Annotated in this window: 44 protein-coding genes and 2 other annotated features (1 of these 46 running past the window's edge); of the genes, 36 read left to right on the top strand and 8 right to left on the bottom strand. The window is 39.1% G+C overall.

All coding sequences use genetic code 11. The features are described from left to right. The first annotated feature begins 187 nt into the window (after positions 1–187). Positions 188–1,387: an IS110 family RNA-guided transposase gene (locus H5R88_RS06785; protein WP_182578375.1), complete on the top strand. Its 1,200-nt coding sequence runs from the start codon at positions 188–190 to the stop codon at positions 1,385–1,387. Between the two features lie 426 nt (positions 1,388–1,813). Here H5R88_RS06785 and glsA read toward each other — a convergent pair whose 3' ends face one another. Both glsA and H5R88_RS06775 read right to left on the bottom strand, forming a co-directional pair. Continuing rightward, positions 1,814–2,734 (bottom strand): glutaminase A, encoded by a 921-nt coding sequence (glsA, locus tag H5R88_RS06780; RefSeq protein WP_182577773.1) that lies wholly within the window; start codon positions 2,732–2,734, stop codon positions 1,814–1,816. A gap of 207 nt (positions 2,735–2,941) precedes the next feature. Then, positions 2,942–3,280 carry a PepSY domain-containing protein gene (locus tag H5R88_RS06775; RefSeq protein ID WP_182577774.1) on the bottom strand — a complete coding sequence of 113 codons (339 nt, stop codon included), beginning with the start codon at positions 3,278–3,280 and terminating at the stop codon, positions 2,942–2,944. Between the two features lie 168 nt (positions 3,281–3,448). Between H5R88_RS06775 and H5R88_RS06770 the strand changes: the two genes are divergently transcribed. The 4 genes from H5R88_RS06770 to H5R88_RS06755 all read left to right on the top strand — a co-directional run bounded on the left by H5R88_RS06770 (position 3,449) and on the right by H5R88_RS06755 (position 6,781). Next, the gene (locus H5R88_RS06770) at positions 3,449–3,769 is read left to right on the top strand and encodes a thioredoxin family protein (RefSeq protein WP_182577775.1); all 321 of its coding nucleotides are present in this window, start codon (positions 3,449–3,451) and stop codon (positions 3,767–3,769) included. Positions 3,770–3,897: 128 nt separating this feature from the next. After that, complete coding sequence (ytpR, locus tag H5R88_RS06765) at positions 3,898–4,545, top strand: YtpR family tRNA-binding protein (RefSeq protein ID WP_182577776.1); 648 nt, start codon at positions 3,898–3,900, stop codon at positions 4,543–4,545. Positions 4,546–4,671: 126 nt separating this feature from the next. Then, positions 4,672–5,976 (top strand): UDP-N-acetylmuramate--L-alanine ligase, encoded by a 1,305-nt coding sequence (murC, locus tag H5R88_RS06760; RefSeq protein ID WP_182577777.1) that lies wholly within the window; start codon positions 4,672–4,674, stop codon positions 5,974–5,976. 91 nt (positions 5,977–6,067) lie between these two features. Beyond that, on the top strand, positions 6,068–6,781 hold the full coding sequence (locus H5R88_RS06755; protein ID WP_182577778.1) for a Bax inhibitor-1/YccA family protein: 714 nt from the start codon (positions 6,068–6,070) through the stop codon (positions 6,779–6,781). Between the two features lie 209 nt (positions 6,782–6,990). On the opposite strand, the gene H5R88_RS06750 is transcribed toward H5R88_RS06755, so the two are convergent. After that, positions 6,991–7,680, bottom strand: a complete 690-nt coding sequence (locus H5R88_RS06750) for a YoaK family protein (protein WP_182577779.1) — start codon at positions 7,678–7,680, stop codon at positions 6,991–6,993. Between the two features lie 122 nt (positions 7,681–7,802). Between H5R88_RS06750 and polA the strand changes: the two genes are divergently transcribed. From polA to H5R88_RS06645, 21 genes are all read left to right on the top strand, one after another. Continuing rightward, positions 7,803–10,469 carry a DNA polymerase I gene (polA, locus tag H5R88_RS06745; protein WP_182600584.1) on the top strand — a complete coding sequence of 889 codons (2,667 nt, stop codon included), beginning with the start codon at positions 7,803–7,805 and terminating at the stop codon, positions 10,467–10,469. Positions 10,470–10,483: 14 nt separating this feature from the next. Continuing rightward, positions 10,484–11,314: a DNA-formamidopyrimidine glycosylase gene (gene mutM, locus H5R88_RS06740; RefSeq protein ID WP_182577781.1), complete on the top strand. Its 831-nt coding sequence runs from the start codon at positions 10,484–10,486 to the stop codon at positions 11,312–11,314. A gap of 3 nt (positions 11,315–11,317) precedes the next feature. After that, on the top strand, positions 11,318–11,917 hold the full coding sequence (gene coaE / locus H5R88_RS06735; RefSeq protein WP_182600583.1) for a dephospho-CoA kinase: 600 nt from the start codon (positions 11,318–11,320) through the stop codon (positions 11,915–11,917). Positions 11,918–11,962: 45 nt separating this feature from the next. Beyond that, positions 11,963–12,427, top strand: coding sequence for a transcriptional regulator NrdR (gene nrdR / locus H5R88_RS06730; RefSeq protein WP_182577783.1), 465 nt, complete (start codon positions 11,963–11,965; stop codon positions 12,425–12,427). Between the two features lie 17 nt (positions 12,428–12,444). Further along, on the top strand, positions 12,445–13,806 hold the full coding sequence (locus tag H5R88_RS06725) for a replication initiation and membrane attachment family protein (RefSeq protein WP_182577784.1): 1,362 nt from the start codon (positions 12,445–12,447) through the stop codon (positions 13,804–13,806). A 20-nt stretch (positions 13,807–13,826) separates the two neighbouring features. Then, positions 13,827–14,768 (top strand): primosomal protein DnaI, encoded by a 942-nt coding sequence (gene dnaI, locus H5R88_RS06720; protein WP_182600582.1) that lies wholly within the window; start codon positions 13,827–13,829, stop codon positions 14,766–14,768. A gap of 46 nt (positions 14,769–14,814) precedes the next feature. Beyond that, positions 14,815–14,951: a sequence feature (ribosomal protein L20 leader region), on the top strand. A gap of 42 nt (positions 14,952–14,993) precedes the next feature. After that, the gene (gene infC / locus H5R88_RS06715; protein ID WP_003668486.1) at positions 14,994–15,506 is read left to right on the top strand and encodes a translation initiation factor IF-3; all 513 of its coding nucleotides are present in this window, start codon (positions 14,994–14,996) and stop codon (positions 15,504–15,506) included. 22 nt (positions 15,507–15,528) lie between these two features. Continuing rightward, entirely contained in the window at positions 15,529–15,726 is a 198-nt protein-coding gene (gene rpmI / locus H5R88_RS06710; protein ID WP_003664106.1) for a 50S ribosomal protein L35, read from the top strand. Between the two features lie 44 nt (positions 15,727–15,770). Then, positions 15,771–16,124, top strand: coding sequence for a 50S ribosomal protein L20 (gene rplT, locus H5R88_RS06705; protein WP_003664105.1), 354 nt, complete (start codon positions 15,771–15,773; stop codon positions 16,122–16,124). 152 nt (positions 16,125–16,276) lie between these two features. Continuing rightward, positions 16,277–16,807 carry a YqeG family HAD IIIA-type phosphatase gene (locus H5R88_RS06700; protein WP_182577786.1) on the top strand — a complete coding sequence of 177 codons (531 nt, stop codon included), beginning with the start codon at positions 16,277–16,279 and terminating at the stop codon, positions 16,805–16,807. Beyond that, positions 16,800–17,927 (top strand): ribosome biogenesis GTPase YqeH, encoded by a 1,128-nt coding sequence (gene yqeH, locus H5R88_RS06695; protein WP_182600581.1) that lies wholly within the window; start codon positions 16,800–16,802, stop codon positions 17,925–17,927. The genes H5R88_RS06700 and yqeH overlap by 8 nt, the downstream gene beginning before the upstream one ends. A gap of 23 nt (positions 17,928–17,950) precedes the next feature. After that, complete coding sequence (yhbY, locus tag H5R88_RS06690) at positions 17,951–18,262, top strand: ribosome assembly RNA-binding protein YhbY (RefSeq protein ID WP_003664099.1); 312 nt, start codon at positions 17,951–17,953, stop codon at positions 18,260–18,262. 21 nt (positions 18,263–18,283) lie between these two features. Next, complete coding sequence (locus tag H5R88_RS06685; RefSeq protein WP_182577789.1) at positions 18,284–18,928, top strand: nicotinate-nucleotide adenylyltransferase; 645 nt, start codon at positions 18,284–18,286, stop codon at positions 18,926–18,928. Next, on the top strand, positions 18,921–19,535 hold the full coding sequence (yqeK, locus tag H5R88_RS06680; RefSeq protein WP_182577790.1) for a bis(5'-nucleosyl)-tetraphosphatase (symmetrical) YqeK: 615 nt from the start codon (positions 18,921–18,923) through the stop codon (positions 19,533–19,535). Before H5R88_RS06685 ends, yqeK begins: the two co-directional genes overlap by 8 nt. Continuing rightward, complete coding sequence (rsfS, locus tag H5R88_RS06675) at positions 19,535–19,891, top strand: ribosome silencing factor (RefSeq protein WP_182577791.1); 357 nt, start codon at positions 19,535–19,537, stop codon at positions 19,889–19,891. Before yqeK ends, rsfS begins: the two co-directional genes overlap by 1 nt. Beyond that, entirely contained in the window at positions 19,891–20,631 is a 741-nt protein-coding gene (locus H5R88_RS06670) for a class I SAM-dependent DNA methyltransferase (RefSeq protein ID WP_182600580.1), read from the top strand. The genes rsfS and H5R88_RS06670 overlap by 1 nt, the downstream gene beginning before the upstream one ends. A gap of 11 nt (positions 20,632–20,642) precedes the next feature. Then, positions 20,643–21,776 carry a nucleotidyltransferase gene (locus H5R88_RS06665; RefSeq protein ID WP_182600579.1) on the top strand — a complete coding sequence of 378 codons (1,134 nt, stop codon included), beginning with the start codon at positions 20,643–20,645 and terminating at the stop codon, positions 21,774–21,776. A gap of 129 nt (positions 21,777–21,905) precedes the next feature. After that, positions 21,906–22,463, top strand: a complete 558-nt coding sequence (locus H5R88_RS06660; RefSeq protein WP_182577794.1) for a DUF177 domain-containing protein — start codon at positions 21,906–21,908, stop codon at positions 22,461–22,463. A gap of 54 nt (positions 22,464–22,517) precedes the next feature. Further along, positions 22,518–22,697: a 50S ribosomal protein L32 gene (gene rpmF / locus H5R88_RS06655; RefSeq protein ID WP_003664092.1), complete on the top strand. Its 180-nt coding sequence runs from the start codon at positions 22,518–22,520 to the stop codon at positions 22,695–22,697. Between the two features lie 222 nt (positions 22,698–22,919). After that, the gene (locus H5R88_RS06650; RefSeq protein WP_003664091.1) at positions 22,920–23,606 is read left to right on the top strand and encodes a response regulator transcription factor; all 687 of its coding nucleotides are present in this window, start codon (positions 22,920–22,922) and stop codon (positions 23,604–23,606) included. Positions 23,607–23,618: 12 nt separating this feature from the next. Then, positions 23,619–25,094 (top strand): HAMP domain-containing sensor histidine kinase, encoded by a 1,476-nt coding sequence (locus tag H5R88_RS06645; protein ID WP_182577795.1) that lies wholly within the window; start codon positions 23,619–23,621, stop codon positions 25,092–25,094. A gap of 495 nt (positions 25,095–25,589) precedes the next feature. Here the strand turns inward: H5R88_RS06645 and H5R88_RS06640 are convergent, their stop codons facing one another. The 4 genes from H5R88_RS06640 to H5R88_RS06625 form a co-directional block, all read right to left on the bottom strand. Continuing rightward, the gene (locus H5R88_RS06640) at positions 25,590–26,906 is read right to left on the bottom strand and encodes an MATE family efflux transporter (protein ID WP_505187748.1); all 1,317 of its coding nucleotides are present in this window, start codon (positions 26,904–26,906) and stop codon (positions 25,590–25,592) included. Between the two features lie 138 nt (positions 26,907–27,044). Further along, positions 27,045–27,455: a peptide deformylase gene (locus H5R88_RS06635; protein ID WP_182600577.1), complete on the bottom strand. Its 411-nt coding sequence runs from the start codon at positions 27,453–27,455 to the stop codon at positions 27,045–27,047. A 61-nt stretch (positions 27,456–27,516) separates the two neighbouring features. After that, complete coding sequence (yidC, locus tag H5R88_RS06630) at positions 27,517–28,467, bottom strand: membrane protein insertase YidC (RefSeq protein WP_182600576.1); 951 nt, start codon at positions 28,465–28,467, stop codon at positions 27,517–27,519. Positions 28,468–28,565: 98 nt separating this feature from the next. Beyond that, entirely contained in the window at positions 28,566–28,841 is a 276-nt protein-coding gene (locus H5R88_RS06625) for an acylphosphatase (protein WP_182577799.1), read from the bottom strand. Between the two features lie 98 nt (positions 28,842–28,939). Here H5R88_RS06625 and H5R88_RS06620 point away from each other — a divergent pair, with 98 nt between their 5' ends. The 9 genes from H5R88_RS06620 to H5R88_RS06580 all read left to right on the top strand — a co-directional run bounded on the left by H5R88_RS06620 (position 28,940) and on the right by H5R88_RS06580 (position 37,231). After that, the gene (locus H5R88_RS06620) at positions 28,940–29,716 is read left to right on the top strand and encodes a TrmH family RNA methyltransferase (protein WP_182577800.1); all 777 of its coding nucleotides are present in this window, start codon (positions 28,940–28,942) and stop codon (positions 29,714–29,716) included. Between the two features lie 64 nt (positions 29,717–29,780). After that, complete coding sequence (locus tag H5R88_RS06615) at positions 29,781–30,287, top strand: HD domain-containing protein (protein WP_182577801.1); 507 nt, start codon at positions 29,781–29,783, stop codon at positions 30,285–30,287. 20 nt (positions 30,288–30,307) lie between these two features. Further along, positions 30,308–30,646: a winged helix-turn-helix transcriptional regulator gene (locus H5R88_RS06610; protein WP_182577802.1), complete on the top strand. Its 339-nt coding sequence runs from the start codon at positions 30,308–30,310 to the stop codon at positions 30,644–30,646. Between the two features lie 49 nt (positions 30,647–30,695). Continuing rightward, positions 30,696–30,902 (top strand) — a binding site (T-box leader). A 37-nt stretch (positions 30,903–30,939) separates the two neighbouring features. Then, the gene (gene pheS / locus H5R88_RS06605; protein ID WP_182600575.1) at positions 30,940–31,986 is read left to right on the top strand and encodes a phenylalanine--tRNA ligase subunit alpha; all 1,047 of its coding nucleotides are present in this window, start codon (positions 30,940–30,942) and stop codon (positions 31,984–31,986) included. A gap of 6 nt (positions 31,987–31,992) precedes the next feature. Next, positions 31,993–34,410: a phenylalanine--tRNA ligase subunit beta gene (pheT, locus tag H5R88_RS06600; RefSeq protein WP_182577804.1), complete on the top strand. Its 2,418-nt coding sequence runs from the start codon at positions 31,993–31,995 to the stop codon at positions 34,408–34,410. Positions 34,411–34,762: 352 nt separating this feature from the next. Further along, positions 34,763–35,401, top strand: a complete 639-nt coding sequence (locus H5R88_RS06595) for a C40 family peptidase (RefSeq protein WP_182600574.1) — start codon at positions 34,763–34,765, stop codon at positions 35,399–35,401. A gap of 111 nt (positions 35,402–35,512) precedes the next feature. Beyond that, positions 35,513–36,169: a uridine kinase gene (udk, locus tag H5R88_RS06590; RefSeq protein WP_182600573.1), complete on the top strand. Its 657-nt coding sequence runs from the start codon at positions 35,513–35,515 to the stop codon at positions 36,167–36,169. Between the two features lie 63 nt (positions 36,170–36,232). Next, positions 36,233–36,709, top strand: coding sequence for a transcription elongation factor GreA (gene greA, locus H5R88_RS06585; protein WP_182577807.1), 477 nt, complete (start codon positions 36,233–36,235; stop codon positions 36,707–36,709). A gap of 132 nt (positions 36,710–36,841) precedes the next feature. After that, positions 36,842–37,231 carry a HesB/YadR/YfhF family protein gene (locus tag H5R88_RS06580; RefSeq protein WP_182577808.1) on the top strand — a complete coding sequence of 130 codons (390 nt, stop codon included), beginning with the start codon at positions 36,842–36,844 and terminating at the stop codon, positions 37,229–37,231. Between the two features lie 143 nt (positions 37,232–37,374). On the opposite strand, the gene H5R88_RS06575 is transcribed toward H5R88_RS06580, so the two are convergent. Then, positions 37,375–39,990, bottom strand: a complete 2,616-nt coding sequence (locus H5R88_RS06575; RefSeq protein ID WP_182600572.1) for a YfhO family protein — start codon at positions 39,988–39,990, stop codon at positions 37,375–37,377. 209 nt (positions 39,991–40,199) lie between these two features. On the opposite strand from H5R88_RS06575, the gene H5R88_RS06570 reads away from it, so the two are divergent. Then, on the top strand, positions 40,200–41,227 hold the 5' portion of the coding sequence (locus H5R88_RS06570) for a peptidoglycan D,D-transpeptidase FtsI family protein (protein WP_182600571.1). Its footprint extends 1,072 nt past the window's final position; only the first 1,028 of its 2,100 coding nucleotides appear in the window; it begins with the start codon at positions 40,200–40,202; the stop codon falls past the right edge of the window.

Genomic DNA, 41,227 nt, shown 5'->3' with positions numbered 1-41,227 from the left:
CTTTTTTGTTAAAGTAGGGGTGAAGTTGACATGTCGTACTTTTGTATGACGCTTGACGTCGGATTTAAAACTGGCAACTTCACAAGTCTATTCTTAATCTGCTCTTAGTCTGTTGGCTCTTAAGTCGTGTATTGAAAATTAGATTTAATAGACTTTTTGTGATTCTACTTCATTTGGAGATGATAAAATGCGTACTGTATTTGGGATTGATGTTAGTAAACATATAATTAACTTGGCAATTGTAGTTAATAAAGTAAAAGTTGATGAGTGTAAACTAACACTTGATCGTCCTGGATTAGATAATTTATTAAAGCTCCTTAAGGTCTTCCATCAACCTGAAGTGGTTTTTGAGGCGACCGGTATTTATTCTCGTACTCTTCAACACTTTCTTGATTGTAATGAGTTTAATTATACGATGCTTAACCCTTTAACTGCTAAAAAGCAACTCGATAGTTTACGTCCCTATAAAACTGATCGAGCTGACGCTCTTAACCTAGCTCAAACTAGTTTCATTATTCACCGCTCTTTATCTTATAAGCAGGCCCCAGTATATGAACAGTTACACGATCTTAGCCGCTTTTACCAAGAAGTAAGTCGAGATGTTGTTAACCATAAAAATCGGCTACATCGTGCCTTACAACTTACTTTCCCTCAATTGGAGTCATTATTTAGTAATACTAATAACGAGCTATATTGGGCAATTGTGATGCGTTTTTCCTGTCCTTCACAGGTTCTTAAAACTTCGTTTACTGATTTACGTTCGCTTATCCAGGATAGCACTAATAAAGTTATATCAACTAACCGCGCCACCTGTATTACCAAAAAGCTAATATCACTTGCTAAAGAAGCTTATCCGGTTGTTAATGACAATTCCTATGTTTACGAACAAATTCAGTACTTAACTAAACGCATCGTTGAGGAAGTCCATGAAAAAGATAAGATCATTTCAGAAATGCAACACGAAGCAGAAAATTTACCTGAATATGATTTACTATTAAGTATTCCTGGCTTTGGTGTACGAACCGTTACTTCTTTAATCGGTGAATTAGGTGATATTCGCCGCTTTCACAGTAGTAATGCACTTAATGCCTATATTGGAATTGATCTTAGACATTATGAATCGGGCAACTTCGTTGCTACCGATCATATTAGTAAACGTGGTGACGCAGTCGCTCGTAAAATTCTATTTAGATCCATCCAAAATATTGCGGTCGCTAGTCACTTTCATCCTAATCATATTAACGACTTTTATCAGAAAAGGAAAAGGCAATCTTCTCAGCCAGGGACTAAGAAAATTGCCATTGCCGCGATACATCGCCTTCTCAGAACGATTTATCATCTTGTAAAATACAATCAATCTTATAATTATCAAATAGCCAAAGCATAATTTAGGATTGATTCTTACTATTATTCTACAACCCATGAAAAATAAATCTAGTTCATGAGTTTATTTTGTTATACCTTAAATTCCCTTTTTAAACTACCTTAACTATCTAAATAGTTTTTTCTTAAATTAATCTCAAAGAAACACCTTAATATACTTGACTATTCGTAGAAAACAAAATAAGCACCAATGATAGTTCAAGTTCATCAGTACTTAATATTGTTGAGCCCTTGTTCCAATATCTAGGGGATTTACTGGATACATCATAATAAACTTCCTTGTTGGTGAAAACGTATGCATCAATTGCTTTAATTATATTAAAAATATCCTTGGTATATGCCTGAATATTGAATTGGAATAGTAAATTAAAACTGAATTGAATATTAAGTTTAATTCAGTAGATTCGGATGAGGAGGTAAATTTTTGTGGCTAATACCTAAAAATATCAAGCTTCAATTTTTTACTGATAAGTTCAAGGAGCGCCAGGCCAGCAACACTATTACCAGCATGGTCGAGTGCCGGACTAAAAATCCCAATTCCATAATGATTTGGAGCAGCAGAAACTAAACCACCACCGACACCGCTCTTAGTGGGAACGCCGATTTTAACGGAATAAGTTCCCGATTCATTATAAAGGCCCGTCGTCATCATGACCGATTTTGTATATGTAGCGGCCTCACTTGAAATGATTCGTTCATTATTCCAAGGAGCAATTCCGTCATTGGCAAGGACGGCACCGAGATTAGCTAGACTTTGGCAAGTGACCATCATTGAACACTGCTTAAAATAGGTATTAAGGCTAAGGGTTACGTCATTAGTAAGGACTTCTTTAGCCTTGAGATAGTACGCTAAAGACCGATTCATATCACCAGTTCGCAACTCCGATTGATAAATTTCTTCGTTAAGGGTGATATCAGGGTCATTACAGATTTTACGACTAAATTCGAGGATTTGGTCAAAGGGAGAAAGCCCATCTTGTTCTTCGATTAATGAACTAATGAGGATGGCGCCACTATTAATAAACGCATTGAGGGGGTGCGTTTCTTTAGTAATTTCCATATTAAGGATTGTATCAAATGGGAAGCCAGTTTGGCGTGTTCCAACTTGCTCTTCAACTGCTGACAACCCTAGACGTTCAATTGCATAGAGGAGAGTAATTACTTTCGAGACACTTTCGATAGCAAACCGAACTTGCGATGCTCCTGCTTCTACTTTTTTATCATTTGTGATGTCAAAAAGGTAAACGCCAAGTTGGTAAGGATCCACTTTTGCTAAAGCAGGAATATATGTTGCTACCTGTCCTTCGTCAATTTTGCTCCAACATTCTTGAATTGCGTCATTAAGATTCATGATAATTTGCTCCTTTAATTGAAAGTGAGTGGGAATTAACCTTTTCGACAAGGCGGTGGGTTAAAGGTCGAATAACGATTAGCACGGCAAGGCTGATTATCGTTTGGACTTAGTCTCGGGCATTGTGGTTAAATTCCATGAATGTTCAATATAATTAAAGTGAGAGGCTGTTAAAAAAGCTGGGAAAAATTTTCCCCAGCCCTTACCTTAGTTATTCTCAATCCGTTTTAATTCTAGTAGACTACCGGTATATGCATCAGCAATAAACTCGTAATCTACTTTTTCGCCATCTTCTAGCCGAGAAACGCCGCCTTCATAAGCATGGGTTTTAACTGCGAAGCGTTGGAAAGGTACTGCTTTATCATTTATCCAACTGCCGGTTAAAGAACCTTCACTTGCAAAATCGTTTTTGACTAATTTTAAGATCCGGTCAGCAGATATTTGGCGGTTACCAAAAAGCTTGCCAGCGATAAAACCAGCGATTCCAGATGCGCCTAATGTGACTGGAATCAGCCAAGGGTTGAGGGAGTTATTGTTTGCATTCATATGATTGCTTCCTTCACTATTTATTTAAATTTAATCCGTTCTTAACTTCTTATTTATTCTATCATTTTTAATTATTAAAATCCAAATATCCAGTCCTTGCAAGCAGATTACTTACAATAGATAAGAAGCATGGTATAATATTGCTAAAATGGTATAAGGATGAGGTTTATGAAAAGATTACCACAATTAAAAGAAGATCAATTAATTGAAACTATCGGCAATGGTAAGGTTGTCCTTTTCTTTACAGCTGGTTGGTGCCCGGATTGCCGTTTTATTAAGCCGGCAATGCCTGAAATCGAACAAGACTTCAGTGATTATACTTTCTATGAAGTTGATCGTGATGAAAACATTGACCTTGCTGCTGAATTGAATGTATTTGGAATTCCAAGCTTCATTGTATATGATAATGGTAAAGAAATTGGTCGATTTGTCAATAAAGATCGTAAAACTAAGCAGCAAGTTGAAGATTTTTTAAACAATTTGAAGTAAAATAAGAAGGCTGTGAAAATGAAGAGACTGAATTACTCAGCCTTCTTTAGTTTTAAATTAGATTTTCATAGTCTTCTTTTTATGTAATAATGTAAAATGGTAGATTATATTAGAGAGAGGAATATTTGATGTTAATTTCAAGTTACAATCCCAATGAATTAGGTGACATTTTAGTCGTTATCACCGCTCCAGATGTGGATGACCAAATCACTAAGATTGCTGATGATGTAGCTCAGATCACCGCTGAAAAAGATGGTGCATTACTTGGCTATAACTTTATGAACGCCAGCAAGATCTTACCAGAATTAATAGGTAAGAACGGGCAAGTGTTTTTAACTGCTGCTCAAGTTGAAAAATTAAATGTGAAGTTACAAGAAGCAGGCTTTGATAAGCTCTTAACGGCTGACGAAGATCCTAAGTTTGTGGTTGGTTATGTTGAAAAGATCACTGACCATCCTAAATCTGACCACTTAAAGGTAACGCAAACACGGATTGCTGATGATAAGACTGTTCAAATCGTGTGTGGATCTCCTAATGTTGCAGAAGATATTAAAGTAGTAGTTGCTCGTCCCGGTGCGATGATGCCAGATGGTAAGATCATTTGGCCTGGTCAATTGATGGGTGTCGATAGTGACGGCATGCTATGTGGTTTCCGGGAATTGCGGATTAAAAATGCCCCTGACAAAAAGGGCTTGTTCATTATCCCTGATGACTGGCAAGAAGTTGGTGAACCGGTTGATTTTGCTAGGGCCGACACGTTCTACCCAGAAAACTAATAAAAAACAGCTGATTACTATTGCCAAAATTCTATAATGCTTTATTATTTAGTGAGGGATGGATCACAATTATTGATTTATCCCTCGCGTTTATTTTAAATTGAATTGTTGAAAGGAATTGGATTGATGGAACAAAATACATATTACTTTGTTGGTATTAAAGGGACAGGTATGGCCTCTTTAGCACGTATCCTTCATGACAAAGGACACCAAGTACTAGGTTCAGATATTGAAAAGGAAACGTTTACACAAGCGCCATTGTTAGCGGCGGGAATTAAAGTTTTGCCATTTGATCCAGCCAATTTAAAACCAGGAATGATTGTTATCCAGGGTAACGCTTTTGATGATGATCACCCCGAGATTAAAAGAGCACACGAATTAGGCCTTCAGATTTTAAGTTATCCTGAGGCTGTTGAAAATGAGGTTAAAAATCACACTAGCATTGGGATTGCCGGCGCACATGGCAAGACCAGTACAACTGCATTATTGTCACACGTGTTAGCAGCGGTTGAACCAACCAGCTACTTGATCGGTGATGGTGTAGGGAAGGGGAATGCGGATGCACGCTTCTTTGTTTTTGAAGCCGATGAATACCGTGATCATTTCCTTGCTTACCATCCAGACTATGCGATTATGACTAACGTTGACTTTGATCATCCCGATTATTTCAATGATTTAGCAGATGTCCGTGATTCATTTGAAACGTATGGTAGGCAGGTGCAACGGGCAATTTTTGCGTGGGGAGATGATCCTAGTCTTCAGGGCTTAAACGTTGACGTTCCAGTTTATTACTATGGAACTAACCCTGATGATGATTTTCGGGCAGAAAATATTGAACGGACACCCGAAGGATCAACGTATGATGCTTACTTCCGTGATAAAAAGCTTGGTACATTCACAATCCACTTATATGGTGAACACAGTGTTTTAAATAGCTTGGCAGTGCTTGCGGTGGCTTACATGGAACATATGAATATGGATGAGATTCAACGAGAATTGGGCAACTTTAGGGGAGTAAAGCGTCGTTTCAGTGAAACTAATATTGCGGATACAACTATTATTGACGACTATGCTCATCATCCAAGTGAAATTAAAGCAACCATTGATGCTGCACGGCAAAAGTACCCAGATCGTGAAATTATCGCTGTTTTCCAACCACATACATATTCACGGCTAGCTGCTTACATCGATGGGTTTGCTGAGTCTCTTAGTCGGGCAGATAAGACTTTTGTTACTCCAATTTTTGGTTCAATTCGTGAAAATGCTGGAAATATTTCTAGTGCTGATTTGGAGAAGCGGATTGAAGGTAGTGAAGGTATCGACATGGATACCATGGACAAACTTTTGCAATACCATAATGCGGTAGTTGTTTTCATGGGTGCCGGTGACGTTGAAAAGTACGAAGAAAAGTACAAAAAATTGTTAAAATAATTAAAGATTTACTTGAATGAAATGGTGGCCTCTGCTACCATTTTTATGATTAGTCAAATAAAGTCAAATTTAATAGAAAGAGGGAGTCTTGATGAATAACTTTTCTCAAGAGCCAGGGCGTCGGGTTGTTACTGATGCAGCTGGCTTGAATAGTTTCTTGACCCGAATGTATGGAAACATGACGTTAGCAGTTCTTGTTTCTGCATTCAGTGCTTACTTGACCATGGGAGTATTTCGGAGTGCTGTTTTCGGTTTCTTTGGTACTCACCCTGGCATGGTTTGGGTTATCCTATTATTACCGATTGCATTGTCAATGGGGGTAAGCTTTAGTGCAACACGAAACCCAGTTGGTGCATTTATTATGCTGATGCTGACGGCGGTAATCTATGGTGTTGAATTTGCAATTATTGCTGGTGTTTATTCAGGCGCAAGCATTGCATCTGCCTTTGTATCTTCAGCGGCTGTTTTCGTTACGATGGCTTTATATGGAACCATTACCAAGCGCGACTTAAGTAAATTTGGTGCTCACGCGATGGCTGCTTTGATTGCTTTAATAATTGCTTACCTTATCAACATGTTCTTACAAAGTCCAGCTATTGCTTACATCTTCTCTTTTATTGCTGTTATTATCTTTACTGTATTAACAGCTTGGGATGCACAAAAAATGAAGCAGATTTATATTAATTATGGTGGTGAAGTATCAGTAAACGGTTTAGCTGTTCTGGGTGCTCTTCAATTGTACTTAGACTTTGTAAACCTCTTTATTTCACTTCTTCAAATTTTTGGAATGAGTGATCGAAATTAGTAGAAGGCCACACGGTTATTTCCCGTGATTAGACTTTTATATAATATTAAGGGAACCAGTAGTCACTCGTGATTTCATTTTTCGACGCGAAGCTAGTCTCTGGGAGCCCCGGATTTAACAATAGGCCTCCAATGTTCGGTTTTACCGGGCGTTGGAGGCCTATTGTTGTACTGTGCTATTTGTCTTTTGTGAAAGGAACCTGACTTATGTCACACCCCTTTGTTTTTATTAGCATTTTTCTTTTTTGTTAAATAATAAGAACTATCAGTTACAAGAATTAAAAATGTTGCAATCCAGATAGTTTTCATTCGGAAAAAGGGGAGTAACTGAGCGGAAATGATCGCACCCAGAGTAAAACAGATTACAATCATTAAATAACTAAAGGCAGCTGATCGTTGAGAATGATCGTGATGAAAATAATATTCGCTCCATGCAACAGCTGCTTTTTTGACACTGCCACTAGTAAAGACACTGTTATATCCAAGTCCTTCAATTTTACTAAATGAGGCACTTTGCATTGCCAGACCAAATGAAACGGCAGGTACCATCAGATAATCAGGAAAACTATCGGGAAGAAAACCGATAACTGCTCCTACTAATAAAATTGGTAGCAAACAAACTACTCGCCAATAATCAGTTCTTAGGTGTGTATGAAGGATACTGACCGTTGCTAATCCAAGAATAAAGGAGATCAATGAGCCTAGCCGATCAACAACACCAAGGAAATTATGATTTGCTAGTGCGGCACTAAGAAAAATAATATTACCGGTTTGTGCTGCTGCCATCGTTCGCCCACACTTGATATAGGTAAAAGCATCGATGAAACCACCGCTAAAAGTGAGGAGAAGAGCAAAGAGACGTGCTTCAGCTGGCCTTTGATAGTTAATGAGTTTGTCCATGAATGTCATCTCACATCTAATATTTTTCATTTTAATTATAACTTAAATCTTTGATCAAGAAACTAAACCATTGCTATATTCTCTGGTACAATTATTATTAGCGATAGAAGGGCGGGAATTAAATGACAAAACAATTATTATTGATTGACGGAAATAGTATTGTTTTCCGGGCATTTTTTGCCATGCATAACCAAATGGATAAGTTCACAAATAAGGACGGTCTACATACGGCCGCAATCTATGGCTTTAAGCTAATGCTTGACCATGTATTACAAAACTTCAAGCCAGATGCTGCGTTAGTAGCCTTTGATGCAGGCAAGGTCACCTTCCGGACGAAAATGTATGATGACTATAAGGGCGGCCGTAACAAGACCCCCAGTGAATTGACTGAGCAAATCCCCTATGTTCGAGAATTAATCAAAGATTCTGGTTTACATAGTTATGAACTAGCCAATTATGAAGCGGATGATATTATCGGAACCCTCGCCAAGCAAGCGGATGATGCTGGTTATAAGACATTGATTGTTACTGGAGACCGGGATCTTACCCAATTGGCAAGTGAAAATACGACAGTTGCTGTTACACATAAGGGAGTTACTGATACTGAACACTATACTCCAGCCCATGTAAAAGAAAAGCTAGGGATTACACCACGGCAAATTATTGATATAAAGGCATTAATGGGTGATTCTTCAGATAATTATCCTGGAGTGACTAAAATTGGGGAAAAGACGGCAATCAAGCTTGTAAAACAGTTTGGCTCGGTTGAGGAGCTTTATGACCATATCGATGATCTCAAAAAGAGTAAAATGAAGGAACATTTGATTGAGGATGAAGAGATTGCTCGGCAATGTAAGACACTGGCAACAATTCTTCGGGATGCCCCGATCAAGGTTAGTTTAGATGACCTGCAATACCAGGGCCCACAAAATGATGATTTGATTAAGTTTTACAAAGAAATGGGCTTTAAATCATTCTTGAAAAAAATGGATATCGATGGGGCAGGGGACGAAGCTGAAGCAGAGATTACTCCGATTAACTACACGGTCTTAACCAAGGATAACTTAGATGAGTTGGGACAACTAACGGGTGAAGTAAGTTTTAACCTTGAAATGCCAGAAGAAAACTACCACACGTCACCATTCGCTGGTTTTGTAATCGGCAATGAGAAACACTGGTTTACGAGTCGAGATGTGGATCTGCTTAAAGAAGCGCCACTCAAAGATTTGTTACAGAGTGATAATATTAAGAAGAATGTCTTTAATGCTAAGGCGCAAATCGTTGGGCTTCATCGCCTCGGTATTCCCCTTGAAAATATTGATTTTGATTTACTTTTAGCTTCTTACCTCCTAAACACTAATGATAATAGTAACGACCTGGGACAAGTAGCTCAGGAACATGGTTATGATGATGTGCGAACAGATGAAGAAGTGTATGGTAAAGGTGCTAAGCGAGCGGTGCCTGATGACGATGTGGCCTTCTTTAGTCACCTTGCTACTAAGGCACGGGCAATTGAACATCTGCGTAAAGATCTTTTTGCCAAATTAAATGAAAATAAGCAGACACCGCTATATACGGATATTGAATTACCGTTAACCCGTGTCCTTGCAAAAATGGAAATTACGGGCGTACATGTAGATGCCCAAACCTTGAAAGATATGGGCAGTAAGTTAACCGAACGTCTAGCAGAAATTGAAGGCCAAATCTATCAAGAAGCAGGCGAAAAATTTAACATTAACTCAACCAAGCAATTGGGCCATATTCTTTTTGAAAAGTTAAAGTTACCAGTAATCAAAAAGACTAAGACCGGCTATTCAACCGCAGTCGATGTGCTCGAAAAGTTGGCTGATAAATCACCGATCGTTGAGCAAATTTTGGAATATCGCCAAATTGCCAAACTTCAATCAACCTATATTACTGGTTTACTGAAAGTTATCCATTCAAATGACCAGAAGATTCATACGCGTTACTTGCAAACGTTAACACAAACTGGTCGCTTATCCTCTGTTGACCCTAACCTGCAAAATATTCCAGTGCGGTTGCCAGAAGGACGGTTGATCAGAAAGGCGTTTGTCCCTAGCCATGAAGGTTGGCAAATTTTCTCTTCAGATTATTCACAAGTTGAATTGCGGGTTTTGGCCCACATTACTGGTGATAAGAATCTCCAGGAAGACTTTAAGAATGGTGAAGATATTCACGCTAGTACTGCTCGTCGAATTTTTCATCTGGCACCTGATGCTGAGATCGACCGTAACATGCGGCGGCGGGCCAAAGCGGTTAATTTTGGAATTGTGTACGGGATTAGTGACTACGGGCTTGCGCAGCGGATTCATGTTAGTCGTGCGGAGGCACATGAGTTTATTCAAAATTACTTTCATGAATTTCCCGGTGTAAAGAAGTATATCAATGACACGATTGCGTTTGCTAAGGAAAATGGTTATGTTGAAACTATTACTCATCGTCGTCGTTATTTGCCAGATATTCATGCCAAAAGTTTCAGTAAGCGGTCATTTGCAGAACGAACAGCAATGAATACCCCCATTCAGGGAAGTGCTGCTGATATTATTAAAATTGCTATGATCCGGATGCAGGATGAACTTGAAAAACGACATCTAAAGGCAAAAATGCTCTTGCAGATTCACGATGAATTAGTCTTTGAGGCTCCTAAAGAGGAAATTCCGGTTTTAGCGGAGTTGGTGCCTAAAGTAATGGATTCGGCGGTTAAGTTGGATGTGCCGCTCAAAGTAGATAGTAAGTATGGGGATACATGGTATGATCTTAAAAAATAGACTGGAGGAATTAAATGCCTGAATTACCAGAAGTTGAAACTGTTCGTCGCGGTTTGCTAAAGATTGCCGTTAACCGTAAAATCAATGCAATTGATGTTTACTATGGTAAGACGATTACCAATAACGTTGAAGATTTTCGGCAGGCATTGATCGGACAGACGATAAAAAATGTTGACCGACGCGGGAAATATCTTCTTTTTCGTTTTACTAACGATTTAACAATGATATCTCACCTCCGAATGGAAGGAAAATATTATAATCAACCGATTGGTGGACCGATTGATAAACATACTCATGTGGTCTTTCAATTTACAGATGGCACGGAATTATGTTATCAAGATACCCGTAAATTTGGCCGGATGACGTTGGTAAAAACTGGTGACGAGATGAATGTTGGCGGTCTGAAAACAATTGGCCCCGAACCGACAGAAGATGCCTTTACTTTGCCATACTTTACAGCTGAGTTAAAAAAGAGTCGGGGCAAGATTAAGCCATTTTTACTTAATCAGCGTCATGTTGCTGGCTTAGGTAATATTTACGTTGATGAGGTCCTATGGATGACAGAGATAAATCCAGAACAGCCAGCCAATACTTTGACAACTAACCAGATTGCTGAATTACGAGAAAATATTATTAAGGAGTTGGCAACAGCGGTTAAGTATAAGGGGACCACGGTTCATAGCTTTACAAATGCATTTGGTAATGCTGGTGCTTTTCAAGACCGCTTAAAAGCTTATGGCCATGTGGGGGATAAGTGTCCGCGTTGCGGTACCAAAATGGTAAAAATTAAAGTTGCTGAGCGCGGCACGACATTTTGCCCCCACTGTCAAGCATTGAAGGAATAGAAAATGACAAAAATAGTTGGATTAACAGGTGGAATTGCAACAGGAAAAACAACGGTAAGCAATATTTTGCGGCAGGCGGGCATTCCAGTGATTGATGCGGACCAAGTGGCTCGGCAAGTCCAGACACCAGACTCGGTCGGACTGACGAGGATTGTAAAAGTATTCGGTCCTAAAATACTTTTACCAACAGGAGAGCTAAATCGCCCAGCGCTGGCTAAAATTGTCTTTAATGATAAAGAGGCGTTGAAAAAACTTAATAATATTCTTCAGCCGTTAATTTATGATGCCATTTTTTGGAAGGCTAATACCTTAAAAAAGCAAGAAATTCCACTAGTGGTGTTAGATGTTCCATTATTGTTTGAGCAGCATTATGATAAAGACTGTGATTATGTTGTAGTTGTTTATGCCGATCCTCAAACCCAGCTTCAGCGGTTGATGGCTCGAGATCACTGTTCCGAAGAGGATGCTCAAGCACGAATGGATGCCCAAATGTTATTATCAGAGAAAGAAGCGCTGGCGGATTTTAAAATAAATAATAATGGCGATCAAGTTACCTTGCAAAAACAAGTCGCATCCCTAATAAATCAGCTAAAAGCAAAATAAAATGTGGTAAAATAAAGTACTTATACTATAAAGGAGGGGGACACATTGCGCTGTCCACATTGTCACAAAAATGGATCACGGGTTGTCGATAGTCGGCCAAGCGAGGATGGAAGTTTTATTCGTCGTCGTCGTGAGTGCATTCATTGTGGCTTTCGTTTTACAACCTTTGAACGGTACGAGGAAACACCACTACTAGTAATTAAAAAAGATGGCACGCGTCAAGAATTCAGTCGCCAAAAGATTCTTAATGGGATTGTCCGCTCGGCCGAAAAACGACCAGTTAGTATGGAACGATTGACCAAAATTACCGATAAAGTGGAAAAACAAATCCGTAGCATTGGTGAAAGTGAAGTTTCCAGTCAAATTATTGGTAAATTTGTGATGAACGAATTAAAGGACGTCGATGAAATTGCCTACATTCGCTTTGCAAGTGTTTATCGCCAATTTAAGGATGTTGATGCCTTTATGAGCGAACTTGAGACAATGATGAAGTCAGAACATAAAAAATAATTAAGGAGGGCTGTAAAATGACTGCAACGACTTTTGATCCGCAAGCGGGCTATGTTGTTACTGCCAGTACTGCATTTATTAGTTTTAATGACCAAACTTTTGCAACATTTTATCAGCCAATTTTAGGACCCATCGCTTTTAGCTTTTTTTATGCCCTCAAAGCGCGGTTGTTGCCTAACCCCACAATTGCCAATCGGACCTTGCAAAGTGACCTTTTAGCCCAGGTAAATGCTGGTGGCCAACAAGTGCTGGAGGCTCTTCATCGGTTAGAGGCTGTCGGCTTAGTCCAAACTTATTTTCAGCATGATGATATGGGGGATGTATATGTTTATGACTTGCAACCAACCCTTACGCCAGAAAAATTTTTAGCTGATAATTTACTGAGTATTTTACTTTTAGAAGAAATAGGGGAAGAAGCATTTGACCGCTTGATTAAGCAAAGTCGACGATACAAGCTGGCTTCACCTAACACTTCATTAACTAATGTGAGCCACAACTTTTTTGAGGAATTCCATATTAATTCTCAGTCAATTACTGAAACTCCGCAAGCAATCTTAACGGCCCGAAAACAATCACCAGTAGAAAAGCAACCCCAGTTAACTGTGGGAATGACCGATGACTTTGATTGGCCAAGCTTAATTCACTTGCTAGCTAATCAGCCAATTATCAGTGCGGACTTGGAAAATAATCGGGAACTGATATTATTAGAGCATCAGTTATATGGGATTGATGAACCGACGATGAAGACATTGGTTTTACGGTCGATTGATCTGCAAAATAATCATTTCAATCCGAAAAAATTTAAGCAGATTGTAGCGTCTACCTATAATATTGTTTACTCTTCAACGACCAAGGTAGCCGAAAAGAAAACGCCGACGATAAATGAAGACGATAAGCTGACTAGTAAAGATCGGAAATTGTTGGAGACCGCTAAGGATTACTCGCCAGTTGAATTTCTGCAGGTGCTTAAAGGTCAAACTGGCGGCTATGTGACATCCGGTGAACGTCATATTCTGACGGGTTTAGTAGCGCAGGAAAAGCTTACCCAAGATGCCATTAACATCTTAACTTGGTATGTGATTAGTGACCGAGGAAATTCCACTTTGACAGCTAATTTTGTTGATGCAATTGCCAATAACTGGATCCAGCATGGAGTGATTAGTGGCGAGCAAGCCATAGTTCAATTAAAGACTTTTAATAAACGGTCGCAAGAAAAAAATAAAGAAGCAAAGACGTCAAAGAAGAATAAATGGCGTAAGACGATTAAGGAACAGATGCCAGAATGGAGCAAAAAAGATACGAGTGAGTTGATGAAAAAGGCTTCTTCACAAGAAATTGCTAAACTGCGTGAACGGATCGCTAACCGTAATAAAAAGTAGTAACTAAAGGAGGTGGCAGCATGCAGTCACTAAACAAAACTTTACAAGAGTTAATGCGTGGTCAAAATATCGTAAATAATATTCAACAAACGATGAAGCAAGTTTATGCGGATAAAGATGTGCAAGTATTTTTAAACGAAAATCGAGACCGTCTTAGTAAAGAAGCAATTAAACGAGGTCAATCAAAACTTTATGAGTTTTATCATGAAAAGCAATTAATTGAAAAAGGCGTGCCAACTGTTGCCCCAGGATATTCCCCACAATTAGTTATCAGTGCTGGTCAAATTGACGTAACCTATGTTCCGACTAAACAGTTATTAGAACAGCAGCGTCAGCGTTATATTCAACGGTTAGTTAACTCAATTAATATGCCTAAGTTTATTAAAAATGCGTCATATGATAACTATTATTTAAATGAAGATACCCAAACTGATACACGAACAAAGGCAATTCAGGCAGCTATGGATTTTACAGATAATTACCAAAAGGATGAGTTTCAACCAGGCCTTTACCTATATGGAAAATTTGGAGTTGGAAAAACATATCTTCTTGGCGCAATTGCTAATGAACTTGCTAAGCGTAAGGGCGTTGCAACAACGATGGTTCATTTTCCTAGTTTTGCTGTTGAGATGCGGAATTCAATTAAGCAAAATAATACTGGGGAAAAATTGGACGCTATTAAACGGGCCCCGATATTAATGCTTGATGATATTGGTGCTGGCGCAATGACCACTTGGGTAAGAGATGATATTTTGGGAGTAATTTTAGAGTATCGGATGCAAGAGGAATTACCGACCTTCTTTAGTTCTAATTTTTCAATGGCCGAGTTGCAAAATAACCATCTGGCTATCAATGTACAAGGGGACAATGAACCCCTCAAGGCAGCCCGGATTATGGAAAGGATTAAGTACTTATCACGAGAAATTGAAATGGAAGGAAAGAATTTGCGAGATAAAGGATAAAGTTCTTGACATTAAACTTTGAATTTAGTAAGCTAATAAACGTTGAAAGAAAAAGCAGAAGCACCCGCTTCTCGCCTAGGTGATGCTGATCGCCGGGCTGACGAGATGAATGATAATTGACCACTAGGATAAGGTCGTTGTTATGAAGCGGGGTACTTTTGTACCTCGCTTTTTTGCTTGATCTTTCGCTAAAAAAATTGGAGGTGCGTTGCCATAGCACAAGATATGATTGTCAATAACGGTATTCGTGCACGGGAAGTGCGGTTAATCGGTCAAAACGGTGAACAATTGGGCATTAAGTCTAAACGTGAAGCACTACAGTTAGCTGAAGAAGCTAACTTAGACCTAGTATTAGTTGCACCAAAGGCACGCCCAGCTGTTGCCCGCATTATGGATTACGGGAAGTACCGTTTCGAGATGCAAAAGAAAGAGCGTGAAGCTCGTAAGAAGCAAAAGACGATAACGGTTAAGGAAATTCGCCTTAGTCCATCAATTGATACTAATGACTTTAATGTTAAGTTAAAGCGTGTTCGTAAGTTCATTGAAAAGGGCGATAAGGTACGGATTTCGTTACGTTTCCGTGGTCGTGCTATTACCCACAAGGATATCGGTCGTGACATGATTGAACGGATGGCTGAAGAAACTTCAGACATCGCTACTGTTGTCCAACGTCCGAAGATGGAAGGGCGGAGTATTTTCTTAACTCTTGCTCCGGCTGCTGATAAAGCAAAGAATTAATTTAAGAAGGTAGGAATTAGTTATGCCAAAGATGAAGAGTAACCGTGCCGCTGCCAAGCGTTTCAAGCGTACAGCTAATGGTGGATTCAAGAGTGGAAACTCATTTACTAGTCACCGTTTCCACGGTAAGACTAAGAAGCAACGTCGTCAATTACGTGGTTTGAGCATGATGGACAAGACCAACGTAAAGCGTTACAAGAAGTTATTACCATTTAAGTAAACTTCACAAAAATAACTATTTAATATACGTAGGAGGATTTCAACATGCGAGTTAAAGGTGGAACTGTTACGCGTGCACGTCGCAAGCGCATTATGAAGTTAGCAAAGGGTTACCGTGGATCAAAGCACCGTCTTTTCAAGACTGCTAAAGACCAAGTAATGAAGAGTTACACTTACGCTTTCCGTGATCGTAAGGTCAACAAGCGTAAGTTCCGTGAACTTTGGATTGCTCGAATTAACGCTGCTGCACGTATGAATGACATTAGTTACAGCAAGTTAATGCACGGCTTAAAAGTTGCTAATATTGATATTAACCGTAAGATGTTAGCTGATTTAGCTGTTAACGATGCAGATGCATTTAAGGCACTCGTTGACGAAGCTAAGAAAGCTCTTAACTAAGCCTAAATAATCTTCGGTCGCTTATGATGCATATGCATGATAAGCGGCTTTTTTAATTTAGTTGCTTTCCGAGTAAAGCACACGATATAATAAAATACTAGAACATTTAATCGGGTTACCGATTGGAATATTAAATTTGATGAGGTGCGACTTTGTTAGAGATATTTAAACCAACATGGATGGTTAATACAATATATTCTGTTTCTCCTGCCCAATTGAAAGCGCAGGGAGTGCGAGCAGTTTTTAGTGACCTGGATAATACCTTGATTGCTTGGAATAATCCAGATGGAACTCCAGAATTAAAGGAATGGATGGATTCTTTACGAGAAGCCCATATTCCACTAATTGTTATTTCTAATAATAGTAAGGATCGAGTAGGAAAGGCTGTTGATGGCTTTGACCTTCCGTTTGTTTCGCGATCATTGAAGCCTTTAAGTTTTGGGATTGATCGTGCACGAAAAAAACTTAATTTAACAAAAAATGAAGTGGTGATGGTTGGTGATCAGCTATTAACTGATATTGCCGCGGCTAACCAAGCCGGCATTCGAAGTATCTTAGTACGTCCACTGTTAAATACGGATAAGTGGGATACACGTATTAACCGCTTTTTCGAACGTCGTGTTTGGAAAAGCTTAAATAAAAAATATCCAGATTTAAAATGGCAGGAGGATTTGAATGACTGAACAAGAACATCAAACTGAAGAATTACGTTGTATAGGTTGTGGGAGTATTATCCAAACGGAAGATCCTAATGGTTTGGGCTATACACCTAGGTCTGCTCTTGAGAAGGGAAAAGAGACTGGGGAGTTATATTGCCAGCGGTGTTTCCGTTTGCGACATTACAATGAAATTGCTCCGGTTTCATTAACCGATGATGACTTTTTGCGCCTATTAAATCAGATTCAGGATGCCAATGCTTTAATTGTATATGTTGTTGATGTTTTTGACTTTAATGGGAGCCTAATCCCGGGTTTGCACCGTTTTGTTGGTGATAATCCAGTATTATTAGTTGGAAATAAGGAAGACTTGCTGCCACGTTCTCTACGGCGGCCCAAGTTGACTGATTGGATTCGTCAACAGGCAAATATTGCTGGATTACGCCCAATTGATACCGTTCTTGTTTCAGCTAAAAAGAACCATCAGATTGACCACTTACTTGATGTAATTGAAAAGTACCGGCACAATCGAGATGTTTATGTTGTTGGTGTTACCAATGTTGGAAAATCAACATTAATAAATCAAATCATCAAGCAACGTACGGGAGTCAAAGAATTGATCACAACTTCACGCTTCCCGGGAACTACTCTTGATAAAATTGAAATTCCACTTGATGATGGGCATGTTCTAGTTGATACTCCTGGAATTATCCACCAAGAACAAATGGCCCATGTCTTATCGCCAAAAGACTTGAAGATTGTGGCTCCACAAAAAGAAATTAAACCAAAGACTTACCAACTAAATGATGGTCAAACATTGTTCTTAGGTGGAGTTGCGCGGTTTGATTATCTTCATGGTGAACGAGCAAGTATGGTTGCTTACTTTGATAATAATTTACCAATTCACCGAACAAAGCTAAGTAATGCTGATAATTTCTATGCTAAACACTTAGGAGACCTCCTTACTCCACCGACTAGTGATGAAAAAGATGGATTTCCGCCATTAGAACGCAATGAATTCCATATTACAGAAAAGAGCGATATTGTTTTTGAAGGACTGGGGTGGATTACCGTTCCCGCAAAAACGACAGTTGCTGCATGGGTTCCTAAGGGTGTCGGAGCTCTTGTACGGCGCGCAATGATTTAATTAATATTTGAAAGGAAACACTTATGCAATTAAGAGGAAAACAAAAACGATTTTTACGAGCACAAGCAAACCACCTTCAACCACTATTTTCGGTAGGTAAAGATGGTTTGACTGATAATTGGCTTGCCCAATTAGATGGCGCACTCGATCGCCGAGAATTAATTAAGGTTAGCATTTTGCAGAATTCAGATGTTACAACTGATGAAGTTCGTGAGTTGATTGAAGAAAAAACTTCAATTCAAGTGGTGCAAGTTATTGGTCGAGTATTGGTTTTATTTAAGGTTTCGGCAAATAAAGATGCACGTGAACTGTCATCACGGGTAGCTGAAATCTAAGTAAAAGTAGGAGTGACGGTTTTGCAAAGCTGTAGTGTAGTAGATAAGGTGCAAACGCAGGCACAGCCACAGACAAAGGTTAGTGGCCGGCACAAACGTATTGGTCTCTATGGGGGAACATTTAATCCGGTTCACAATGCTCACTTATTTATGGCCGATCAAGTTGGCCATGCCCTTTGTCTTGATCGGGTTGATCTTTTACCGGATGCTAAACCTCCCCATGTTGATCATAAAGATTCGCTTGATCCGCAATTACGGCTGCAGATGCTCAAATTGGCAGTTACCGATAATCCATTTTTAGGAATTGAGTATGCAGAGTTAGAGCGAGGAGGGGTTAGCTATACTTACGATACTATTAAGGATCTGTTAGATAAGCATCCTAATGTTGATTATTACTTTATTATTGGCGGCGATATGGTTGATTACCTTAACAAGTGGTACCGGATTAATGACCTAATTCGTTTGCCGCGTTTCCATTTTGTTGGTGTTCACCGTCAAAGAGCGAAGAATGAGACACGCTACCCAGTGATTTGGGTGGATGTCCCGACAGTTGATTTTAGTTCAACCGATATTCGGCAGCGAGTTCAACGTGGTCAATCGATCAAGTATATGGTACCCGATGCCGTAAGAAAGTTTATTGAGGAGCATCAATTATATCGTGAATGAAGAATTAGTTTATAATAAAAATTATATCCCGATGACGCGGTCTGAACTTATTATCCGCCTTAAAGAAGCGTTAAAGGATAAACGATTTCAGCATGTGTTACGTGTGGAAGAGACAGCGATTAAGTTAGCTGAGCAATACGGGGTTGATGTTGAAAAAGCTAGTATTGCAGGCCTGTGTCATGATTATGCCAAACAGCGTCCTGCTGAAGATTTTATTGCCGAAATTAAGAAAAAAGGGCTAAACCCGCTGCTCTTAGATTATGGAAATGCAATTTGGCATGGCGTGGTTGGTGCAGAGCTAATTAAGGATGAATTAGGCATTTGGGATGAAGATATCTTAAATGCGGTTCGTCACCATACTACTGGTGCGCCAATAATGACGAAGCTTGAGCAAATTATTTACATGGCTGATTATATTGAACCGGGTCGCGATTTTGCGGGCGTAAAAAAGGCACGTGTAATCACAGCAGCAAACCTTCAAGCTGGGGTTGCTTATCAAACAAAACATACGCTGACTTATTTGATTGAAAATGGTAAGCCGGTATATCCAAAGACAATTGATACCTATAATGCCTGGGTTCCACAATACGAAGGAGAGATAGATTAATGGATAGTAAACAATTATTAGAAATGGTTGTTAAGGCTGCCGATGGTCGTCGTGCAGAAGACATCGTAGCCCTTAAAGTTGATGAAATTAGTCCCATGGCTGATTACTTTGTTATTATGACGGGGGGATCAGACCGCCAAGTACAAGCAATCACCAATGCTATCGTTGAGAAGGCGCATGAAGAAAACGTTAAGATTGGTAGTGTTGAAGGTAAAAACCATGCACAATGGGTATTAGTTGACCTTGGTGACGTGGTTGTTCACATTTTCCGTGAAGAAACCCGTCGATTCTATAACCTTGAAAAATTATGGGCAGATGCACCACTTGTCAATATTAACGACTGGATTAATGATTAATGATTTACCAAAGTTTTGCTCAATTATATGACCAGCTTTTTGATCCTGAAATGTACCAGAGATGGGAAGAATTTACTATTAAAAACCTTCCTGCTAATACTAACAGTATTTTAGATTTAGCTGGTGGTAGTGGTCGGTTAGGAGTGATACTCGCTGCTCGTGGATTTGACGTAACTGTTGCTGACTTTTCTGCTGAGATGCTTAGTATTGCCGATCAACATGCAACGGAAGCCGGGGTCAATCTGCATCTCCGACAAGCAGATATGCAGGATCTATGTGCTTTTCCGCAGTATGATGCGATCACCTGTTATGCAGACTCCTTTTGTTATTTGGCCGATGCAGCAGCCGTTCAAAAGACCTTTAGTGAGATTGCTCATCACTTGAAAGATGGTGGTGTCTTGTTATTTGATGTTATTTCAACTTATCAAACTGATGTCATTTATCCGGGATATATGTTCAACTATGAAGATGAAGATCATCAACGGGCATTTATGTGGCAGTCTTTTAAAGATGATGATGTTAATCATGGGGTCATTCATGAATTAGCTTTTTTTACTAGGGATGCTGATGGTCGTTATGATCGTGTTGGTGAAACTCATTATGAACGTGCTTATGAATTACCTTTGTTAAAGCAGATGTTATCCCAAGCTGGCTTTAATTCCGTTGAAGTGGGATCGAATTTTTCGACTGCGATAAAAGAAAAAAATCCAACACGATTGTTCTTTAAGTGTCATAAATAAGGAGACTTCAAATGAAAGCAGTAGGGATGGTGGTTGAATATAATCCATTTCACAATGGGCATCGCTACCACCTTCAGCAAGCAAAAAAAATTTCCGGGGCAGATGTAACAGTGGCAGTAATGAGTGGTGATTTTACCCAGCGTGGAGAACCGACCATCGTTGATAAATGGTCACGGGCTCGGGCGGCAGTAGTGAATGGTGTTGACCTTGTAATTGAATTGCCGATTTTTTACGCCGTCCAACCAGCACACCGTTTTGCAAAAGGAGCTCTCAGTCTCTTGGATGCAATTGGCGTTGATGCGATTGTATTCGGTAGCGAGCATCCAGAATGGGATTTTTCACGCTTGGTAAAGGCCGAAAAAGATTTTAACCGGGAAAGCTTTAATAAGTATAATGCGACTTATGCCACCCAATTTAACCAACAATTAAAAGAACAAACCGGTGTCACGCTCAGTGATCCCAATGATATTTTGGCTTTTGCTTATACTAAAGCTAAAATTAATCAGGATTATCGTTTTGATCTGCTTCCTATCAAGCGGCAAGGGAGCAACTATCATGATCAGCAAATTAAGGGAAAGATTGCAAGTGCAAGTGCAATTAGGCAGGCAATTATTGAAAAGGATGATTACAGGCCAACTGTTCCACAGGTAATGGGAGATATATTGGCGATGATTAAGGAAATTCCTTCATGGACAGAACTTTATCCATTATTACGTAATCAGCTTATCCAAGCACCTATTTCGACCCTGCAGTCAACTTACTTAATGGTAGAAGGATTAGAATATCGGATGAAGGAGGCTGCCCAGCGGAGTCTTGACTTTAGCTCATTTATGAAATTCACCAAGACTAAGCGGTATACCTATGCCCATTTATTACGAGTTTATTTATACACTATTTTGCAGATTACCCAAGAAGAAGTGGATAAACATAGTAAAAGTCCTTATCTTCATATCTTGGCCTTTAATAAACGAGGCCGTGAATATCTTCATGAAGTGAAACAGCAGGTTGATCTTCCGCTGATTACAAAAGTAGATCAGGAAATGCGTGATCAATTGCTCAACCTTGATTATCGCGCTGGTAAGCTGTATCAACTGTTTACGCCAATTGAACAAGATTTAAAGCATCCACCGATAATTATTAATTAACGTCTTTGATAAAGTTTGGTAAAATATTCTAAGTAGCTTTGGTTTTCTAATAGGTTGTCAAGGAAAAAACGTTGACAACCTATTAGGGGACTAGTATAATTGCACATGTTGCATTAGGAGGTTAGTACGTTGAAATGGTCGTTAGCTGAATTACATCGTTACCAAGATGAACCACTTCATATTCAAAGTACTTTTGATCTGAACGCATCATTAACGAAGCTGTTTCCAGATATTATTTTAGCTGTTCAACCAGTTAAAGTTGATGGTTACGTTACTTATAACGATGGTGATGCAACGATTAGCGCTCATGTTACGACGACGTTAACCGTTCCATCTAGTCGCTCGTTAACACCCGTTCAATTACCACTCGATTTTACGTTCTCAGAGACGTATATCGATGATCGTTCACATTTTGCCCGCTATGAGGATGAAGATGAGGTTGTTTTCCTTATTAAAAAAGGTGATTCAATTGATTTTGATACTGCACTAGCGGAAAATATCGTTGAACAGGTACCACTACGGGTCCTTTCTGCCGAAGAAAAGTCTGGCAAACCAATGCCAAATGGAAAGGGTTGGAGTGTTATCTCTGAAGATGACTACAAGGCCCAGCAGCAGAAAGCTGACAAAGTTGATCCACGTCTCGCTAAGTTGCAAAACCTTTTTCCTGATCAGGATAACAAAAAATAGCGGACGGTTAAAAACCATTTGTGGATAATTCTAATTTCTTAGGAGGTGTCAAACATGGCTGTTCCAGCACGGAAGACTTCAAAGACTAAGAAGCGTATGCGTCGGGGTCACATCAAGTTAAATGTACCTGGCCTTACTCCTTGCCCAAACTGTGGTGAACTTCGTAAGTCACACATGGTATGCCCTAGTTGTGGTTACTACGACGGCAAGCAAGTTGTTAACACTAACAACTAATTAATAAAAAACTATCCTTTAGGCGCCGGACCTAGGATAGTTTTTTTATTTTAAAATTTTCTAAGAATTTATAAGTGAAAAATGATATAATCTAATTCCTTGATAAATCGAGATTTTTAGTATAGAGAATACTAGGGTTTATTAAAAAATTGTGATAAAATTATTGTGTTTTATTAATACGTATAACAAGTAAAAAAGATTATTATAGTAGGTGAGTTATTAATGAGTCGAATTTTAATTATTGAGGATGAGGAAAATTTAGCAAACTTTGTTGAACTTGAATTAAAGCATGAAGGATATGATACGGACGTTGAGCTGGACGGCCGTGCCGGATTGGAAGCAGCCTTAAATCAAGATTTTGACGTGATTTTGCTAGACTTGATGCTCCCAGAGTTAAATGGGATTGAAGTTGCACGGCGGGTTCGTGAATTAAAAGATACCCCAATTATTATTATGACCGCTCGTGATTCTGTTATTGACCGTGTCTCTGGACTAGATCATGGGGCCGATGATTATATTGTTAAACCATTTGCGATTGAAGAACTTCTTGCGCGAGTACGGGCATTATTGCGGCGTATCAGTATTGAAGATGGCAATAATAAGGAACATCAAACAACGGTCAATTACAAGGATCTTACGATTGAAAAAGAGAACCGGGTTGTTCGTCGTGGCGATGAAGTAATTAACCTCACAAAGCGGGAATATGAGTTGTTGTTGATTTTGATGGAAAATATCAATGTTGTTATGTCACGAAAAGACCTTTTGAGCAAGGTTTGGGGATATGATTCAAAAGTAGAAACCAATGTTGTTGATGTTTATATTCGGTACTTACGGAATAAGATTGACCGTCCTGGTGAAAAGAGTTACATCCAGACGGTTCGTGGTACTGGGTATGTGATTCGCTCCTAGGAATGATCAATTATGAAGCAAAAAGATGAAAGACAGTTTGTCTCACTAAAAATTAAGTGGGCAGCTGGAACGGCATTAGGTTCATTAGTCATCTTTTGTATCGTTGCCATGGCGCTGTTTAGTGCATTTACACAAAACTTGTTTCATCAGGAAAGACAGTTGTTAAATCAAGGGATGACCAATATTAGTACACAATTGAGTACTGTTAATAAACCCTTAACCAAGAAGAATATTAGTCATCTTATTGATCCAGACAGAAATCGATCAAATATTATTTCTGGACAGGAATATAAACGACCGGTCATTAAGGAATTAAGTGATGGACACTTGGTTGTTAATGTTTACAATCCTGATGGAAATAATATTTTGAGTACTGGGCACTATATTAAAAAACCACAGTTTACGGCTAACCGCAATATTCATGTTGCTGCTGGTCCCGATCATGATGTGTTGGTCGGTCAGATGCCAATCTATGGGCAAAATAATCGGCAGTTGATTGGGTACCTACAAGTTGAAAATAATCTTGATGCCTATATGCAAAGTTATCATCAGTTGGCATTAGTATGTATCTTGGCCCTTTGCCTTGTTGTGATTGCGAGTGGGCTCTTAGGCTACTTCCTTTCCCTTTTTCTGCTCCGGCCATTGGATGGTATTCATGATACGGTTAAGGAGATTAGTGCAGACCCGACGAAAGATGTCCGGGTACCAACGACCAATCGTAATGATGAACTAGCAGAACTGATAATGACGTTTAATGAGATGCTTGATCGGATGCAGCGGTATATCGACCAGCAGTCACAGTTTGTCAGTGATGTTAGTCATGAATTACGGACACCTGTTGCAATTATTCAAGGGCATTTAGAGATGCTTCAACGCTGGGGGAAAGATGATCCGAAAGTGCTGGATGATTCAATTAATGCAACGTTGATTGAAACACGCCGAATGAAAAATTTAGTTCAAGAAATGCTTGATTTAAGCCGGGCAGAGCAAATTGAGATCAATTTCCGTAACCAACATACAATTGTTAATGATGTTGTTTACCAAGTCTACAATAACTTTAAGATGTTATACCCAGACTTTACATTTCGGTTGGATGACGACCTTAAAGAGCCAATCATGGTTGATATTTATCGAGATCATCTTGAACAGGTACTTGTAATCCTATGTGATAATGCCGTCAAGTATTCCACCGATGACCATAAAGAAATTCATATGATTCTTTCACGGGGGATGAACACGGTTGAGATCGGTATTCAAGACTTTGGTGAAGGGATTTCGCCGGAAAACGTAAAACGGGTCTTTGATCGGTTCTATCGAGTAGATAAGGCCCGTAGTCGTAAAAAAGGTGGCAACGGATTAGGTTTATCGATTGCCAAGCGACTAATTGAAGGTTATCATGGTTCAATCACCTTAGAGAGCTCAGTTGGTGCAGGATCATTATTTAGAATCATTTTACCGATTATTGAAGATCCAGAGACGAAAAAGTAAATATTTAAGATGTGAGAATAGAAGCGATATTATGACTGGAAACCTTTTGCTTCTATCCTCACTTTTTTATTACAAAACGCTTTTATTCAAATGCTTTACCAACTAATCTTATTTTCAAAACTTCGATTGTGATTATCTCATTTGTTGTTTACGCAATTTATGCGTAGGGTGGGATGGAGAACCCTAGGGAGGAGGATCCCGATAGCATGAAAATCCCGCCAAAACATTTCTACGTGACCTGGTTATTGGTTTGCTTTTAACAATTGGTAGTTATGTATTAATAATTTTGAGGACTAGATTTAGTGTTAATTACAGACAGATCATTGTAAAATCAAATGTTAACTTCTTATCGAGCATGATTTCCAAAATGTATTCTGGACGGTTTTTGGTTCGTTTTTCTTTAGAAGTGTGGTTTAGATTTTCTATAATTACGCATCAAAGTAGATCAAAAGGCCGGAAGTGGCAACCAACCTTTGTTTTTCACTCTCGACCTTTTTAATCTTTATTTAATTTTTTAAGTCGCTGGTAAATTATAATCCCCCCGATACAAGTAATGACAAATTCCGTAAAAGGGACTGCTGCCCAGACCCCGTTAATTCCGGCAACCTTTGCTAGAATAAAGATAGCCGGAAGGAGAATAATATAACCACGAAGAATCGATAAAGAGAATGATGCCCGCGCTGAGCCAATTGCCGTTAAGAAGAGAATAAACAGGAGATTTAACGCACTGAAGAAGACACTTATAAAGTAAATTGGGAGGCCAACACTAGCATAGGCAAGAAGTTGGCTTGAATGGGAAGCGTTAAAAATTTCAATAATTGGGTGTTTAATAGTAATGAGGATAATAAAGCTGATGGTAGCTAAAAAGAGGGTAATGATAATTCCGTTTTTTAGCGTCATCGACACGTTCTTATATTCATGTTTACCAAATTCACGACTAGCAAGGGGTTGAACACCAAGTGCTACCCCATTAGCAATTGCAAGGACAACAATGGCGATATTGGATATCACTCCATATGCAGCAACAGCATAGTTATTAGCCAGTTGCAATAAAACATGGTTAAAGAAATAGATACTGACACCAGTACTTAATTCATTTAATGCTGAAGCGACTCCTAACCGTGCTGAGTACCAAATATTTCTTAGTTGCGGGACCACCCAGTGCCATTCTAATTGTCGTTTGGTAAACTTATGGTGAAAGCTTAGAACAGCCAAACTGATTGCTGGTGAGAATAAGACTGCTAAGGCGGCTCCTTCTAATTTAAGCCCTATTCCAAAGATAAAGAACCAGTCGATGAGAATAACAGATAATGTTTCTGTTAGGGTGGCCTTCATTGTTAAAGTGGGATTGCCATCGTTACGAATAAAATTAATTGCAATATAGTTAATCATGTAGAGCGGCCCACTCCATGAAACTATTCGTAAATAAATGATTGCCATCTGACGAGTTGCATCATCTGCCCCTAGAAAATTAACTATCGGTATAGCAAAGATGTTTAATAGGGTTGCTAAAATAAGACCAAAAGTAAAGGCAAAAATCATTAGTTGACTAAATAATGATTTTATTCTTTCAGGATGCATAACCTTATTTAACGAAAAGATAGTGGCACCACCGACTCCTAGCAAAAGCCCCATCCCATTGAAAACATTGAATAAGGGAAGAACCAAGTTAAGAGTTGTTAATCCTAAAGCTCCTGCGGCGATTGAAATAAAAAGGGTGTCAATAATAACGTACATTGACATCCCCAGTGTTGCGGCAACGTTACGACTAACATAATGCCGCACCTCTTTTGTAATTGACATTGAATCCATATTAAAACCTCCACAAAACTTGCTCCCATCCCCCTTATTGGACGCCTGTTTGAGAAGCATAAATTAAATTGTTGTAAAACCCGGCGATTCTACTTTCCTTATTTCATCTATTGATATTTTAGCAAATATTCTTATTGCTTATATTATAATTCCATTACAATGGTCAATTTCATGTTGAACAATCTCGGCAGCAAAATCCGTAAGCTCTAAAGTTTGCACTTGCCAATTCTGATTACGAAACTTAACGGTAATTTGCTTATAACGCTTAGTGGGGCGGGTACCACTTAATGAAAGACATCCTTCTGTAGTTTGGTAAGGGTGGCTTTTAGTGATAATTTGTGGGTTGAACATTACGACATTAAAGGGACCAATCCGCGCGATAATTGCATTCTTATTTACGCCAATCATGTTGGCAGCCATTCCAACACATTCAGCTTGATGAGCATTAAGCGTTTCAATAAGATCATTTGCAAGTGACAAATCAGTTTTGGTTACGGGGGTTGATTTGGTGGCAAGCAACTGTTGATCTTCAATAATTGGTTTAATCATGGTTTCCTCCTGAAAAAACAAAGCTGGGAAAAACGTTTGCTTTCTCCCAGCTTTTTAATAGTTAATTGTTATGATGATGTTGTTTCCCAGCATTACGTTGGCGATTAGAATTTGCTTGATTATTTGGTTTTGTATCACCTTTGCGTAATTGGTCAATTGCATTAATTGGTTTAGTTGAAGAACTAGGAGTGTTAATTACTGGTGCTTTAGGCATTTTAATTGGGTTATTCTTACTTTCTTCTTCAATTTGGCGACGAATCCGTGGTCGATAAGCATTGATCATCAATGTTTGTAGGATGGCAAATAGTCCACCGATGAAGAAGTAGAGCCCTAATCCAGCAGAAGAAGTAATTGAGATGAAGAAGGTCATGAATGGACTTATCCAAATGGCAGCCTTCATTTGTTTCTTCTGGGCTTCAGGAACACCGACAAGTCCAAGATAACTCTGGGCAGCATAAGCGATAAAAGATAAGACTGCTAAGATAATGCTGGGTTTACCAAGCGGAATACCAAAGAAAGTTGCGTGGTAAAGGTCTGGAGAATAACGAATGGCAGCGTATAAGGCAGCAAAAATTGGCAACTGAATTAATAATGGCAAACATCCAATTCCGCCCGTTAAACTGATATTGTTATCACGGTAAAGAGCCATCATTTGTTGACTAACAGCGGCCTGTTCTTCAGGGGTTTTAGCCGCTTTTTGTTTTTCTGTTAGTTCTTTAATCAATGGTTGAACCTTGGACATTTTTTCTTGCATAATGGTTGATTTTTTCATTTGTGAGAACATCACTGGTAAAAGAATTGTTCGCACCACTACTACAATTACAATGATTGCCCAGCCGTAGTTATTACCCATATGGCCGGCTAACCATTCCATTAAGTGCTGCATTGGTTTAGCCATATAATCGTAGACAAACCCATATGGCCGACCGCTCTTGGTAGTTCGTACACAGCCGCTAAGAAGCAGCAGGAGGGTAAAAAGTCCGCTAGCGATCGTTATTCGTTTTCGTTTCATATTAATGAATCAAACTCCCTTATTTGTTTGTGTATTAATTACGTTAATAGTACGTATTTTACTCTATTCAGGAATTGAATTCTACCGCTAATCGCGAACTAATGAGTGATTTGAAATGAATGATGGTAGTTTTGCGGGGTTCCTGTACTGATTTTAACCTTATTAATTCGCGCGTAGGGGGTGGGACCGGCCTTAATTTTTGTAATTAATTGTTTGACAATCTCAATGGGTCCCTGCAGTTCACAATAAACACTTCCGTCGTCCTTATTCATAACGATTCCTTCTATTCCAGCATTCCGTGCTAACTGATAAACGCTCCAACGAAAACCAACTCCTTGAACGCGGCCGGTAATTATAAGATGGTAATTAATCATAATTAAAACTCCTTAATAAAAACTTATTATTAGTTAATAACAATTGTACAACAAGAACATGGTATAATTTAATTAACAAGAAGGAGCATGCGAATTATATGGAACAATTAACATCTATTCATAATCAGCACGTTAAGGATTGGAAAAAGTTGCAAACTAAAAAAGCGCGACGGCAGACTGGTACTTACCTGTTAGACGGCTGGCACTTAGTTCAAGAAGCATCTAAAGCTGGAATTGAGCTTTTAGAAGTAGTAGGGACAACTGAGCAGTTAGCTGTCCATCCAGAGCTTGAAGGGATGGCAAATGCAACCTATGAAGTTACTGAAGAAATCATGAAACACATTACTGATACGGTAACACCCCAAGGAATTGCAGCAGTTGTTGCTTTACCAGCTGCTCATCGTTTACCAGCAGGGCCACTGCATGGAGCATGGCTATTCCTCGACCGGGTTCAAGATCCAGGCAATGTGGGAACAATGGTACGGACAGCGGATGCCGCCGGGTTTACGGGAGTAGTAGTTGGACAACGTTCTGCAGACTTATTTGGTCCTAAAGTTGTTCGTTCAATGCAAGGAAGTCAATTCCACCTGCAAATGTTTGAAGGTGACTTACCAAAGTGGATTGATGATTTTAAAGCAATCAATGCACCTGTGTATGGTACACAGTTGAATCCCCAGGCAAAAAATTTTCGGACTGTTAATCCGGGGAATACTTTTGCCCTAATTATGGGTAATGAAGGGCAGGGGATGAGTGATGAGTTGCTATCCCAAACAACGGATAATCTCTACATCCCAATGCGTGGTGAAGCGGAATCACTCAATGTGGCTATCTCCGCAGGAATCTTAATGTTTCAGCTTAACCAAAATCTAGATTAAACTAATTTATTTTCTCGTTAAAATCGTGTATGATAATTTCAATAATATAGAAAAGGGGTATTACATGAAATCAAAGAATGAATGGCGCACCGATAAAGAGTATGTTTCAATCGTTGCCGATCTGTTAGCCCAGCCAGCTGTCCAAAAGCTAGCGAACTATACTCAGCATCATCACTCTACCCGTCTGCAACATTCTATTGCGGTTTCGTATGATAGCTACAAAATTGCTAAAAAAATGCATCTTGATTATCGCAGTACTGCGCGGGCCGGTTTATTGCATGATCTCTTTTATTATGATTGGCGGACAACTAAGTTTAATTTAGGAACTCATGCTTTTATTCATCCCCGCGTTGCATTACGCAATGCTGAAAAGTTAACCCCATTAAATGAAAAAGAAAAGGATATTATCCTTAAGCATATGTTTGGCGCAACGTTGGCAGTGCCACGTTATCCAGAGAGTCTAATTGTATCGCTAGTTGACGATTTTGAAGCGGAACATGAATTCTTTGGACCGTTGCGTGCAAAGATGCGTCGAAAGATTAAGAAACGACGGATACGAACAACTTGGTAGAGAAGAAGGAGAGTTAAATTATGGAACAATTAGTAGCAGAAAAGGCACTTGATGAAGACTGTAAACTTTGTCCAAAATTTACACGTACGTTTATGATCTTGGGAAAGAAATGGAACGGCTTAATCATTGAAGTGCTACTTAAAAATGGCAACATGCGATTTAAGGATATTACCAGTAGCATTGCTAAGTGCAGCGATCGGGTTTTATGTGAACGATTAAAAGAGCTCGAAGATGAACAAATTGTTATTCGTAACACTTACGAAGGATCTAGTCGCGTCGATTATTCGCTGACTGAACGTGGGCAAGAATTGCGTCCAGTCATGGAAGCTGTTCATGCATGGAGTGACAAGTGGATTTAAAAATAACGCTTGACGCCTTATAAATGATTGTCTAGAATATGTAATTGAATTAAAAGCTATGATGAGAGCTAGTAGCTAGATGATCCTGTTAGAGAGTTGCAGCCATATTCTGAAAGTTGCAATCAGTGATCTAAGGTGAATTTCACTTTCGGAGCTGATGCGTAATGGTATTCCGGCTAATCACCGTTATTGATTATTTGAGTGTGTAGGGCTTTACCTACAAACTAGGGTGGTACCGCGAAGCCTCGTCCCTATATTGGGATGAGGCTTTTTTTGAATTAAGGAGTGAAAATATGGGACTAAGAGAGAAATTAGCCAAACTTCGTGAAGAAGGATTGCAAGATATTAAACAATCGGAGGATTTAAAAAGAGTTAATGAAATCCGTGTAAAGATGCTGGGAAAGAAAGGACCGATTACTTCGGTTCTACGTGGTATGCGTGACCTCAGTGCTGAAGAACGACCCAAAGTAGGTCAATTCGCTAATAAGGTACGGGACGAATTAGCGGCTGCGATTGAAGAAAAGCGTGCGGAATTAGAACAAGCAGCCATGGATGCTAAGTTAGCAGCCCAAACAATTGATGTTACTCTTCCTGGAACACCAGTAGCACAAGGCCAACCTCATGTTATTCAACAAATTATTGATCAAGTTGTGGACTTGTTTGTATCAATGGGATATGAAGTCGCAGTTGGGGATGAAGTGGAGCAAGAAGTTTATAACTTTGAAAAGCTTAACTTGCCTAAAGACCACCCCGCTCGTGACATGCAAGATACTTTTTATGTTACTCCATCTGTTTTGATGCGGACACAAACGTCACCAATGCAAGCACGGATGCTCGAAAAACATGATTTTAGTCAAGGACCACTAAAGATGATCTCACCAGGTAAGGTTTACCGGCGTGATACTGATGATGCAACTCATAGTCATCAATTCCACCAAATTGAAGGGATGGTCGTTGGTAAGAATATTACAATGGCTGATTTAAAGGGAACCCTTGAAGCGGTTGCCCAAAACCTTTTTGGTGATAAGTTAGAGGTCCGCTTACGGCCAAGCTACTTCCCATTTACTGAACCATCAGTTGAAGCAGATATTACTTGTTTCAACTGTCTTGGGAAGGGGTGTGCAATTTGTAAACAAACTGGTTGGATTGAGGTACTTGGTGCCGGAATGGTTCATCCAAATGTGCTTAAGATGTCAGGCATTGATCCAGAAGAATATGGCGGCTTTGCATTTGGGCTTGGGCCAGACCGCTTTGCTATGTTGAAGTACGGCGTTGACGATATTCGTAACTTCTACCAAAATGATGTCCGCTTCCTTAACCAATTTGACCAGAAAGGATAATGTGAAATGAAAGTATCATATCAATGGCTTCAAGAATACCTTGATTTAGATGTAGCTCCTCAAGATTTAGCAGAAAAAATTGCTCGTACCTCTGTTGATATTAATGATGTTTATTCATTAAGCGACGGTTTAAAGAAGATTGTTGTTGGGGAAGTAGTAAAATGTGAAAAACACCCTGATTCGGATCACCTTCATGTTTGTCAAGTAGATGTTGGAGAAGAAGAACCAATTCAAATTGTTTGTGGTGCCCCTAATGTTCAAGCGGGTAAAAAGGTGATCGTTGCCCTTCATGGTGCTCGGATTGCTGATAATCAAAAGATTAAGCGTGGTAAGATCCGGGGTATTGAATCAAATGGGATGCTTTGTGCCCTTCAAGAAATTGGCTTCAGCGACAAGATTGCCCCTAAAGATTACGAAGACGGGATCTATTTCTTACCAGATGATGCCAAGAACGGTGATTCCGTATTTAGGTACTTAGGTATGGATGACACGATCATCGATACAGATGTAACGCCTAATCGTGGTGACATGCTTAGTATTTATGGAAATGTTAATGATATTGCAGCTTTTTACGGGTTAAAGCCACACTTTAAAGAAATTAAGATTAAAGAAGAAGGTACTGAGAAGACAGCGGACCTTCTTCAAGCAGAAATTAATGATCCTAAGATTGCACCAACCTATAAGTTACGGGTAATCAAAGGGGTTAAAATTGCTGAAAGTCCACTTTGGCTTCAGATTCGCTTATGGAACAGTGGTGTCCGGCCAGTAAATAATGTTGTGGATGTGACTAACTATATCCTCCTTAAATATGGTCAACCACTCCACAGTTATGATTATGATCAATTATCTGGTAAAAACTTTGGGGTGCGTCATGCTAATGAAGGTGAAAAGTTTGTTACGCTAGACGGGGATGAACAAACCTTAAAGGCAAATGATATTGTTGTAACCGTTGATGGTGAGCCTGTTGCTCTTGCTGGAACGATGGGAGGAGAAGGAACGGCAGTAAGTGATGATACGACCACTGTTGCCCTTGAAGCAGCCATTTTTGATCCAGTAATGGTCCGGAAACAAGCACGGCGCTTAGATCTTCATAGTGAATCTTCAATGCGATTTGAACGAGGAATCAATCCAGCAACAGTTGAAACCGCATTGAATGAAGCAGCTGAGATGATTAAGGAGCTTGCTGGTGGCACGATTACAGCAGGAATTGTAACTGGTAGTGAAGCGCCAGCAGTTGATACCCCAATCAAACTATCCCTTGCGAAGATTAATCATGTTCTGGGCACTTCATTAACCATGGAACAAGTTACTAATATTTTTGATCGCTTGGCATTTGCTTACACTGTTGATGGTGACGATCAATTAACAGTAACTGCCCCAGCACGGCGTTGGGATATTAGCCTTGCAGCTGATCTTTATGAAGAAATTGCCCGAATTTATGGTTATGATAATTTGCCATCGACTTTACCAACAATGACCCGTAACCGGGGAGGACTAACCCCACGTCAACAGTTTATTCGGGCAAGTCGTCATGACCTTGAAGGAATGGGCTTAACGCAAGCGATTAGCTACTCCTTAACAACTATTGATAAGGCTAAGCAATTCCAAATTAAACCACTTGCGGAACCAATGAAATTAGATTTCCCAATGAGTTCTGATCATGTCGCTACCCGGATGAATATTATTAGCGGCTTGCTTAATGATATTGCTTATAACGTGGCGCGAAATGTTGATAACGTAGCGCTATATGAAGAAGGTCGGGTCTTCTTGCCAATGGGGGATGAACGTCCGGTAGAACAAGAACACCTTGCAGCTGCGGTTACTGGCCAAATGGTAGCTAATAGTTGGAATAAGAAAGATCAACCGGTTGATTTCTTCCAACTAAAGGGGATCGTTGAACGTTACCTTAAGAATATGGGGATTGCTGGTAAGGTTGCTTATGTTCCAACTAGTGATCGACCAGAAATGCATCCAGGACGAACCGCTGATATTATGGTTGATGACCAATTAGTTGGTTTTATTGGTCAAGTTCACCCACAAACTGCTAAGGAATATAAGATTCCCGAAACATATGTATTTGAATTAAATCTTGAATTATTACTGGCTGCACCAAAGATTGAAAATGAATATACCCCTATTAGTAAGTATCCTTCAATCACTCGCGATATTGCCCTCTTAGTTGATAGTGATGTTGAAAATGCAACAATTGTAGAAGCAATTAAACAAAAGGGTGGTGCATACCTTAAAGATATTCACCTATTTGATGTTTATGCTGGCTCGCACCTGCCGGCAGGTAAGAAGTCGTTAGCTTACACTTTAACTTATCAAAATGATAAAGGAACATTAACTGAAGACCAAGTAAATGCGGCCTTTGATAAAGTTACTACTTATTTACAAGATAAGATTGATGCGGAGATTCGTTAAAATATTGAAAGTAGAAACAGCCTAAGATTGTTTCAAGGAGGTTGGGAGAAAACTTTTGTTTTTTCCCAACCTCAACTGCTTTAATGAACAATAGTAAGATAACGTGGAACTAGCTTTACGTCGTCACAAGGCTCGAGTATAAATCAGCGTGCCGTGCTAATCATTGTCCTAATTTAGCTCATCGTTTTCCCACTCTCCTTAGTGCAAATGAGTATTTTTTACGTATTTATTATTATAGGGCTAATCGCTAAAGTAATAATTAGTGGTTGAAGGGCCGAAAAATTTCTGCTATTTTATTAATAGTTTGATAATAAAATAGGAATATTTAATATAAAGAGGGATAAACGAAATAATGAAATCAACAACAAAGAAAATTCTTGCATCATCGTTAGGAGTAGCTGGCGCAATGGCAATGGGAACTGTAACTGCTAAGGCTGATACGACTATTACGGTCACTGCTGGTGACAATTTGAACGGGATTGCGCAAAAGTATAATGTTAGTGTAGATGATATTGTAACTGCTAATCACTTGCAAAATAAAGAATTAATTTTTGCAGGGCAAAAATTAACAATCCCAACCAAAGAAAAAAATGAAACCTCGACTAATAATACTGCGAAAAAGGATCAACCTAACAAGAATAGTCAAAGTCTACAAGACTCTGTTAATAAGGCAATGTCCTATTTAGGAACACCTTATGTGTGGGGTGGTAATAAGCCAGGTGGTTTTGACTGTTCTGGTTTAGTTCAATATTGCTATGGGATTCCTCAACGAACAACTTACGAACAACAGGTTTTAGGACCTCATATTCACGATAATGTCTTAAACGCTCCATATGGGGCCCTTGTATTTTACGGTTCTGATGATGCCCCATACCACGTAGCTATTTCGCTTGGTGATGGTCGAATTATTCAGGCTCCAAATGAAAATGAAACAGTTAAGATTACTAACCAACAATACTTCCCTGGAAATTACTACGTTGTTATGCATTAATCTTTCTTTTTGGCTCGCCGTTAATAATTTAAATTAGTAATTATCTTGCGCATCACAAAAGAGTGCTATATACTATTTCAGATTAGAAAGTTTAATGAGGGAGACAAATTGATGGGTATTCAACAGAATAAACGTCCAGTAGTTATTGGCGTTACAGGTGGTTCCGGTAGTGGAAAGACAACGGTAAGTAATAAAATCTATGACCAATTACATGGACAGGCAATTCAGATTATTAACCAAGATACTTACTATAACGATCAGGCAGATATGACAATGGATGAACGTAAGGCAGTAAATTATGATCATCCCCTTGCATTTGATACAGATTTGTTAATTGAGCAGCTAACGGATTTGCGGAGTAATAAGGCGATTGAGATGCCGGTGTATGACTATACCCAATATACTCGTTCTGATAAAACTGTTCATGTAGAACCAACAGATGTCATTATTTTGGAAGGAATCTTAATTCTTGATGATGAACGTTTACGTGATTTAATGGATATTAAGGTTTATGTTGATACAGATGACGATATTCGAATTATTCGTCGAATTCAACGTGATATGGTTGAGCGTGGTCGGTCTCTTGATTCAATTATTACTCAATACTTAGCCACGGTAAAACCAATGTACCATCAATTTGTTGAACCAACTAAACGCTACGCTGACATTATTGTGCCAGAAGGTGGCGAAAACCAAGTTGCAATTGACCTATTATCTACTAAAATCCGTGATATTTTAGTAAAACGAGGACATACTGAATTGCAATAGGTATTTACAAGCTGAAGTAGAAATGGTAATGTTGCACTGGATAAATTATGAGGAGTGTTTATAATGGCTGAAGAAAAAACTTTTCCAATGACCCTTGAAGGGAAGAAAAAGCTTGAAGATGAACTTGAAGAGTATCGTTTGAAGCGTCGACCAGAAGTTATTAAGCGGATAAAGATTGCTCGTAGTTATGGTGATTTATCTGAAAACTCAGAATATGAATCCGCAAAAGATGAACAAGCAATGGTTGAGAGCCGGATTGCTCAAATTGAAAACATGCTTCAATATGCTGAAATTATTGATAATGAAGATGTTGATAAGGATGAAGTATCAATGGGGCGGACAATTACTATTCAAGAATTGCCAGATGAGGAACAAGAAGAATACCAAATTGTCGGTGAATCAGAATCTGATCCATTTAACGGTAAGATTTCTAATGAATCTCCAATGGCAAAAGGATTGCTTGGTCATAAGGTCGGCGAAGTAGTTGAAGTTGAAGTGCCTAATGGGACAATTAAGTTAAAGATTATTAAAGTGGATTAATTAAAATGTTTTAAACGAGATAGAGGAATGTTGTAAATTTCTCTATCTCGTTTTACTTATTGGTATTATTTTCTGGCTATGCTATAGTAAGATGGATGAAAGCGATATCAGATGAATGTTGGAGGGAAAAACATGAAATTGATTATTACTGATGCTGCAAGCCAATGGTTTCGTGATGAAATGGACTTAAAACCAGGGAATGGAATAAAATTTTACGGTAAGACTTATGGTCAAACTGAGGTTCATCACGGCTTTTCACAGGGATTTACCCGTGAAGATAAACCAGTTGAGCCGATTTTAGAGATGCAAAAGGATGGAATTAACTACCACATTGACTCCTTAGATGAATGGTTCTTTAAGGATCTTATAACCACTGTTGACTATGATGAGCAAGCAGACGGACTAGTCTTTCATTTTCAACATGAAAATGGTGATACACCCGATGTAGCTGGGTTTGTTAAAGATGCCGATGACCATTCGGATAATAAGGCCGATGCCTCTACTGGAGCTTCACGGCATTAATTTTTTAATAAAATAAAAGTGAGGCTGAGAAAAACAAAAGTTTTTCTCAGCCTCAACTGCTTTCACGAACAATAGTAAGATAACGTGGAACTAGCTTTGCATCGCCTAAGGCACGAGAAGGTTGTTTGCCACTTCCGTTATTTCTAATTAAACACTGTTTTTCTTTGGTGTTCTTTCTTAACCCACCAACCAGTTAAACCTAGACTTATAACTGTAATTATAAGGCCAGGGATAAGGAAGGGTGGCCGGTAATAAAATTCAACTTGGTGCTTTCCAGGGCTCATCGGAACAGCCATAAAGGTATTAAGCACAGTTTGGGGAGTAGCGGCCTTACCATCTACCTTGACATGCCAGCCTTTAGCAGCAGGAATAGTTGTCATCAATACTTGCTGATTACGCTGGAGATTAACTGTTCCAACGATCCGATTACTACGGTATGAACTAATCTTTAACGGTGATTCTTGGAGAGTCTTTAAGCTTGCCATGAATGGTCGTTGCTTTAATTGATAGATACTAACGTTTTGCATCCAAAGAGCTATCTTCTTTAGTTGCAAATTAATAATGATTTTTTGGCCTTTTTGGTCATGGGCAACGTTAATTACTACTGTATTACGGAAAGTATCATACTGGGTAAATTTTTTGTTATTCATCGTAATTGTGGCATTATCCTCGACATTTGGTCCGAGGGTTAAGTAGTAAGAATCGTTAGTCGGTGGAATGAATTCTAACTGGACTGATGCTGGTTTAAGCAAGTTTTGCTTTCTAAAGATTGTTCCAGTAATTTGCTTAGCGCTTTGAACATTATTGAATTTGACAGAATCAAAGTTTTGAACCGCAAATAGGGAATGAAATGTGGGACGACCGGCAAGAGTTTGGAAGATCTGTGACTGATAATTTAAGGGATCCATTGTAGTTCGATGGAGGTGGAGAATGCCGGTGTTAGCTCCAAATGCAAGTGGGAGAGCGTGCAAGTTCTCACGGAGATTAACTGCAGAGGTTGACCCTACTAATGGATAACTATACCAGTCAGGTCGAAATCCAGAGAGAGGTAAGGCTTGACCGGTCGAAGTATTTCGAGCATTCATTGTGTATTTATAACCAAGAAGAGCATCACTAACTTGGGTTCCGTTAGTATAGGTAACAAACCCGTCCCCATCTGGCTGCCCAATTGCTCCCATGAAGGCTGGAATGGATGGTTCTAAGGTAGAACCAAAATGGTCACCAGAATTAAAATCTGCTTGAAAGGGATCATCCTTAGTTCGCATGAAAGTTTTTGCTATGCGGTAGAATCCCGAATCGTGTTTTTTTAACTTTGTGACACTTTTATCAAGGGCAATGGTGTAGTTACTAAATTCAGGTTGTGAAACGTACGAGATCTTATTAAGTGCCGTATATCCACTCATGGAAATATCGCAGACTGCAAGGAGGATCAGTAACGCATCGTATAAGCGTGGCGAATTTGTTCTGGGAATATAAAGACAACTAACGGCAATTAGTGCAAAACATAGACCAATATTTCGTTGGTTGCTATTAATATACGATAAGTTGAGCGTACCAACATACCAGTAAATTGCGATAATTAGTAGTGTCAGGATAATGGCACTCCGTTTTTTTATTTTAAAATCTGGTTGAAGCACTTTGGCAGCAAGAAAAATACACCAGAAAGAAAAAAGGTACGAAAAACGATAAGGGTACCAAACAGGAAACTGGCCGGCATGCCATAAAAGGTCTAATGGCTCATAGCAGAATGAGAAAATAAAGAAAACTGAGATGGCGCCCCCAATTAAACGTCGACGCAAATCAAAGCGGCTATTGAAAAAGTAAAGACAAGCCCCGAGCATTAGTAGCATTCCAACATAAATGTTAGGCTGACCATTCGGCATTTGATTAAAATTAAATGATCCAGGAACAAGTTTACCAAGCATTTTAGGGGCAAAGTACTCAAAACGGCTGTGAATCTTAGTTTCGGTATACGTCCCTTTACTTTGCATTAATGCGTAGAATGTTGGCAATAAAATAACTGCGGAAATACCAGCTGCAAGAACTGAGCTGCCAAGGTACCGTAGAAAAATCACGCTGCGTTGTCGCCATGAAGCCAATGCCGGCGTCTGCCAGAGGAAGAATAAGAAAGTAAAGATAGCGATCATCCAGCCCATATAATAATTATCAATCAGCATTACTGCTAGCCAAGAGATATAAGTGCCGACCCGCTTTTGATAGATAAGTTTGAGGAGTCCCCAAATAATTAATGGCAAAAGTATTAAAGCGTCTTGCCAAATCATATTTAATTGATTAGCAATCATCCACCCATTCATTGAGTAGACCGTACTGAATGCTAAAATTCGCCATCCCTGTTGTAGTTTAGTTTTTTCCATTAGCCATGCAAAACTCAAGCCTGCTAATCCATAACGGACGAGGGTAATGATGGTGATTCCAGTTACAAGGTGTTGAGCGGGAAAAAATAACAAAATTAAGTTTAATGGGCTTAGCAAATAATACGCATTCGTTCCAAACATTTCGCCACCTAGCCCCTTACTAAATGAATAGAAGAAACTGCTGGGATGGTGGAGAATAGTATTTCGAAGGTAACTAAAAAAATCGACATATTGCTGGCCGAGATCAACGGTCAATAAGCTGCTCTTGCCAAAAGGTGTCATTTGACGGTATGCAAAGTAACAGGCCATCAAAATAACTGGCAATAGGAAACTTGCAATCAAAATTTTGCGTCGATATAAACGATGAAGTTGATATGAAAACACAGCAAATTTCTCCTTCTTTTAATTAAATAAACATATCCACATTATCATATCCTTTTTTGAAATGATATTCATTACTATTGTTCATTAAATTTCATTAAATCATTGGAATAAATTCTTCATTTCTTATAAAATAAAGAGTATTATTTTCACGTTAGTAGTGGTAACTATCTGTTAAAGCAGGTAATTTTTGTTAAAATAGATTCACTACGATGAAGGAGAATTATAAAACTGTGAAATTCTTTGATCGAATAATGAACTTATTTGGTTCACGTACCAAAAAGCGTCAAAATGCGCAGTCAATTATTCCATTCCGGCTGAACATGCTACTATGGATTGTTGGGATCTTATTATTAGCGTTAACTATTCGATTGTTTTATCTTCAAGTTCTGCAGGGAACATCATTTAAAGCAGAAGTAAAGCGATCGGATACAACAACGCAGACGAATAATGTACAACGGGGGATGATTTATGATTCACAAGGAAACGTTCTTGTTGGTAATCAAACTCATCAAGCCATTACCTATACTAAGGGGGCCAATGTAACTACTGATCAGCTCTATCAGATTGCTAATCGTTTAGGAAAATATGTGTCTGTCTCTAATAAAAATTCACGCTTAACTAATCGAAATGAAGAGGATTATTACCTTGCTGATAAAGAGCGCCTTAAGAGTGTTTTGAAACATGTCAAGACTTCAGATACAGATTCTGAAGATACTAAGTACGATAAAGCTCTCGAATATTTGAGTAAACATCCTGATTCATGGGAGCTTACTGATCAGCAAAAGAATAATGCTCGGATTTACGCAGCAATGAGTGGAGCATATTCCCTGTCAACGACTTATATTAAAGAAACAGGTGTTAGTGCTAAAGAGCTTGCAGCGATTGGAGAACACTTGAATGAAATGCCAGGAGTAAAGATCGGCACGTCTTGGACTCGTAACTATCCACAAGGAACAGATATCCAGTCGTTAACGGGGACTGTCTCGACTACTGGTTTGCCAAGTGATGAAGTTAACTCATTGCTTGCTCAAGGATATTCTCGGAACGATAGCGTTGGACAAAGTTATCTTGAAAAGCAGTTCCAATCAACTTTAGCCGGTTCGAAGTCACAAACTGAAGTTACTACTAACGGAAATGATGTAACTAAAGAAAAGACTAAGTACCCTGGTAAGAAGGGTGATAATTTAGTTTTAACGATTAATGCTAAGTTTCAAAAGAAAGTTCAATCAATTCTAAA

The sequence above is a fragment of the Limosilactobacillus agrestis genome (assembly GCF_014145585.1).
Taxonomy (GTDB): domain Bacteria; phylum Bacillota; class Bacilli; order Lactobacillales; family Lactobacillaceae; genus Limosilactobacillus; species Limosilactobacillus agrestis.
This window is presented reverse-complemented; position numbering and strand designations above follow the sequence as displayed.

Coding starts and splice junctions, on each gene's coding strand:
- H5R88_RS06785 (WP_182578375.1), top strand. CDS start 188: ATGCGTACTGTATTTGGGATTGATGTTAGTAAACATATAATTAACTTG.
- glsA (WP_182577773.1), bottom strand. CDS start 2,734: ATGAATCTTAATGACGCAATTCAAGAATGTTGGAGCAAAATTGACGAA.
- H5R88_RS06775 (WP_182577774.1), bottom strand. CDS start 3,280: ATGAATGCAAACAATAACTCCCTCAACCCTTGGCTGATTCCAGTCACA.
- H5R88_RS06770 (WP_182577775.1), top strand. CDS start 3,449: ATGAAAAGATTACCACAATTAAAAGAAGATCAATTAATTGAAACTATC.
- ytpR (WP_182577776.1), top strand. CDS start 3,898: ATGTTAATTTCAAGTTACAATCCCAATGAATTAGGTGACATTTTAGTC.
- murC (WP_182577777.1), top strand. CDS start 4,672: ATGGAACAAAATACATATTACTTTGTTGGTATTAAAGGGACAGGTATG.
- H5R88_RS06755 (WP_182577778.1), top strand. CDS start 6,068: ATGAATAACTTTTCTCAAGAGCCAGGGCGTCGGGTTGTTACTGATGCA.
- H5R88_RS06750 (WP_182577779.1), bottom strand. CDS start 7,680: ATGGACAAACTCATTAACTATCAAAGGCCAGCTGAAGCACGTCTCTTT.
- polA (WP_182600584.1), top strand. CDS start 7,803: ATGACAAAACAATTATTATTGATTGACGGAAATAGTATTGTTTTCCGG.
- mutM (WP_182577781.1), top strand. CDS start 10,484: ATGCCTGAATTACCAGAAGTTGAAACTGTTCGTCGCGGTTTGCTAAAG.
- coaE (WP_182600583.1), top strand. CDS start 11,318: ATGACAAAAATAGTTGGATTAACAGGTGGAATTGCAACAGGAAAAACA.
- H5R88_RS06725 (WP_182577784.1), top strand. CDS start 12,445: ATGACTGCAACGACTTTTGATCCGCAAGCGGGCTATGTTGTTACTGCC.
- dnaI (WP_182600582.1), top strand. CDS start 13,827: ATGCAGTCACTAAACAAAACTTTACAAGAGTTAATGCGTGGTCAAAAT.
- infC (WP_003668486.1), top strand. CDS start 14,994: ATGATTGTCAATAACGGTATTCGTGCACGGGAAGTGCGGTTAATCGGT.
- rpmI (WP_003664106.1), top strand. CDS start 15,529: ATGCCAAAGATGAAGAGTAACCGTGCCGCTGCCAAGCGTTTCAAGCGT.
- rplT (WP_003664105.1), top strand. CDS start 15,771: ATGCGAGTTAAAGGTGGAACTGTTACGCGTGCACGTCGCAAGCGCATT.
- yqeH (WP_182600581.1), top strand. CDS start 16,800: ATGACTGAACAAGAACATCAAACTGAAGAATTACGTTGTATAGGTTGT.
- yhbY (WP_003664099.1), top strand. CDS start 17,951: ATGCAATTAAGAGGAAAACAAAAACGATTTTTACGAGCACAAGCAAAC.
- rsfS (WP_182577791.1), top strand. CDS start 19,535: ATGGATAGTAAACAATTATTAGAAATGGTTGTTAAGGCTGCCGATGGT.
- H5R88_RS06670 (WP_182600580.1), top strand. CDS start 19,891: ATGATTTACCAAAGTTTTGCTCAATTATATGACCAGCTTTTTGATCCT.
- H5R88_RS06665 (WP_182600579.1), top strand. CDS start 20,643: ATGAAAGCAGTAGGGATGGTGGTTGAATATAATCCATTTCACAATGGG.
- rpmF (WP_003664092.1), top strand. CDS start 22,518: ATGGCTGTTCCAGCACGGAAGACTTCAAAGACTAAGAAGCGTATGCGT.
- H5R88_RS06650 (WP_003664091.1), top strand. CDS start 22,920: ATGAGTCGAATTTTAATTATTGAGGATGAGGAAAATTTAGCAAACTTT.
- H5R88_RS06645 (WP_182577795.1), top strand. CDS start 23,619: ATGAAGCAAAAAGATGAAAGACAGTTTGTCTCACTAAAAATTAAGTGG.
- H5R88_RS06640 (WP_505187748.1), bottom strand. CDS start 26,906: ATGGATTCAATGTCAATTACAAAAGAGGTGCGGCATTATGTTAGTCGT.
- H5R88_RS06635 (WP_182600577.1), bottom strand. CDS start 27,455: ATGATTAAACCAATTATTGAAGATCAACAGTTGCTTGCCACCAAATCA.
- yidC (WP_182600576.1), bottom strand. CDS start 28,467: ATGAAACGAAAACGAATAACGATCGCTAGCGGACTTTTTACCCTCCTG.
- H5R88_RS06625 (WP_182577799.1), bottom strand. CDS start 28,841: ATGATTAATTACCATCTTATAATTACCGGCCGCGTTCAAGGAGTTGGT.
- H5R88_RS06620 (WP_182577800.1), top strand. CDS start 28,940: ATGGAACAATTAACATCTATTCATAATCAGCACGTTAAGGATTGGAAA.
- H5R88_RS06615 (WP_182577801.1), top strand. CDS start 29,781: ATGAAATCAAAGAATGAATGGCGCACCGATAAAGAGTATGTTTCAATC.
- H5R88_RS06610 (WP_182577802.1), top strand. CDS start 30,308: ATGGAACAATTAGTAGCAGAAAAGGCACTTGATGAAGACTGTAAACTT.
- pheS (WP_182600575.1), top strand. CDS start 30,940: ATGGGACTAAGAGAGAAATTAGCCAAACTTCGTGAAGAAGGATTGCAA.
- pheT (WP_182577804.1), top strand. CDS start 31,993: ATGAAAGTATCATATCAATGGCTTCAAGAATACCTTGATTTAGATGTA.
- H5R88_RS06595 (WP_182600574.1), top strand. CDS start 34,763: ATGAAATCAACAACAAAGAAAATTCTTGCATCATCGTTAGGAGTAGCT.
- udk (WP_182600573.1), top strand. CDS start 35,513: ATGGGTATTCAACAGAATAAACGTCCAGTAGTTATTGGCGTTACAGGT.
- greA (WP_182577807.1), top strand. CDS start 36,233: ATGGCTGAAGAAAAAACTTTTCCAATGACCCTTGAAGGGAAGAAAAAG.
- H5R88_RS06580 (WP_182577808.1), top strand. CDS start 36,842: ATGAAATTGATTATTACTGATGCTGCAAGCCAATGGTTTCGTGATGAA.